Consider the following 46,067-nt stretch of genomic DNA (forward strand, 5'->3'; position numbering starts at 1 on the left):
CGCTGCCTCAAACGCCGCCTGGCGCGCGTCGTCTTCACCCGACTGCGAGCCGACCACCACCCCCACCCCGCACTGCAAACAGCTGCCTAAACCTGCTCCTTGACATAGGAGCAACGCACGCTCGCGGCAAGGGAAACCTAGAGCAGGGCCGCCTGCTCGACGATGTTGACCATCACACGCAGCCCGATCGCCAGCGCGCGCTCGTCAAGGTCGAAATTGGGCTGGTGCAGGTCGAGCTGCGGCCCCTCGCCCGGCCACACGCCCAGGCGCGCCATCGCGCCGGGGATCTCCTCGAGATACCAGGAGAAGTCCTCGCCGCCGCCGGATTGCCGGGTGTCGGCCAGTGCGTCGGGGCCGACGGCCTCGATGGCGTGGGTGAGGATGCGGGTCGAGGCGTCCTCGTTGACCACCGGCGGCACGCCGCGGTGGTAGCGCAGCGTGTGCTCGATGACCAGCGGCGACAGCAGGCCAGTGACGGACTCGCGGATCAGCCCCTCCAACTCCAGCCAGGTGTGCCTGCTGGCGGTGCGCACGGTGCCGGACAGCACGCCCGTTTGCGGAATGGCGTTGGCGGCGACCCCGGCGTTGACCGCGCCCCACACCAGCACCGTGCCGTTGCGCGGGTCGATCCGGCGCGACAGCACCCCGGGCAGCCCGGTGATCAGCGTGCCCAGCCCGTAGACCAGGTCGGCGGTGAGGTGCGGCCGCGACGTGTGCCCGCCGGGCGAGTACAGCGTGATCTCGATCGAGTCGGCGGCCGACGTGATGGGGCCGTGCCGGACGGCGACCTTGCCCACCTCGAGCCGGGGATCGCAGTGCAGGGCAAAGATTCGGGACACCCCGCTGATCGCCCCGGCGGCGATCGCGTCGATCGCCCCGCCCGGCATCAGCTCCTCGGCCGCCTGGAAGATCAGCCGCACGCCGACCGGCAGCTCGGGCACCGACGCCAGCACCTGCGCGGTGCCGATCAGTATCGCGGTGTGCGCGTCGTGCCCGCAGGCGTGCGCGACGTTGGGCATGGTCGACTCGTACGGCGCCCCGGTCCGCTCGGCCATGGGCAGCGCGTCCATGTCGGCCCGCAGGGCGATCCGGGGCTCGCCCTCGGGACCCAGGTCGCACACCAGCCCGGTTCCGCCCGGCAGCACCTTGGGGTTGAGGCCCGCGTCGGCCAGCCGCTCGGCGACGAACTGGGTGGTGACGTACTCCTGGCGGCCCAGTTCCGGGTAGCGGTGCATGTGCCGGCGCCACTCGACCAGGTCGTCGCCGCGGGCGGCCAGCCAGCGATCGGCTGCGGAGGCGAGACTCATGAGCGCGCCCGCCGCTCGTGCGCCGCCGTCACCCGGTCACGCTCGGTTGGCGTCTGCGCCAGGCGAACGACGGTGCGCGCCAGCATGATCGCGCCCTCGACGACGGCGCGGTCGGCGCTGGGCCCGGCGGCCGCGGTGGCGAAGGCCCGCTGGTGGACCATGGCCCCGCCGGCGTCGACCCCGATCACCGGGTGGATGCCCGGCAGCACCTGCGTCACGTTGCCCATGTCGGTGCTGCCCATCGGCAGGGCCGCCTCGTACTCGGGGGCCACCGGCTCGCGGCCGAGCCGGCGCATCTCGTCGCGGAAGACGTCGGACAGCCAGGTGTCGGGCTTGAGCTCCGCGTAGGGCGGGGCCGGGTTGTCGATCTCGTACTCGCACCCGGCGGCCAGGGCGCCCGCGGCGAAGCACGCGTACATCCTGCCCTCCAGCTGTCGCAACGAATCGAACTCCACCGCCCGCATCGCATACTGCAACGCCGCGTGCCCGGGGATGACGTTGACCGCCTGACCGCCGTCGGTGACGATGCCGTGCACCATCTGGCCCGGCGCCAGTTGCTGGCGCAGCAGCCCGACGGCCACCTGCGCGACGGTCACGGCGTCGGCGGCGTTGATCCCCTGGTGCGGCGCGACGGCCGCGTGCGATTCCTTGCCACGGTAGTGCACGGTCGCCTCGGACAGCGCCAGCGAGCGGGCGGCCGCTATGTCGGCCGGGCCGGGATGCAGCATCACCGCGGCCGCGACGTCGTCGAACACCCCGGCGTCCAGCATCAGCGCCTTGCCGCCGCCCGCCTCCTCGGCCGGAGTGCCGATCAGCGCGACCCGCAGGCCCAGGTCGTCGGCCACCTCGGCCAGGGCCAGCGCGGTGCCGACCGCCGACGCCGCGATGATGTTGTGCCCACACGCGTGCCCGATCTCGGGCAGCGCGTCGTACTCGGCGCAGACCCCGACCACCAGCGGCCCGCTGCCGAAGTCGGCACGGAAGGCGGTGTCCAAACCCCCTGCGCGGGCGGTCATTTGGAAGCCCCGTTCGGCCACCAGGGCCTGCGCCTTGGCGCAGCTGCGGTGCTCGGCGAACGCGAGTTCCGGCTCTGCGTGGATGGCGTGGGACAACTCGACGAGGTCGCCGCCGTGCCGCCGCACGACATCCTCGACGGTGTCCAGGGCTGAGGGCATCCTCGCAGTATCTCACCGCCGCAAAGCGGCGACTCCTACACCAGTCCGGCGATGAATCCGGCGGCCTGGCCGGGATAGGGCGGCGCGTCGTAGTCGTGGTGCGCGTCCCGGTCGCGCCCGCCGACCACGCAAATGGGATCGCCGGGGCTGCACAGGTCGATGGCCCGGCCGGCGAACAGGCCCGTGGTCGACAACGGCGTGCCGAAGCGGTTGCCGGGGTTACCGAACACCGCGACCGCCGCGACCTTGTTGGCCAGGCCGGGGTCCAGCGGCGGGGCCGAGCCGAAGTTGCCGACGGTGTTGCCCAGCGGCAGGACGTCGGCCAGCATCGACACCGCGGCGGCGCCCTGCGAGAAACCGCCGAGCACAAGTTTGGTCGACGGGCACTGGTCGACCATCTGCGCGATGTGGTCGCGCGCGTCGTTGGCGGCGTCGGCGGTGGTGAGGAAGTTGTAGCTGGCCGGATAGTTCACCGGGTAGGCGTCGACGCTCCGCGAGCCGAGCCGCGACCGCAGGGCGGCGAACAGCGCGTCGCCCTCGGCGCCCAGGCCGGGCGGCTCGGCGGTGCCGCGGGCGAAGATCAGTTGGACGTTGGGGCAATCCGCCGCGGCCCTGGGTGCGGGCCCGACCATCAACGCGGCCGCCGCCACCGCACCGGCGGCCGCCGCGACCGGCAAAGCGCGAAAACTCATGCGCCAGATCCTCACATACATAGCGAAGCTAAGCTCGCCCAGTGTGACCGACGTTGCATCCGACGACCTCGCGCGGCGGGCGGCCGGGGTCATCGCCGAACGCACCGGGGTCGACGGGCACGACGTCGCCGTCGTCCTCGGCTCGGGATGGTCGCCGGCGCTGGCGGCGCTCGGCACGCCGACCGCCGTGCTCCCCCAGGCCGAGGTGCCCGGCTTCGCGCCCCCCACCGCCGTCGGCCATTCCGGCGAGCTGCTGTCGACGCGCGTCGGCGGCCACCGCGTGCTGGTGCTGGCCGGCCGGGTGCACGCCTACGAGGGCCACGACCTGTGTCACGTCGTGCACCCCGTGCGGGCGGCCTGCGCGGCCGGCGCCCGCGTCGTCGTACTCACCAACGCGGCGGGCGGGCTGCGCCCCGACATGACGGTCGGGGAGCCGGTGCTGATCAGCGACCACCTGAACCTGACGGCGCGGTCGCCGCTGGTGGGCCCGCACTTCGTCGACCTCACCGACGCCTACTCCCCGCGGCTGCGCGCCCTGGCCCACGACCTCGAGCCGGGGCTGGCCGAGGGGGTGTACGCGGGACTGCCCGGCCCGCACTTCGAGACCCCCGCCGAGATCCGGATGCTGCGCACGCTGGGCGCCGACCTGGTGGGGATGTCGACCGTGCACGAGACCATCGCGGCACGCGCGGCCGGCGCGGAGGTGCTCGGGGTGTCGCTGGTGACCAATATGGCCGCCGGGATCGGCGGCGAGCCGCTCAGCCACGCCGAGGTGCTGCGCGCCGGCGCCGCGTCGGCCGCGCGGCTGGGCGCCCTGCTGGCCCGCATCATCGAACGCCTGTGAGATGACGCCCGACGCCGACGAATGGCGGCGACCCGCTGCCCCCGGCGACGCCGGGCTTGCGATCGCCGCGGCCGAGTGGATCGCGCACGACCCCGACCCGGCGACCGCCGCCGAACTCGCCGCCTGCAGCCCCGAGGAGCTCGCCGCGCGCTTCGCCCACCCGCTGACGTTCGGCACCGCGGGGTTGCGCGGCCCGGTGCGCGGCGGCCCCGACGCCATGAACGTCGCGGTGGTGCTGCGCGCGACGTGGGCGGTGGCCCACGTGCTGGGCCGCGATGATTATGCGGCGGGTTCCCGCGTGGTGGTCGGCGGCGACGCACGGCACGGGTCATCGGCCTTCGCCGTCGCCGCCGCCGAAGCGCTTGCGGCGCAGGGGTTTTCGGTGCTGTTGCTGCCATTGCCGGTGCCGACGCCGGTGGTCGCCTTCGCGGTACGCCGCACCGGGGCCGGCTTCGGCATCCAGATCACCGCGTCGCACAACCCGCCGTCGGACAACGGCTACAAGGTGTACGTCGAGGGCGGCATGCAGCTCGTCTCCCCCACCGACCGCCGGATCGAGGAGGCGATCGCCGGCGCTCCCCTGGCCGACCAGATCCCCCGCGCACCGGTGCAATTCGCCGACACCGACCTCGTCGAGCGTTACGTCGAGCGCGCCGCGGCGGTGCGGCGCGGGACGGGCTCCGTGCGGGTGGCGCTCACGCCGCTGCACGGGGTGGGCGGCGCGGTCGCGCTGGCCGCGCTGCGCCGGGCGGGGTTCGACGACGTGCACACCGTCGAGGCGCAGTTCGCGCCCGACCCCGACTTCCCCACCGTCGCCTTCCCCAACCCCGAGGAGCCCGGCGCCACCGACGCGCTGCTGGCCCTGGCCGCCGACAAGGGCGCCGACGTCGCGATCGCCCTGGATCCCGACGCCGACCGGTGCGCGGTGGGGATCCCGACCGCGCACGGGTGGCGGATGCTGTCGGGCGACGAAACCGGTTGGCTACTCGGCGAATACGTGCTGTCGCACACGCAGGGCCCGAAGCGCGTGGTGGCCAGCACGGTGGTGTCGTCGCGGATGCTGGCGGCGATCGCCGACCGCCACGGCGCGACGCACGTCGAGACGCTCACCGGCTTCAAATGGCTGGCGCGCGCCGACGCCGGCGTGCCCGGCGGCACCCTGGTGTACGCCTACGAGGAGGCCATCGGGCACTGCGTCGACCCCGCCGCGGTGCGCGACAAGGACGGCATCAGCGCCGCTGTCCTAGTGTGCGACCTGGTGGCCGGGCTCAAGGCGCGCGGCAGTTCGGTGCCCGAGGCGCTCGACGAGCTGGCCCGGCGGTACGGGGTGCACGACGTCGCCGCCGTGTCGCGCCGGGTCGCCGACCCGGACGAGGCCGCCGAGCTGATGCGCCGGCTGCGTGCGGCCCCGCCCGACCGGCTGGCGGGTTTCGCCGCCACCGTCACGGACATCGGCGACGCGCTGATCCTCACCGGCGGCGACGCCGCGGCGTCGGCGCGGCTGGTGGTGCGGCCGTCGGGCACCGAGCCGAAGCTGAAGTGCTACATCGAGATTCGCTGTGCGCCGACGGCCGACCTGGCACCGGCGCGCGAACGCGCGCGGGCCCTGCGCGACGAGGTGGTGGGGGCCGTGCGGGCGTGGCCCAGCTAGCGGTGATCGCAAGCGCGGCGGTGGGGGCACCCCGCGGAGCTGGGGGACCGGGCGCCGCGGGTCACCGCCATCGATCTAACGCGGCCCGAACTGGCGGTCGCCGGCGTCGCCCAGGCCGGGCACGATGAAGGCGACGTCGTTGAGCCCGTCGTCGACGGCGGCGGTGAACAGCCGCGCGCCGGGGGCCGCCTTCTCCAGCGCCGCAACGCCTTCCGGGGCCGCGACCGCGCAGAGCACGGTGATGTCGGTCGCGCCGCGATCGCGCAGCAGGCCCACCGTGTACACCAGCGAGCCGCCCGTGGCGAGCATCGGGTCGAGGACCATGACGGGCACCCCGGCCAGGTCGTCGGGCAGCGACTCGAAATACCCTGCGGCACGGTGGGTTTCCTCGTCGCGGGCCACGCCGACGAATCCGACCCTCGACTCGGGCGACAGGGCGAGCGCCTGGTCCACCATGCCCAGCCCGGCGCGCAGCACGGGCACCAGCAGCGGCGGGTCGGCCAGCCGCACGCCCGCCGTTTCGGCCAGCGGCGTCCGGAACGGGAACGTCGCGCGCGCCGCGTCGCGGGTGGCCTCGTAGAACAGCATCGCGGTCAGGTCGCGCAGCGCGGCGCGGAAGCCGGCGCTGCCGGTGCGTTCGTCGCGCATCGCCGTCAGCCGCGCGGCCACAAGCGGGTGATCGACGACGCGTAGCTCCACGGCAGTCGAGGTTAGATGACAATCGGGTTCCGTTGGGCGGACACGCTTGCGCGGGTGCCGATCAGGGCCCGCGACCGCCCATATACTCCCGGCGTGCGGCGCCCCACGCGACTGGCCCGAGCGGCCCAGCGAGCCCTCCAGATGGCCGGCGCGGTGGCGATCGCGGCCATGGGGACCACAGCTCCGCGGGTCAACCTCACCGCGGCCGCGGTGCCGCAGGCCGCGCACGTGGTGATCGTGATCGAGGAGAACCGGGCGCAGAGCCACATCATCGGCAGCAGGTCGGCGCCGTTCATCAACGCGCTGGCGGCGGGCGGCGCCAACTTCACCCAGTCGTTCGCCGAAACCCACCCCAGCGAGCCGAACTATCTGGCCCTGTTCGCGGGCAGCACGTTCGGGGTGACCACAGATGCCTGCCCCGTCGACGCCGGCGCCGCGCCGAACCTGGCCTCCGAGCTGCTGGCCGCCGGCTACACGTTCGCCGGGTTCGCCGAGGGCCTGCCCGCGCCCGGCTCCGCGGTGTGCAGCGCGGGCAAGTACGCCCGCAAGCACGTGCCGTGGGCCAACTTCACCAACGTGCCGCCGGCCGACTCGCTGCCGTTCTCGGCGTTCCCGACGGGCAACTACGCGGCCCTGCCCACGGTGTCGTTCGTCATCCCGAACAACGACAACAACATGCACGACGGGTCGATCCCGCAAGCCGACGCCTGGCTGAACAGCCAGCTGTCCGGCTACGCAAACTGGGCGGCCGCCAACAACAGCCTGTTGATCCTCACGTGGGACGAGGACGACGGCGGCCCTCACAACCAGATCCCGACCGTCATCTACGGCGCCCACGTCCGGCCCGGCGCCTACCCCGAGCAGATCAGCCACTACAACGTGCTCTCCACGCTGGAGCAGATGTATGGCCTGCCCAAGACGGGTTACGCCGCCAACGCCCCGGCGATCACCGACATCTGGGGCGGGTAGGCGCCGGGCTCCCCCGGCGCTCGTCGCTATTGTGTGCCGCATGGCTGCTGACCTCGTGCCGATCCGCCTGAGCCTGTCCGACGGCGACCGCTACACGCTGTGGGCGCCCCGCTGGCGCGACGGCGCCGACGAGTGGGAGGCGTTCCTCGGCAAGGACGAGGACCTGTACGTGTTCGAGACCGTCGCCGACCTCGTCGCGTTCGTGCGCAACGACACCGACAACGACCTGGCCGACCACCCCGCGTGGGAAGACATGACGTCGGCGCACGCCCACCGGTTCGAGCCCGCCGAGGACAAGCGGTTCGACCTGGTCGCGGTCGAGGAGCTGGTGTCGGAGAAGCCCACCGAGGAGTCGGTGAACGCGCTGGCCGGCGTGCTGGCCATCGTGTCGTCCATCGGTTCGGTGTGCGAGCTGGCCGCGGTGTCGAAGCTGTTCAACGGCAACCCCGCGCTGGGCACGGTCCCCGGCGGCATCGACCACTTCACCGGCAAGGCCGGCCAGAAGCGGTGGAACCAGATCGGCGAGATCATCGCCCGCGCCTGGGACGACGTGCTGAGCGCGGTCGACGGCATCGTGAGCACCCCCGAGGTCGACGACGAGGCGTCGGCCAAGGCGGCCGAGGAACTTGCCGAGGAGCCGCCCGAAGAGCCGGAAGAGGAGACCGAAGACGACGCCGAGGCGGCGGCCGAGGAGGATTCCACCGACGAGGCGGAGGTCGACGAGGCGGAGGCCGAGGACGGGGACGACGAGGCCGGCGACGAGGAGCCCGAGGAGGTTCGCGCGGCCGGCGACACCGTCGTGCTCGGCAGCGACGAGAACTTCTGGCTCAAGGTGGGCATCGACCCGATCCGCATCATGACCAGCTCCGGCACGTTCTACACGCTGCGCTGCTACCTGGACGACGAACCGATCTTCCTGGGCCGCAACGGCCGGATCAGCGTGTTCACCTCCGAGCGCGCGCTGGCGCGCTACCTCGCCGACGAGCACGACCACGACCTGTCCGACCTGGCCACCTATGACGACATCCGCACCGCCGCCACCGACGGCTCACTGCGGATCGACATCACCGACGAGAACGTCTACGTCCTGTCCGGGCTGGCCGACGACTTCGCCGACGGCCCCGACGCGGTGGACCGCGACCAGCTGGACCTGGCCGTCGAACTGCTGCGCGACATCGGCGACTACTCCGAGGAGAGCACCGTCGACAAGGCGCTCGAGACGAACCGCCCCCTGGGCAAGCTGGTGGCCCACGTGCTGGAGCCGGAGTCGGTCGCCAAGCCGCAACCGCCGTACGCGGCGGCGGTGCGCGAGTGGGAGAAGCTCGAGCAGTTCGTCGACGGGCGACTGCGACGGGAGTGAGGCCCTGACGGGCGCCGGCGCGTTTGACGGGTCGTCAAGACTCCTCTTTACTGGCCGTATCGGGCCTCGACAGGGAAGGTGAGCACGTGTCGCTTCCCGGCATCGGGCCCCTCCCGCTGTACGGATTCCAGCGCCCGGCCCTGCTTCTGTTCGGTGTGGTGCCGCTGGCCCTGCTGGCCGTGTACGTGCTCGTCCAGGCCCGCCGCCGGCGCCGGCTGCGCCGGTTCACCGAGACGCCCGTGCCGCAGTCGTGGTGGCGGCACCTGCCGATCGCCGTGTCGCTGCTGAGCCTGGTGCTGCTGACCGTCGCGCTCGCCACGCCCACCCACGACATGCGCATCCCGCGCAACCGCGCCGTCATCATGCTGGTGATCGACATGTCCCAGTCGATGCGCGCGACCGACGTCGAACCCAACCGGCTCAAGGCCGCCGAGCAGGCGGCCAGCCAATTCGCCACCCAGCTCACGCCGGGGGTCAACCTCGGGCTCGTCGGGTTCGCCGGAACGCCCTACCTGCTGGTGCCGCCGACCCCCCAGCACCAGGCCACCATCGAAGCCCTGAAGAAGCTCGACTTCGCCGACAGCACGGCCACCGGCGAGGCGATCTTCACCGCCCTGCACGCCATCCAGGCCACCGCGATCGCCGGCGGCGACACCCCGCCGCCCGCCCGCATCGTGCTGCTGTCCGACGGCGGCGAGAACAAGCCGTCGAACCCCAACGATCCCCACGACGGGGTGTTCACGGCGGCGCGCCTGGCCAAGGACCAGGGGGTGCCGATCTCGACGATCTCGTTCGGCACCAAGACCGGCGAGATCGAGATGAACGGCAAGCGGGTGGCGGTGCCGGTGTCCACCGACCAGATGAAGACGGTCGCCCGGCTGTCCGGGGGCCAGTCCTACACCGCCACCAACATCGCCGAGCTGGAGAAGGACTACAACGCCATCGAGAAGGAGATCGGCTACCGCGTCGTCGCCGGCCCCGGCAGCGCCGGCTGGCTGCGGCTGGGTGTCATCACCGCGCTGGTCGCGGCGGGGCTGGCGCTGCTGATCAACCGGCGGCTGCCGGCCTGACCGGTCAGGAGGGCAGCCTGCGGTTCAGCAGCAGACCCGCCAGGACTGCCCCCGCCAGCACGACCGCGCCGAGCAGCATCCACGCGAGGCTGGCGTCGCCCTTGACGGTCTCGTAGCCGATCTGGTGCTGCAGGGTGGTGTACACCTGCTTGAGCGACTCCAGGCTGTCGGCGTGGAACGACTGGCCGTCGGTGATCTCGCAGATCTTCTGCAGCGTCTGGTCGTCCACCGGCACCGGGATGGTCGCGCCCTCGTACTCGACGGTGCCGTACGGCGTCCCGAACGAGATCGTCGAGATCTGGATGCCCTGAGCCTTGGCGGCCCTGGCCGCGGTGAAGGCACCCTGCGGCGCGTTGGGGTCCAGCGGGACGTTCTCGGCGCCGTCGGATTCCAGCACGATGCGCGCCGGTGGCGGGCCGTCGCCGCCGCCCATCACCGAGCCGACCGTCGCGATCGCCTGCATCGCCGTGAAGATGCCCTCGCCTGTCGCGGTCTTCGGCGCGGGTTTCAGGCTGTCGATCGCCGCCTTGACGGCCTCGCGGTTGGTCGTCGGGGACACCAGCAGCGAGGCGTTGGCCGCGAACTCCACCAGGCCCAGGTTGATCGCCGGCGTGAGCTCGTCGGCGAACTGCTTGCCGGCCTCCTTGGCGGCGCTCAGCCGGTCCGGCGGGACGTCGTTGGACGCCATGGACTCCGAGACGTCGATGACGAGCATCACGACCGCGCGGTTGAGCGGGATGCGGATGTCGGAGGTCGGGCCGGCCATCGCCGTCGTCAGCAGCACCAGCGACGCGGCCAGCAGGATCGTCGGCACGTGCCGCCACCGGCTGGGCCTGGCCGGTGCGACCCGCTCCAGCACGTCCATGTTCGCGAACCGAAGCACGCGGCGCCGACGGGCGAAGAGCAGGGCGACGTAGACGCCGATGACAAGCAGGACGGAGAGCAGGAACAGGAAGAACCAGGCGTGTTGGAAGCCCGTCAGCGACACGGGTCCCAGCAGAGGCAGCTTCATGTCCAGCCACCCTATTCGTCAGGCGGCGTTGCTGCAGAAACCCCCTTTACCCCACCGCGAGGTCGCGGCGCTGGGTGAACTTGATGTCGAGGCTGCGCAGGTGGGTCTGCAGGCCCGCGTCCTGGATCGGGATGAGGTGGGCGGGGGTGTCGGTCTCGTTGTAGTGGGCGTGCCACATGCCCGGCGGGGTGGTGAAGGCCCCGCCGGCCTGCCACTCGACGCGGATCGGGTCGACGATGTCGCCGCGCTCGTCGAGCCGGGTGCCCAGCAGCGTGTAGCAGCCGCTGGGCGGCGCGTCGAGGATGAGGTCCAGTGCCACCGACTGGTGCCGGTGCGGGCGCTGCACCTGCTGGGGCGGCAGCACGCCGAACATCGCCCACAGCACGTGGGTGATGGTCATCGTCTGCTCCTGGTTGGCGTTGGCCAGGAGCACGCTGACCCGGCTCTTCTCGTTGGCGCCCGGGCGGTTGGCGATCTCTTCGAGCTTGGCCACGGCGTCGGTGCGGCGGAACTTGGTCGCCCGGAATCGGGGCTGTGTCGCCTCGGCGCCGAGGTAACGCAGCAGCGGCTCGTCGTGCACCCAGTACATCGCCGTCTCGTCGTCGCCGTAGAACACCGAGCGGGTTCCCGCGGGCAGCGTCAGGAAGTCGCCCTTCTCCCACTTGACCAGTCGCCCGTTGATGGCCGCGAAGCCCCGCCCGTACATGACGTAGTACAGCTGGGACGTGGCGTTCGGGCTGGCGTCGACCTGTTCGCCCGGGCGGATGCGGATGAAGTTGGCCAGCAACGCCGGGCTGGTCGCCGCCCCGGTGTCGATGCCGAGCTCCCGGGAGAGGTCCAGCGGGAAGACGCCGGTGGGCTGATCGACATAGATTTCCGGGTCGAAACGGGTGATCGGAACCTGCGGCGCATGCCCCGAACCGATCGGGTTGGCGGCCTTGGAGTACTCGAAGTAGCAGGCGTCGTCCGCCCACTCCTCGAACCGGCCCTCGAAGCCGTATTCGGCGACGTTGGTCATCGGCGCCGGGATGGTCGGGTCGAGGTCGGGAACGGCCGACTGGTTGGTTTCCAAGGTGGACATGAACGTGTCCTTTCCTGCTGACGAGATCGGAGTGAAGGGTTGCCGGCGCCTTCCGCCGGGCACGACGCCACCGGCCGAAGGACTGTTTCGGTGGTACCCGCCGCGCGGCGCACTAATCGTGCCCGCGGCCGCCTCCCGACCGGGCGGGCCAACGGCTGGTCACGGACCAGATTCGGCGCCGCGCGAACGCAATCCAAAGCGAAGTGTGTTACGAAGCCGCCGGATTGGGGAACCCCGGACCAAGATGGCGCCTACCCTGGGCGCCGCTAAGACAGGAGCTGAAATGATCGGATCGATTATCCTCGCCGTCGTCGTGGGCGCGATCATCGGTTTGGTGGCGCGTCTCGTCATGCCGGGTAAGCAGAACATCGGCATGGTGATGACGATTGTCTGTGGCGCCGTGGGCGGCCTGCTGGGCTCGGTGATCGCCAGCCAGTTCGGTTACCACAACGCCAACGGTGGCATCGCCTGGATCCCGTTCTTCATCGGCGTGGTCTGCGCGATCGTCCTCATCGCGATCTACGAGGCCGTGACGGGCCGCCGCACCGGTACCCGCCTGCCCCGCTAGCCAATTCGGCCGAACGCCGCTCGCCCGGTCCCCCGGGTGGGCGGCGTTCGCGCGTGTCGGGCTCAGCCGATCAGCACCGCGTACCGCGGCTTGATCACCTCGTCGATGATCGCCAGCCGCTCGTCGAACGGGATGAACGCGGACTTCATCGCGTTGATGGTGAACCGCTCCAGATCGCTCCACCCGTAGCCGAAAGCCTCGACCAGCCGGTGCATTTCGCGGCTCATCGAGGTGTCGCTCATCAACCGGTTGTCGGTGTTCACGGTGACCCGGAACCGGGTTCGCGCCAGCAGGTCGAACGGGTGGTCGGCGATGCTCTTGACGGCGCCGGTCTGCACGTTCGAGCTCGGGCACATCTCGAACGGGATTCGCTTGTCCCGCAATATCGATGCGAGGCGGCCAAGCCGAACGCTCCCGTCGGAGAGGACGTCGATGTCGTCGACGATGCGCACCCCGTGGCCCAGCCGGTCGGCCCCGCAGAACGCGATCGCCTCGTGGATCGACGGCAGCCCGAACGCCTCGCCGGCGTGAATCGTGAAGCGCGCGTTGTTGTCCCGCATGTATTCGAAGGCGTCGAGGTGCCGCGTCGGCGGGTTGCCGGCCTCGGCGCCGGCGATGTCGAAACCGACCACCCCCTTGTCGCGCCAGCGGACCGCGAGCTCGGCGATCCGGCGCGACACCGCCGCGTGCCGCATGGCGGTGACCAGCAGCCGCACCACGATCGGGCGGCCCGCGTCGGCGCAGGCTTTCTCGCCGTCGGCGAAGCCCGCCAGCACCGCCTCGACGATCTCGTCGAACGACAGACCCCGGTCGATGTGCAGTTCCGGCGCGAAGCGGATCTCGGCGTACACCACCGAGTCGGCGGCCAGGTCCTCCACGCACTCGTACGCCACGCGATGCAGCGACTCGGCCGTCTGCATCACCGCGACGGTGTGCGAGAACGGCTCGAGGTAGCGCTCCAGCGAGCCGCTGTGCGACTGCGTGCGAAACCAGGTCGCCAGCTCGTCGACGTCGGTGGCGGGCAGCCCGTCGTAGCCGGTCCGGCCGGCGATGTCGATGACGGTCGACGGGCGCAGCCCGCCGTCGAGGTGGTCGTGCAGCAGGGCCTTGGGCGCCCGGGTGATCTGCTCCAAATCCAGTGTCACGTCACGATCCGATCGATGATCAGCGGCCGGGCGTCCGGCGCGCTGGGGCCGACACCGTAGCCGCCGTCGAGCTCGGCCAGCGCGGCGGCGAAGCGCTCCGGGGTGTCGGTGTAGAGGGTGAACAACGGCTCGCCCGGCGCGACCGGCTCCCCGGGGCGGCGGTGGATCCGAACCCCGGCACCCGGCTGCACGGCACCGCCCGGGCGGGACCTGCCCGCGCCGAGCCGCCAAGCCGCCAGCCCCACTGCCATCGCGTCGATATCGCCCATTGTGCCGCCCCGGTTGGCGGTCACGGTCTCGGCATGCGCACCTACCGGCAATGGGGCCGACAGGTCGCCGCCCTGCGCAGCGACGAGCCGGCGAAACCGATCCATCGCGGTGCCGTCGCGCAGCGTGTCGGCCGGGTCGCGGTCGCCGATGCCGGCCAGGTCGAGCATCTCGGCCGCCAGCCGCACCGTCAGCTCGACCACGTCCGGCGGCCCCCCGCCGGCCAGCACGTCCAGCGACTCGGCGACCTCGAGCGCGTTGCCCACGGTCGCGCCCAGCGGGCGGTTCATGTCGGTCAGCAACGCGCGGGTCGGCACCCCGTGGGCCGCGCCCAGCGCGACCATGGTGTGCGCCAGTTCGCGGGACTGCTCCTCGGACGCCAGCAGCGCGCCGGACCCGACCTTGACGTCGAGCACCAGGGCGCCCGCGCCCTCGGCGAGCTTTTTGCTCATGATCGAGCTGGCGATCAGCGGCAGCGATTCGACGGTGCCGGTGATGTCGCGCAGCGCGTAGAGCTTGGCGTCCGCCGGGGCGAGGTCGCCGGCGGCGAAGATGGCCGCGCCGACGTCCCCCAGCTGCTCGCGGATGCGGCCGGTGGACAGCGCGGCGGTGAATCCCGCGATGGACTCGAGCTTGTCCAGGGTGCCGCCGGTGTGTCCGAGGCCGCGGCCGGCGGCCTGGGGCACCGCCGCACCGCAGGCGGCGACGACGGGGACCAGCGGCAAGGTGATCTTGTCGCCGACCCCGCCGGTCGAGTGTTTGTCCACGGTCGGCAGGTGCAGGTCGGTGAAGTCCAGTCGCTCGCCGGACGCGAGCATCGCCGCCGTCCACCGGGCGGTCTCGCCGGGGTCCATGCCGCGGAAGACGATCGCCATCAGCAGCGCGGCCATCTGTTCCTCGGCGACGCGACCGTCGGTGTAGGCGCCGATCACCCAGTCGATGGCCGCGTCGGACAACCTGCCCCCGTCGCGCTTGGTCTTGATCACGGTGGGCGCGTCGAACCCGAAATCGGTCAAGGACGTAGCCCGTCGGCTCCGAACGCGTCCGGAAGCAGGTCATCGAGGCGGCGCGGCCCGGCCGGGTGGTCGATCAGCAGATCGGGGCCCCCGTGTTCGAGCAGCACCTGGCGGCAGCGTCCGCAGGGCATCAGCACGGACCCGCGCCCGTCGACGCACGCCAGCGCGACCAGGCGGCCACCGCCGGTCGTGTGCAGGGCGCACACCACCGCGCACTCGGCACAGAGACCCAGGCCATATGAGACGTTCTCCACATTGCAACCGGTGACGATGCGGCCGTCGTCGACCAGCGCGGCCGCCCCGACCGGGAACCGCGAGTACGGCGCGTAGGCGCCCGCCGACGTTTCGATTGCCTTGCCCCGCAACACGTTCCAGTCGATGTCAGGCATCGCGCAACCCCGCTCGTCGATGGGCCGAATCAGGCTAGAAGGCCACCTTAGCCCCGGGCTGATCGTTCGCTGAGAGGACCGTCCGGCGGCCGTTCGCCTCCGAATCAAGGGTTAGGCTGAGTTGCCAGGCTTGGGTGTCCAGCGAAGGCGGTGAGGACAGGGGTGACTACGCAGGCGACGACCGCAGTTAATACGGACCCGGCGAAGGCAGTGCCCGCGAAGCCGTCGCGCAAGCGGCGGCCGCCACGCACCCTCTATCGGGGCGACCCGGGAATGTGGTCGTGGGTGCTGCACCGCATCAGCGGCGCGACGATCTTCTTCTTCCTGTTCGTCCACGTCCTCGGCCAGGCCATGGTGCGGGTCAGCCCGCAGGTCTACAACGGGGTGATCCACGACTACCAGACCCCGGTGGTCGGCCTGATGGAGTTCGGCCTGGTGGCCGCGGTGCTCTTCCACGCGCTGAACGGAGTGCGCGTGATCCTCATCGACTTCTGGTCGGAGGGTCCTCGCCACCAGCGGCTGATGTTGTGGATCGTCGCGGTGATCTCGCTGCTGCTGTTGGTGCCGTCCGGTGTGGTGCTGGCCATCCACGCGCTGGAGCATTTCCGATGAGCAGCCCCGACCTCCAACTCGGCCGGGGCCAGGTGGCGCCCGTCCGCCAGCGCAGCCACGACCGGCCCGCCAGCCTCGACAACCCGCGCTCTCCGCGGCGGCGCGCGGGCATCCCCAACTTCGAGAAGTTCGCATGGCTGTTCATGCGGTTCTCCGGGGTGGTGCTGATCGCCCTGGTGTTCGGCCACATGTTCATCACGCTGATGTGGGACAAGGGCGTGTACCGCATCGACTTCAACTTCGTGGCGCAGCGGTGGTCCTCGCCGTTCTGGCAGACGTGGGACCTGCTGCTGCTGTGGCTGGCACAGCTGCACGGCGGCAACGGCCTGCGCGTCATCATCGACGACTACAGCCGCAAGGACAGCACACGCTTCTGGCTGAACTCGCTGCTGGTGTTGTCGATGGTGTTCACGTTGGTGCTGGGCACGTACGTGATCATGACCTTCGACCCGAACATCGGAGGCTGACCAATGATCCAGCAGCATCGGTACGACGTGGTGATCGTCGGCGCCGGCGGCGCCGGGATGCGGGCGGCCGTCGAGGCCGGGCCCCGCGTGCGCACCGCCGTGCTGACCAAGCTCTATCCCACCCGCAGCCACACCGGCGCGGCCCAGGGCGGAATGTGCGCGGCGCTGGCCAACGTCGAGGACGACAACTGGGAGTGGCACACGTTCGACACGGTCAAGGGCGGCGACTACCTCGCCGACCAGGACGCCGTGGAGATCATGTGCAAGGAGGCCATCGACGCGGTGCTCGACCTCGAGAAGATGGGGATGCCGTTCAACCGCACCCCCGAGGGCCGCATCGACCAGCGCCGCTTCGGCGGGCACACCCGCGACCACGGAAAGGCGCCCGTGCGGCGCGCCTGCTACGCCGCCGACCGCACCGGCCACATGATTCTGCAGACGCTCTACCAGAACTGCGTCAAGCACGACGTGCAGTTCTTCAACGAGTTCTACGCGCTGGACCTGGTGCTCACCGAGACCCCGGGCGGCCCCATCGCCACCGGCGTGGTGGCCTACGAGCTGGCCACCGGCGAGATCCACGTCTTCCACGCCAAAGCCGTCGTGATCGCCACCGGCGGGTCCGGGCGGATGTACAAGACCACCTCGAACGCGCACACCCTGACCGGCGACGGCATCGGCATCGTCTTCCGCAAGGGACTTCCCTTGGAAGACATGGAGTTTCACCAGTTCCACCCGACCGGCCTGGCCGGGCTGGGCATCCTCATCTCCGAGGCCGTGCGCGGCGAGGGCGGCCGGCTGCTCAACGGCGAGGGCGAGCGCTTCATGGAGCGGTACGCGCCGACGATCGTGGACCTGGCGCCGCGCGACATCGTCGCGCGCTCCATGGTTTTGGAGGTTTTGGAGGGGCGCGGCGCCGGCCCGCACAAGGACTACGTCTACATCGACGTCCGCCACCTCGGCGAGGACGTGCTGGAGGCCAAGCTGCCCGACATCACCGAGTTCGCCCGCACGTACCTGGGCGTCGACCCGGTGCACGAGCTGGTGCCGGTGTACCCGACGTGCCACTACGTGATGGGCGGCATCCCCACCACCGTGACCGGACAGGTGTTGCGGGACAACACCTCAACCGTGCCGGGCCTGTACGCGGCCGGCGAGTGCGCGTGCGTGTCGGTGCACGGCGCCAACCGGCTGGGCACCAACTCGCTGCTGGACATCAACGTGTTCGGCCGCCGCGCGGGCATCGCCGCCGCGAATTTCGCACGCAGCCACGACTTCTGCGACATGCCGCCACAGCCCGAGGCGATGGTCGTCGGGTGGGTGAGCGACATCCTCAACGAGCACGGCAACGAACGCGTCGCCGACATCCGGGCCGCGCTGCAGCAGTCGATGGACAACAACGCCGCGGTGTTCCGCACCGAGGAGACGCTCAAGCAGGCGCTCACCGACATCCACGCGCTCAAGGAGCGCTATTCGCGAATCACTGTGCAGGACAAAGGGAAACGCTACAACAGCGACCTCCTGGAGGCCATCGAGCTGGGGTTCCTGCTGGAGCTGGCGGAGGTCACCGTCGTCGGGGCGCTCAACCGCAAGGAGTCCCGCGGCGGGCATGCCCGCGAGGACTACCCCAACCGCGACGACGTCAACTACATGCGCCACACGATGGCCTACAAGCAGGGCACCGACCTGCTGAGCGACATCGCGCTGGACTTCAAGCCCGTCGTGCAGACCCGCTACGAGCCCAAGGAACGGAAGTACTGATGACCGACACGGTCGACGCGGACGTCGAGCGGGGACCCGAGCCGCCACTGCCGCCGATCCCCGAGGGCGCGGTGCTGGTGACGGTGAAGATCGCCCGGTACAACCCCGACCAGCCGGAGGCGTTCGCGGAAACCGGCGGCTGGCAGTCGTTCCGGGTGCCCTGCCTGCCGAGCGATCGCCTGCTCAACCTGCTGATCTACATCAAGAGCTACCTCGACGGGACGCTGACCTTTCGGCGGTCCTGCGCGCACGGCGTGTGCGGCTCGGACGCGATGCGGATCAACGGCGTCAACCGGCTGGCCTGCAAGGTCTTGATGCGCGACCTGCTTCCCGAGAAGCGCGGCAAGCAACTGACGATCACCGTCGAGCCGATCCGCGGGCTGCCGGTGGAGAAGGACCTCGTGGTCGACATGGAGCCCTTCTTCGACGCCTACCGCGCGGTGAAGCCCTACCTGGTGACGAGCGGCAATCCGCCTACGCGCGAACGCATTCAGAGCCAGACCGACCGCGCCCGCTACGACGACACCACCAAGTGCATCCTCTGCGCGGCGTGCACCACCAGTTGCCCGATCTTCTGGCACGAGGGCAGCTACTACGGCCCGGCGGCGATCGTCAACGCGCACCGCTTCATCTTCGACAGCCGCGACGAGGCCGCCGCCGAGCGGCTCGACATCCTCAACGAGGTCGACGGCGTGTGGCGGTGCCGCACCACCTTCAATTGCACGGAGGCCTGCCCGCGCGGCATTCAGATCACCAAGGCGATCCAGGAAGTCAAGCGCGCGTTGATGTTCACGCGCTGAGCTCCGTTCAGGCGGGCGGGAGCTTCAGCACGCGGTTGTTGCCGGAGTCGGCGACGTACACATTGCCGGCGGTGTCGACGCCGATGCCCTGGGGACGCTTGACTCCTTTGAACGGCAACGTTATCGACGTATTGGAGGCCCGGAGAAACTCGGTGACGCGATTGTCGTTGTCCTCGGTCACGTATACGTTGCCGGTGGTGTCGACGGCCACGTCGTCGGGATGTCCGACGACGAACGGCAGGACGGTCGGAACCGTCGCTGTCCACGGCAGTTTCAGCACCCGCTCGTTGTCGCGATCGACGATGTAGAGGGCGCCGTCGCGACTTACGGTCACGGCCGAGGGGCACGCCAGGCCGCTCAACGGCAACTCCGTCTGCTCGGTCGAATTCGCGAGCAAGTCCACCACCCGGTTGTGCGCGCAGTCGCTGACCACGACGACGCGATCGTTGCCGGGGCCGTGCAAAGCGATCGCCACGCCCGAGGGGTCCCGGAGATCGGCGAACGGGAGCACGATCGGGTTGCTCGACCCGGCCGTCACCTCCAGCACGCGGTGCAGCGCGGGCTCGGTGACCACCAAGTCACCCGCGTCGTCGACCGATATGTCGTCGGGGTGATCGAGGCCGGCCAGAGGCACCACGGTCGGGGTGGTCGAGCCCGCGGCCAGTTCCAGCACCCGGCTGTTGCCGCTGTCGGTGACGTAGACGTCACCCTTCGCGTCGACCGCGATCTCCTCGGGGTTGTCGAGACCGGTGAACGGCAACACGATCTGGCCCCGGTCTTTCGCGGAATGGAACGGGAACTGGTCGGTGATCCGCAGGAACGCGGCGACGGCGATCACCGCGACCACCACCACCGCCGCCGCGGTCAACACCGCGCCGCGGCCGAGTCTTCTCGACGGGGTACGGGCCGCGACCGGCATGGTGGGTGCGGTGTCCCGCAGCGCGACGGCAGGGTCGCTGACGGCGGCTGCCGGCGCCGCGTTCGGGGAGACGTCGGTAAGGGCCGCGCGAGCGGCCACGGCCAGGTCATGGGCCGACTGGTAGCGGTCCTCCGGGTCCTTCGCCATGCCCCGTGCGATCACCGCGTCGAAGCCGGCGGGTATCGCCGGGTCGACGCCGCTGGGTTTGGGCGGCTCGTTGGTGCGATGGGCGACCACCAGGCCCTCCACCCCGCCACCGCTGAAAGGCAGCCGCCCGGTGAGGCATTCGTAGAGGACGCAGGCAAGCGAGTACACGTCCGCACGAGCGTCGACGACCCTTCCGTCGCTGCCCGCGCTGAAGCGCTCCGGGGCCATGTACGCCGGGCTTCCCGGGGCGACGTTGGTGAGCGTCAGGCGACCGGCGTCGGCCTCGTGGACGAGCCCGAAATCGATGAGGTACACGAAATCGTCGCCGACCGTCAGCAGGTTCGTCGGCTTCACGTCGCGATGTACCAGCCCGACCTTGTGCGCGGCGTCCAGCGCTGCCGCAACCTGTTCGACCACCCGCACGGCCTTCTGCGGACTCATCGCCCCGTCGCGCTTGAGCACCTCCTTCAGGTCGATGCCATCGACGATCGGCATCACCAGGTACAGGCGCCCGTCGATCTCGCCCGTCTCGTAGATCGGGATGATGTTCGGGCTGGCCAGCCGGCCCGCCGCGTACGCCTCGCGGCGGAATCGCTCCCGAAATCCCGGCTCCGCGGCCAATTCCGGCTGCAGCAACTTGACGGCCACATCGCGGCCCAGCATCGTGTCGTGGGCCCGATACACCGCGCCCATGCTGCCCTGACCGAGCTTGTCGAAAAGCCGGTAGCGGCCGAACTCCACTTCTTTCGGAGGCCCCGCCTCCGAATCCGCCGCGGCGGTCGGGGGTGCCAAGGCGTTGTGCGCGGCGACGGACAACTCCCGGGCCGTTTGGTAGCGGTCCTCGGGGTCTCGTGCCATCCCGCGCGCAATCACCTCGTCGAAGGCCGCCGGGATCGTCGGGTCGACATCGGTCGGCCTGGGCGGGCCGTCCTCACCCGGAACGGCGGCCTGACCGGTCAGGCATTCGAAGAGGACGGAGGTCAGGCCGTAGATGTCGGTGCGCGCATCGACGGGGTCGCCGCCGGTCGGGGCGGCCCCGAAGTTGATGAGGTACACGAATGCGCCGCCCACCAACAGGTTTGAGGCCGTCACATCGCCGTGGACCAGCCCGGCGACGTGGGTGGCTTCCAGCGCCGAGGCGGCCTGCACGACCACCCGCACGGCCACCTCCGGGCGCAGCGGCCCGCTGCGGCTCAGCAGATCGCGCACGGTGATGGCATCGGCGACGGCGGGCATCACGAGGAATTGCCGGCCGTCGATCTCGCCGGCCTCATATATCGGGAGGATGTTCGGGTCGGTGAGCCGGGCCGCGATGGAGACCTCGCGCCGGAAGCGCTCCTGATCGCGCACCTCGGCCGCCGACTCCGGCGAGAGCACCTTGATCGTGACGTCGCGGTTCATCACCGTGTCCCGGGCCTGATACACCGTGCCGGTGCCATCCGATCGGATCGCCTTCAGCAACCGGTAACGCCCGAAGACCTCGCCTTCCACTCCGTCCACCGCAAGCCTCCTGAAGAGCGCACGAAATGGTGCCTGGATGCTACCAATCGGTTGAGCCCGGTCCGCCTAAGTCGGATGCGCGGCGGGCGTCTCCGGCGCGCCGGGTCAACACAATTCGTGGTGGCTGCTCCGGTTGCCACCCAGTCGTTTCGCCGCGTACATCGCGGCATCGGAGGCGGTGATCAAACCGTGCAGGAGCGCCTGCGGCTCGTCGGCCGGTATGTCGTCGAGACGCGCGCAGGCGGTGCCGATACTCGCCGTGACCCCGGCGGTCGAGTTTTCGATCGCCACGCACAGCTTCGCGGCCAGCGCCTCGGCGTTGCAGGTCACGGCGGTGCCGGCCAACAGGAACTCCTCGCCACCGCTGCGCGCCACCACCGCCTGGTTGTCGGCGGCGGCCAGCAGCGCCTGGGCGACCTGGACCAGCGCGTGGTCGCCCGCGGCGTGGCCATTGCGGTCGTTGAGGGCCTTGAAGTTGTCCAGGTCGATCAGCATGACGACCAGGTGTGAGTCGATGCCCCGCCGGGCCAGGATCATCCCCAGCGCCTCGTGCTGGAAGGCGCGCCGGTTGAGCAGGCCCGTCAGCGGGTCGCGGTCGGCCTGCAGCAGGTCTCCGGACAGGGCGCGCACCAAAATCCGGATCGCCAGCGGCAGCGCGATGTTGACCTCGATCACCAGCCAGAGATCCACCCCGGCCAGGTTGGGGTGCCCGAACCTGCCCAACTCCACGGCCTCCCAGGCGCCGACGGCGGCCGCGACCGCGAAGTTGTACAGCACGAACGCGGTCGTGTGGAAGAAGGCCATGTAGGCGCCGAAGGTCGCGAAGGCGACGCAGCCCATCAGGGCGGCCAGCGGGTTGGGGTGCGCGAGGCAGGCCAGGGCGGTGGCCGTGTTGCAGGTGATGCCGAAGGCGATCGACTGCGGACGCGTCGGCCAGCGCCATACCCACAGCAGGACCCCCGCGATTCCGCCGGCGACGGCGACAAGCGTCATCGCCACCGGCACGGTTCCGCGGGGACCGTCCGACCCGGCCAGCAGCGCGACGAGGCACAGCACCATCGACGCCGCGATCGAGGCCATCACGGCGCGGGTGGCGCCGCTGAGGCCCCGCGAAGCCAGGTAGCCGGAGAGCCAGTCGTACTGATCGGCCCGCCGGCGAAACAGCGCGGTCATCGTCGACTCCCCATCGGCACCCGGTCACCGACGCCGGGCGGCTAGCCGAATGCTACGGCCCCATCGCGGCCGACGCGGCGGTTTCGCCGGGTCAGGGCGTGGATTTGCCCCGCCGCGGATGCCCCCCCTGGTCCAGCCTCTCCCGGGCGGCCGGCACGGCCGGCCGTCACACTTGCGGGCCGTGCCTCGTCTAGATGTCATGACACAGAAAACACGCATCGAGCCCCTTGCCCCGAACCGAGCCGGACTGCTGACCCGCGCGATGTACCGGATCGCCGGACGCCGTTACGGCCAGGTTCCCGAACCGTTCGCCGTCGCGGCGCACCACCGCGGCCTGCTGGTCGCCGGCGCCGTGCACGAGACCATGGTCGATCGGGCATCGCGCACGCTGCCTGCGGGCGTCCGCGAACTCGCGGTGTTCTGGACCGCGCGGGCGATCGGCTGCTCGTGGTGCGTCGACTTCGGGGCGATGCTGCAGCGACTCGACGGCCTCGACGTCACGCGGCTCAAGGAAATCGACTCCTACGCAACGTCTCCCGCCTTCAGCGACGATGAGCGCGCCGCGATCGCCTACGCCGACGCGATGACGAGCGACCCGCACACCGTCACCGACGAACAGGTCGAGGACCTGCGCGCCCGCTTCGGCGACGCCGGCGTGATCGAGCTGACCTACCAGATCGGGCTGGAGAACATGCGGGCGCGCATGAACTCCGCGCTGGGCATCACCGAGCAGGGCTTCAGTTCCGGTGACGCGTGCCGGATTCCGTGGGCCGACGGCGGCGACCACAAACGCGGCGTAGCCGGGCGCAGAGGGTCGCCGCCAATGCCTAAAGCGTCCGCCGCAGCGGAGACCCGGTGAACTTGTCCGGGTTCGCGATGTCCCACAGAGCGCAGACCTTTCCGTCGCGCACCGTGAACGCGGTGATGCGCGGCAGCATTTCCTGGTGGCCGTCCTCGCCGGGGAAACCCGCGGTGTAGGCCCCGAGTTCACCGTTGACGCGGGCGAGCTGTTGGGCGGTGTAAAAGGCCGGACCGTAGCGATCGGCCAGGCCCAGCATGAACCGGACCACCTTGTCCCGACCGCGAATGGTCCGAATGGCCGTGGGCGCCTTGCCATTCGAGTCGCCGGTGAAGGTCACGTCTGGATGCAGCAGCGCGACGACGGCGTCGACATCCCCGGCGGCCATGGCGGCCATCAGGCGGCCGACCACCTCGTCGTGCGCGGGGTCGGGCTTAGGTGGCGGCGTCGCGGCCACGGCCCTGCGCGCCCGCGACGCCAGCTGCCGAGCGGCGGGCTCCGTGGTGCCCAGCACGCGCGCGACGTCGGCGAACGGCACGGCGAACCCGTCGTGCAGGACGAACGCGACCCGCTGGTCGGGGGAGAGCCGCTCCAGCACCACCATCGCCGCGAACCGCGCGTCCTCGCGGGCCACCACGGCGGACAGCGGGTCGGTCCGGTCGAAGCCGGTGACGACGGGTTCGGGCAGCCAAGTGCCGGTGTAGGCCTCGCGGCGGTGCGCGGCCGAGCGCAGCTTGTCGAGGCCGAGCCGGCTGACAACTGTGGTGAGCCACGCGCGAAGGTCGCCGATCTGGGCGGCGTCCTGCGAGTCCCAGCGCAGCCAGGCCTCCTGCACGATGTCCTCGGCATCCGCGACGGTGCCGACCAACCGGTAGGCGACGGACATGACATGTGGTCGCAGCGCCTCGAATTCGGCGACCCCCTGCGCTGAGGTCATGCCACCGAGCCTAGCGCGGCGACGGCGAGCGCCGAACGGCGCGAGCAAGGAGCCGCGCCATCGGCCTAGCGCGGCGACGGCGAGCGCCGAGCGTGACGCTAGCGTCACGTTCGGCGCCGAGCGTGAAGCTAGCGTCACGGTCGCGGGCCTGCCGAGTTACGCTCGCGGCCATGACCGACCACCTGTGGCTGCACTTCGCCCGGCACGGCCCGGGCGTCACGCCGCCGGTGATCGTTCGCGGCGAGGGCGTCACGATCTTCGACGACCGCGGCAAGAGCTACCTGGACGGCCTGTCGGGCTTGTTCACGGTGCAGGTCGGCCACGGCCGCACGGAACTCGCCGAGGCCGCGGCCCGGCAGGCCGGCACGCTGGCGTACTTCCCGCTGTGGGGGTACGCGCACCCGGCGGCCATCGAGCTCGCCGAACGCCTGGCGCGCTACGCCCCGGGCGAGTTGAACCGGGTCTTCTTCACCAGCGGCGGCACCGAGGCCGTCGAGACCGCGTGGAAGCTGGCCAAGCAGTACTACAAGCTGATCGGGAAACCCGGTAAGCACAAGGTGATTTCGCGCGCGGTCGCCTATCACGGCACCACCCAGGGCGCGCTGGCGATCACCGGGCTCCCGAAGTACAAGGCGCCGTTCGAGCCGGTGACGCCGGGCGGCTTCCGGGTGCCCAACACCAACTTCTATCGCGCACCCGAACCGTTTGCCAACGACGCCAAGGGTTTTGGCGAGTGGGCCGCCGACCGGATCGCCGAGGCGATCGAGTTCGAGGGGCCCGACACGGTCGCCGCGGTGTTCCTCGAACCGGTGCAGAACGCGGGCGGCAGCATCCCCCCTCCCCCGGGCTATTTCGAACGGGTCCGCGAGATCTGCGACACCTACGACGTGCTGCTGGTCTCCGACGAGGTGATCTGCGCATTCGGGCGGATCGGGTCGATGTTCGCCTGTGACGACTTCGGCTACGTGCCCGACATCATCACCTGCGCCAAGGGGTTGACGTCGGGCTACTCGCCCCTCGGCGCGATGGTCGCCGCCGAGAGGTTGTTCGAACCGTTCGACGACGGCGCGACGATGTTCCCGCACGGCTACACCTTCGGCGGCCACCCGGTGTCCGCCGCCGTGGCGCTGGCCAACCTCGACATCTTCGAACGGGAGGGACTCAACGAGCGGGTCCGCCACAACGCGCCCGCCTTCCGCGCCACGCTGGAGAAGCTGTACGACCTGCCGATCGTCGGCGACGTGCGCGGCGAGGGCTACTTCTATTCCGTCGAGCTGGTCAAGGACCAGGCCACCAAGCAGACGTTCCCCGACCCCGAGCGCGGCGCGCTGCTGGGCCGGGTGTCCGCCGGCCTCTTCGAGGGCGGGCTGTACTGCCGCACCGACGACCGCGGCGACTCCGTCATCCAGCTCGCGCCGCCGCTGATCAGCGGGCAGGCCGAGTTCGACGCGATCGAGGCCGTCCTGCGGACGGTCCTGTCCGACGAGTCCCGGCGCCTGTAGCCGCGGGACGCAACTCAGGCCTCACCAGTCACAGCGCGGCTCCCCGGAATCGGGCCGGCAATCGCCTAGTCTGCACAGACAATGAGACTCCTGCGTTCCGCGTCGTGCCTGGCAGCGGCCATTTCCCTGATGGCCGCCCCGGCGGCGCTGCCGCTGGCCCGGGCCGAGCCCGGCGCCGGACCAAACGCCGCGCCGGCCTGCCCGTTCAAGGTGAGCACCCCACCGGCCGTGGACTCGTCGGAGGTGCCGCAGGCCGGTGACCCGCCGATCCCGCTGGCGGTGCCCGCCAAGCCCGTCGGCGGCGAGGCGCTGGGAAGCTGCGGCATCGTCACCGCCCCCGACACGCCGCCCCTGCCGAACGACGTCTCCGCCGACGCCTGGCTGGTCGCCGACCTGGACAGCGGCGCCGTGGTCGCGGCCAAGGACCCGCACGGCCGCCACCGCCCGGCCAGCATCATCAAGGTGCTGATCGCGATGGCGTCGATCAACGCGCTCAACCTCAACAAGTCGGTGCCGGGCACCGCCGACGACGCCGCCGCCGAGGGCACCAAGGTCGGCGTCGAGGAGGGCGGGGTCTTCACCGTCAACCAGCTGCTGCACGGCCTGCTGATGCACTCCGGCAACGACGCCGCGCACGCGCTGGCGATGCAGCTCGGCGGCATGCAGCAGGCGGTGGAGAAGATCAACGTGCTGGCCGCCAAGCTGGGCGGCAAGGACACCCGCGTGGCGACACCGTCGGGGCTGGACGGCCCCGGGATGAGCACGTCGGCCTACGACATGGGCTTGTTCTACCGCTACGCCTGGCAGAACCCGACGTTCGCCGACATCGTCGCCACCCGCACCTTCGACTTCCCGGGCCACGGCGACCACCCCGGCTACGAGCTCGAGAACGACAACCAGCTGCTCTACAAGTATCCCGGCGCGCTCGGCGGAAAGACCGGCTACACCGACGACGCCGGCCAGACGTTCGTCGGCGCCGCCAACCGCAACGGCCGGCGGCTGATGGCGGTCCTGCTGCACGGGACGCGGGTGCCGATCGCGCCCTGGGAGCAGGCGGCGCATCTGCTCGACTACGGGTTCGCCACCCCGCAGGGCACCCAGGTCGGGGCGCTCGTCGAACCCGACCCGTCGCTGCTGCCCAAGCGCGACACCGGCGACCATCCCAACGCCGCGCAGGCGGCCGACCTGGTGCCGTCGGCGGACGCGCTTCCCGTGCGGGTGGGCGTCGCCGTCGTCGGCACGGTCATCGTGTTTAGTTTGATCATGGTCGCACGCTCGATGAACCGCCGACCTCAACACCGTTGAGCTCGGCCCCTGCCCGACCGCGTGGTCTACTGGTCGGGCTCACCGCCGCCAGCGTCGGCCTCATCTACGGCTACGACCTGGCCATCATCGCGGGCGCGCAGTTGTTCGTCACCGAGGACTTCGGGCTTACGACGCGGCAGCAGGAACTGCTGACGACCATGGTCGTGCTCGGCATGATCCCCGGCGCCCTGGGCGCGGGCGTCCTGGCCAACGCGATCGGGCGCAAGCGGTCGGTGCTGCTGATCCTCGTCGCGTACGCGGCGTTCGCGCTGCTGGGCGCGTTCTCGACGTCCCTGCCGATGCTGTTGGCGGCGCGCTTCCTGCTTGGGCTGGCCATCGGCGTCTCGGTGGTGGTCGTCCCCGTGTACGTGGCGGAGTCGGCCCCGGCGGCGGTGCGCGGATCGCTGCTGACGGCCTATCAGCTGACCATCGTGAGCGGGCTCGTCGTCGGATACCTGACCGGTTATGCGCTCGCGGGCGCGCACAGCTGGCGGTGGATGCTGGGGCTGGCCGTCGTGCCCGCAATCCTGCTGCTGCCGTTGGTCATTCGAATGCCGGACACCGCCCGCTGGTATCTGATGAAGGGCCGCGCACAGGAGGCCCGCGCCGCGCTGCAGCGCGTGGACCCCGCGGCGGACGTGGACGCCGAACTCGCGGACATCGGCCGCGCGCTGGGCGAGGGCACGGGCGGTGTGTCGGAGATGCTGCGCCGGCCGTACCTTCGGGCGACGGTCTTCGTGGTGATCCTCGGGTTCCTGATCCAGATCACCGGCATCAACGCGATCATCTACTACAGCCCCAGGATCTTCGAGGCCATGGGCTTCACCGGCAACTTCGCGCTGCTGGCGCTGCCGGCGATCGTCCAGATCGCCGGGCTGATCGCCGTCGGCACCTCGGTGGCGCTGGTCGACCGGGTGGGCCGGCGCCCGATCCTGTTGTGCGGCATCGGCATGATGATCGCCGCGGGCGTCGTGCTGCTGGCCGTGTTCGCCCGGGGCCTGGGCAGCTCGATGGGCGGACCGGGACTGGTGATCGGCTTCGGCGGCGTGCTGCTCTTCATCTTCGGCTACACCATGGGCTTCGGCTCCCTGGGCTGGGTGTACGCCAGCGAGAGCTTCCCCACCCGGCTGCGGTCCCTGGGCTCGAGCGTGATGCTGACCTCCAACCTGGTGGCCAACGCCATCGTCGCCGCGGTCTTTCTGACCATGCTGCACGCGCTCGGCGGCGCGGGAACCTTCGCGGTGTTCGCGGTCCTCGCGGCCCTCGCCTTCCTCTTCGTCTACCGCTATGCCCCGGAGACCAAGGGCCGCCCGCTCGAGGACATCCGGCACTTCTGGGAGAACGGCGGCCGGTGGGAGTGATCCGCGCGGGCGCCATCGTGCTCGACGGGCAGGTCCAGCGGCCCGGGTGGCTGGAGACATCCGGTGAGCGCATCGCGGCTTGCGGCGCCGGGGAACCCCCGCGGCCGCCCGACGACGACTTTCCGGATGGCACGGTGGTGCCCGGCTTCGTCGACATGCATGTGCATGGCGGCGGCGGGGCGTCCTACACCGAATCCGACCCGGACCGTATCGCCCAGGCTGCCGCGTTCCACCTGCGGCACGGCACCACCACGACGCTCGCCAGCCTGGTCACCGCGTCGCCGGCCGAACTCATAGCCGGGGTGCTGGCGCTGGCCGACGCGACCCGGCGGGGGCTCATCGCGGGCGTCCACCTCGAGGGGCCGTGGCTGAGCCGGGCGCGGTGCGGCGCGCACGACCCGAACCGGGTGCGCCCCCCGGAGCCCGCGGAGCTCGACGCGGTGCTGGCCGCCGGTGGCGACGCGATCCGCATGGTGACCCTGGCGCCAGAACTCGCCGGCGCCGAGGCGGCGACCCGGCGCTTCGTCGACGCGGGAGTCGTTGTCGCCGTGGGCCATACGGATGCCACGTACGACCAGGCCCGGCGTGCGATCGCCGCCGGCGCCACCGTCGCGACCCACCTGTTCAACGCGATGCCCCGGCCGGACCCCCGCGAACCCGGCCCCGCGCTCGCCCTGCTCGAGGACCCCGGCGTGACGTGCGAGCTGATCGCCGACGGCGTCCACGTGCATCCGGCGATGTGCCGCTTCGCGATCGAGGCGGCGGGTCCCCGGCGCGTGGCGGCGATCACCGATGCCATCGCCGCCGCCGGATGCGACGACGGGCCGTTCGAGCTCGGCGGGATGCCGATCGAGGTGGCGTCCGGGGTGGCGCGGGTACGCGGGACGTCGACGATCGCCGGCAGCACGGCCACCATGGCCCGCGTCTTCCGCAACGTCGCGGAGCTGGCCGGGGTGGCCGCCGCCGCGACCATGACCTCCACCACCCCCGCGCGGGCGCTGGGGCTGCCGCGGGTGGGCGGCATCGAAGCCGATTACGACGCGAATCTGGTTGTGCTGGACCGTGACCTGCGGGTCACCGCCGTGATGGTGCGCGGCGACTGGCGGCCCACTGCGTAGACGGCGTGTCACATGACGCCGCGCTGCCGCGTCATACAGGTGAATCGCCAACAACGCAGGAGGCCATGATGAATGTGCTGCTATGGACTTTGCAGATATCGCTTGCCGCGATCTTCACCGCATCGGGGCTGGCGAAGATCAGCATGCCCCGTGACCGGCTCATCGCGACTGGACAAACCGGGATCGCGCCGTTCCCAATGCCGGTGGTACGCCTCACCGCATTCAGTGAACTGTTGGGCGCCATAGGCATTGTTGTGCCTCGCCTGGTTGGAGTCGCGGAGTTCCTCATCCCGGCTGCCGCCGGCGGACTGGCGATCGTCATGGTGGGCGCCATGGCCTCCCACGCATATCTTCGCGAGCCCCGCAACGTCGCAGTGAACGTGGCCATCTTCATCGCAGCCGTCACGCTGGCTGTCGGCAGGGGACTCGGACTATGAGCGTCCATCGACGAGATCACGGTCATGGTGCGCCCGCTCAAGTCGGCTACCGTTTTCGCGGACCGGATGCGCGCGGCTGTCGCGACAATCTGGTAACCGCAAGGCCGCCAAGGGCTCCCAGTGCCGCCGCGGTGAGCGCCTGACGCGCGCTGAGTCCTTCGTCCAGTTGCACGCGGGGCGCGATGATGGCCGGTGGCGGCGGGTCGACGGGCAACCGGCGTGGATCGGTCGACGCGGTGGCCGCCCACGCCGCGCAGAACAGCACGAGATACGCCGTGATGTAGGAGAACACCATCAGCCCCAGCACCGGACCGAACGTGGCGCCCGCCGCGCTGCGCAACACCACCCGAAGATAGATCGACGCCACCTGCTTGAACACCTCGAAGCCCACCGCCGCGATCATCCCGGCGCGCATCGAGTCGACGACATTGACCTTCTCCCGGGGCAGTCGGGCGATCATCCAGGTGAACAGCAGCCACGACACGAGCACCGACACCACGATCGACACACCGCGAAGCAGCCAGTCGATCACGGAAAGCTCGGGCACCCCAAGCCATTTCAGGACCGCGGACATCGGCTGGGCGTGACCGAGCGTCGTCAGCGCGATGGTCGCCACCGTCACCGCGAACGTGCCCAGCATCGCCAGCAGGTCGGAAACCTTGTTGCGCACGAACCCCGGCGAGTCGATGCGGTGCTCCCACCACATCTCCGTCAAAGCCTGCCGCAGGTGCGACATCCAGCCCAGTCCGCCCCACGCCGCGGTCACCAGGCCGATCACCCCGACCGACGTGCGCGCGTCGATCGCCGAGTTGATCAGGTCGAGCAACTGCTGCCCCAGCGGCCCCGACACCTGCGAGCGGATGTGGTCGTCGATCGTGTTCAGCAGCTGCGGCCGCACGGCCAGCATGAATCCGAAGACCGCGAAACCGACCATGAGCAAAGGGAATAGCGCGAAGATCGTGTAGTACGTGAGTCCGGCCGCGAAGAACCCGCCGTTGCGGTCGTCGAAGCGCTGGTACGCGCGGATGACGTGGTCCAGCCAGGGAAACCGGGAGCGCAGCCGACCGAAGAAACCCGGCTTGACCGGCTCACTCATACGCCGAACCTATTCCCGTTGCTCAAGAAAGCCCAACCGATCGTAGACCCGGCGGACCGTCTTGCCGGCCACATCCTCGGCGCGCTCGGCACCGGTTGCCAGCACCGACTCCAATTCGGCTCGATCGGCCAGCAATTCGTCGACGCGGGCCTTGATCGGGCCGACGAACTCGACGACGGCCTCGGCGGTCTCCTTCTTCAGGTCGCCGTAGCCGCGGCCGGCGTAGCCCTCGACGAGCTTGTCGATGGCCACGCCGGTGACCGCGGACTGGATGCTCAGCAGGTTGGACACGCCGGGCTTGGCCTCGAGGTCGTAGCGGATCTCCCGCTCGCTGTCGGTGACCGCCGAACGAATCTTCTTCGCGGACTTGGCCGGATCGTCCAGCAAGTTGATGAGCCCGGCGTCCGTGGACGCGGACTTGCTCATCTTCGACGTCGGATCCTGCAGGTCGTAGATCTTGGCGGTGACCTTGGGGATGAGCACGTCGGGAACCACGAATGTGTCCGGGAACCGGCTGTTGAAGCGCTGGGCCACGTCGCGCGCCAGCTCCAGGTGCTGGCGCTGATCCTCGCCGACGGGCACGAGGTCGCTGTCGTACGCCAGCACGTCGGCCGCCTGCAACACCGGGTAGGTGAACAGGCCCACGGTGGTCGAGTCGCTGCCCTGGCGCGTCGACTTGTCCTTGAACTGCGTCATCCGCGACGCCTGCCCGAAGCCCGTGAAGCAGCCGAGCACCCACGCCAGTTGGGTGTGGGCGGGCACCTGGCTCTGCACGAAGACGGTGCTGCGGGCGTGGTCGATGCCCAGCGCCAGGTACTGCGCGGCGGTCACCAGTGTCCGGTGCCGCAGCGCCGCCGGGTCCTGCGGAATGGTGATGGCGTGCAGGTCGACGACGCAGAAGAACGCGTCGTACTGGTCCTGCAGCGCCACCCACTGGGTGATGGCGCCGAGCGCGTTGCCCAGGTGCAGGGAATCGGAGGTGGGCTGCACACCGGAGAACACCCGGTGCAGTGGGGTTGAGCTGGTCATGGTGCCCCCGATCTTTGCACGGGCTCCGCCGCCGGGCCCTCCCGCCGCCCGACGCGCGGCCAGCCGTTCCTTGCCGTCAGATGTGATACCGCCGGTGCAATCGGATTCGGCAGGCACCACATACCCCGGGGAGGCGGGGAGTCTCCGGAGGGATAGGTGACTCTCGAAAGCGATATCGCGGGTGATATCACTTCGAGCGACCCGCCTTGCGATACCGGCGGTACCGCCTTTACTGTCGGATTCATGGGGACTCGTCAACCAATTCACCTCGGCTCGGGGGAACCGGTCCTGTTGCTGCACCCGTTCCTGCTGTCGCAGGCGGTGTGGGAGGGCGTGGCGCAGCGGCTCGCCGACACCGGCCGCTACGAGGTGTTCGCGCCGACGATGGCCGGCCATAACGGCGGCCCGCGCGCCGGCACCTGGTTCCTGTCGTCGGCGGTGCTGGCCGATCATGTCGAACGGCAGATGGACGAGCTCGGCTGGGACACCGCCCACATCGTCGGCAACTCGCTGGGCGGCTGGGTGGCGTTCGAACTCGAGCGCCGCGGCCGCGCGCGCAGCGTCACCGGCATCGCCCCCGCGGGCGGCTGGACGCGGTGGAGCCCGCACAAGTTCGAGGTGATCTTCAAGTTCATCCTCGGCATCCCGCTGCTGCTGGCGGCGTGGGCGTTCGGGCCGCGTGTGATGCGCCTGCCGTACAGCCGTCACCTGGCGACGTACGCGATCAGCGGGTCGCCGGACGCGGTGAGCGACGCCGACATCCTCAGCTGCATCGACGACGTCGCCCACTGCCCCGCGTACTTCCAGCTGCTGGTCAAGGCGACCCTCCTGCACGGCCTGCGCGAGCTCACGGAGAACGCCGTCCCGGCCCACCTGGTGGTGTGCGAGAAGGACCGGGTGATCCCCGCCCCCAAGTTCAGCCGGCACTTCGTCAACCACCTGCCCGACCACGAGATCACCGAGCTCGACGGCGTGGGGCACGTGCCGATGTTCGAGGCGCCGGACCGGGTGGCCGAGGTGATCACCGCGTTCCTTGACGGGTGCACCCGCGAGACGCCCGGCCGCCAGCAGCCGGCGGGCTAACCTTGCCGGAAGCTTTCGCCGCACGCCGAACGTGCAGTCAGCGCGAGAAAACGGCGCGATTTTCGCAGTGAGTGCACGTTGGGCGACATGAGCGCCGCTAGTTTCATGGCGGCGAATCGCCGCGTTCACGCCCCGACGGCGAGCCTCTTGTCCAGGTTCTCGGCGATCGAGTCGAGGAACTCCTCGCTCTGCTGCCACTCCTGCTCGGGGCCGATGAGGATGGCGAGGTCCTTGGTCATCTTCCCGCTCTCGACCGTCTTGACGACCACATCCTCGAGGATCTGAGCGAACTCGACCACCTTCGGCGTGCCGTCGAGCTTGCCGCGGTGCGCCAGCCCCCGGGTCCAGGCGAAGATCGAGGCGATCGGGTTCGTCGAGGTCGGCTTGCCGGCCTGGTACTGCCGGAAGTGCCGCGTGACCGTGCCGTGCGCGGCCTCGGCCTCGACCGTCTTGCCGTCGGCCGTCATCAGCACCGACGTCATCAGCCCGAGCGAGCCGTAGCCTTGGGCGACGAGGTCGGACTGGACGTCGCCGTCGTAGTTCTTGCAGGCCCAGACGTAGCCGCCCTCCCACTTCAGGCAGGCCGCCACCATGTCGTCGATCAGCCGGTGCTCGTACGTGATGCCCTCGGCCTCGAACTTGTCCTTGAACTCCTCGTCGTAGATGCGCTGGAACTCGTCCTTGAACATGCCGTCGTAGGCCTTGAGGATGGTGTTCTTCGTCGACAGGTACACCGGCCACTTGGCGTTCAGGCCGTACTTGAACGACGCGCGGGCGAAGTCCCGGATGGAGTCCTTGAAGTTGTACATCCCCATGACGACGCCGCCGTCGGTGGGGATGTCCACCATCTCGTGAACGATCGGCTCGCTGCCGTCTGACGGGGTGAACGTGATCGCCACCGTGCCCGGCTTGTCGATCTTGAAGTTGGTCGACCGATACTGGTCGCCGAAAGCGTGGCGGCCGATGACGATCGGCTTCGTCCACCCCGGCACCAGCCGCGGCACGTTGGAGATCACGATCGGCTCGCGGAAAATGGTGCCACCCAGAATGTTTCGGATCGTTCCGTTCGGCGAGAGCCACATCTTCTTGAGGTTGAACTCGGCGACGCGCGCCTCGTCGGGGGTGATGGTCGCGCACTTGACGCCCACGCCGTGCCGCTTGATCGCGTAAGCGGCGTCGATCGTCACCTGGTCGTTGGTGCGGTCGCGATTCTCGATGCCGAGGTCGTAGTACTCCAGGCGAATGTCGAGGTGCGGCAGGATCAGCAGGTCCTTGATGAACTTCCAGATGACGCGGGTCATCTCGTCACCGTCGAGCTCGACGACCGGGCCCCGGACCTTGATCTTGCCGCCTGACATCGCGAGCCCTACGAGCCCTGCGAAGCCGCGAGCGCCTCGTTGAACGTTTTGCTCGGCCGCATGACGGCGGTCGTCTTCTCGCTGTCCGGCCGGTAATAACCACCGATGTCAACCGGCTCGCCCTGCGCCTCGGCGAGCTCGGCCACAATGGTGTCCTCGTTCTTGCTCAGCGCCTCGGCCAGCGCTGCGAAGTGCTCGCGCAACTCCTTGTCGTCGGACTGCTCGGCGAGCTGCTCGGCCCAGTAGAGCGCGAGGTAGAACTGGCTGCCGCGGTTGTCGAGCTCGCCCGTCTTGCGCGACGGGCTCTTGTTGTTCTCCAGCAGCTTGCCGATCGCCGCGTCCAGCGTCTTGCCCAGGATCTTGGCGCGCTCGTTGCCGGTCTTGATCCCGATGTCCTCGAAACACGCTCCGAGCGCGAGGAACTCGCCGAGGGAGTCCCAGCGCAGGTGGTTCTCCTCGACGAGTTGGTGGACGTGCTTCGGCGCCGAACCGCCCGCACCCGTCTCGTACATCCCGCCGCCGGACATCAACGGCACGATGGACAGCATCTTCGCGCTGGTGCCGAGCTCGAGGATCGGGAACAGGTCGGTGAGGTAGTCGCGCAGGATGTTTCCGGTCGCGGCGATGGTGTCCTGCCCGCGCACCGCGCGCTCGATGGTGTACCTCATGGCCCACACCTGCGGCATGATCTGGATCTCCAGGCCCTCGGTGTCGTGCTCTTTGAGGTACTGCTTCACCTTCTTGCGCAGCTCGACCTCGTGCGGCCGCTCGGTGTCCAGCCAGAACACCACCGTCATGCCCGAGTTGCGCGCGCGGGTGACGGCCAGCTTGACCCAGTCGCGGATCGCGGCGTCGGTGACGATCGGCATGCGCCAGATGTCACCGGCCTCCACGTTCTGGGTCAGCAGCACCTCCCCGGTGTCGAGGTCGACGATGTTGGCGACGCCGTCGTCGGGGACCTCGAACGTCTTGTCGTGCGAGCCGTACTCCTCGGCCTGCTGGGCCATCAGGCCGACGTTGGGCACGGTGCCCATCGTGGTCGGGTCGAACTGTCCGTTGGTCTTGCAGAAGTTGATCATCTCCTGGTAGATGCGGGAGAACGTCGACTCCGGGTTGACGGCCTTGGTGTCTTTCTGACGACCGTCGGCGCCCCACATCTTTCCGCCGGCGCGGATCATCGCCGGCATCGACGCGTCCACGATGACGTCGCTGGGCGAGTGGAAGTTGGTGATGCCCTTGGCCGAATCGACCATCGCCAGCTCGGGACGGTGTTCGTGGCAGGCGTGCAGGTCGCGGATGATCTCCTCGTGCAGCGACGCCGGCAGCGACTCGATCTTGTCGTACAGATCGACCAGCCCGTTGTTGACGTTGACACCCAGCTCGTCGAACAGTTCCTGGTGCTTGGCGAACGCGTCCTTGTAGAAGATCTTCACCGCGTGCCCGAAGACGATCGGGTGCGACACCTTCATCATCGTCGCCTTGACGTGCAGCGAGAACATCACGCCCGTCTCGTAGGCGTCCTCCATCTGCTGCTCGTAGAACTCGATGAGGGCCTTCTTGCTCATGAACATCGAATCGATGACGTCGCCGTCGCGCAGCTCCACCTTGGGCTTGAGCTCGAGAGTCTCGCCACCCTTGGTCTCCAGCACCATCTTCACGTTGCGCGCGCGGTCGAGCGTCATCGACTTCTCGCCGTGGTAGAAGTCGCCGTGCCGCATGGTCGCGACATGCGTGCGCGAGGCCGGCGACCACTCCCCCATGCTGTGCGGATGCCTGCGCGCGTACTCCTTGACGGCCTTCGGGGCACGCCGGTCCGAGTTGCCCTCCCGCAGCACCGGGTTCACCGCGCTGCCAAGGCATTTGGCGTAGCGCTCGCGAATTGCCTTGTCCTCTTCGGTCTTCGGGCTCTGCGGGAAGTCCGGGATGTCGAAGCCCTGGCCCTGCAGCTCCTTGACCGCGGCGATCAGCTGGGGCACCGACGCGCTGATGTTCGGCAGCTTGATGATGTTGGTGTCGGGTTCCTTCGTCAGCCGGCCCAGCTCGGCGAGGTTGTCCGGCACCCGCTGTTCCTCGGTGAGGCGCTCGGGGAACTCGGCCAGGATGCGGGCACCCACGGAGATGTCGCTGGTCTTTATCGTGATGCCCGCCGGTTCGGCGAAGGCGCGGATGATCGGCAGGAAGGCGTAGGTCGCCAGCAGCGGCGCCTCGTCGGTCAGGGTGTAGATGACGGTCGGTTGTTCGGCGCTCACGGTCCCTCTCCAGGCATCATTAGCGGTTGAATCTTGGGGGGCTCAGCGTTGTTCCTGCCACGTTATCAGCGGTGTTTGGACAGGTGTCGACCCGCCGTTGGCACGGAGTCGGCTCGGTAAGATAGTCTCCGTATTGGTCATGAGCGCCAGCGTCAAGCCCCGGCTTGCTGGCCGGCAACCCTCCAACCGCGGTGGGGTGCCCCGGGTGATGACCAGGTCTAGTAGCCAGTAGCCGGCTGCACGGCAAGCGCGGGTCCGCCATGACGGGCCCCTGACTGAAGGGGATGGCAACTGCCATGAGCTCTGAAAACAGCATTGACGCGGATCCGACCGCCCACTGGTCGTTCGAGACCAAGCAGATTCACGCGGGCCAGCAGCCCGACCCGGCCACGCACGCCCGCGCGCTGCCGATCTACCAGACCACGTCGTACGTCTTCGACGACACCACGCACGCAGCCGCCCTGTTCGGGCTCGAGGTTCCCGGCAACATCTACACCCGGATCGGGAACCCGACCGTCGACGTCGTCGAGCAGCGCATCGCGGCGCTCGAGGGCGGGGTGGCCGCGCTGTTCTTGGCCTCCGGGCAGGCCGCTGAGACGTTCGCCATACTCAACCTGGCGTGTGCCGGAGATCACATCGTCTCCAGCCCCCGGCTGTACGGCGGTACGTACAACCTGTTCCACTACTCGCTGGCCAAGCTCGGCATCGAGGTCACCTTCGTCGAGGACCCCGACGACCTGGATTCCTGGCAGTCGGCCGTCCGCCCCAACACGAAGGCGTTCTTCGGCGAGACCATCTCCAACCCGAAGATCGACATCCTCGACATCCCCGGCGTCTCCGGGGTCGCCCACGCCAACGGCGTGCCGCTGATCGTCGACAACACCATCGCCACGCCCTACCTGATCCAGCCGTTCGCCCACGGCGCCGACATCGTGGTGCACTCGGCCACGAAGTACCTGGGCGGGCACGGCGCCGCGATCGCCGGTGTGATCGTCGACGGCGGCACCTTCGACTGGACGCAGGGCCGCTTCCCCGGCTTCACCGAGCCCGACCCCAGCTACCACGGCGTCGTCTTCGCCGAGCTGGGCCCGCCGGCGTTCGCGCTCAAGGCGCGGGTCCAACTGCTGCGCGACCTCGGGTCGGCCGCTTCGCCGTTCAACGCGTTCCTGGTGGCGCAGGGCCTGGAGACGCTGAGCCTGCGCATCGAGCGCCACGTCGCCAACGCGCAGCGCGTTGCCGAGTTCCTGGCCGGTCACGACGGCGTGCTGTCGGTGAACTACGCGGGGCTGCCCACGTCGCCGTGGCACGAGCGCGCAAAGCAACTGGCGCCCAAGGGAACCGGAGCGGTGCTGGCCTTCGAGCTGGCCGGCGGCATAGAGGCGGGCAAGGCGTTCGTCAACGCGCTCAAGCTGCACAGCCACGTCGCCAACATCGGCGATGTGCGCTCGCTGGTGATCCACCCGGCGTCCACCACGCACGCCCAGCTGAGCGCGGAGGAGCAGCTGACCACCGGTGTCAGCCCGGGCCTGGTGCGGCTGGCGGTCGGCCTCGAGGGCATCGACGACATCCTGGCCGACCTCGAGCTGGGTTTCGCCGCGGCGCGCAAGCACGCGGCCGGCTCCGACCCGCATGCCGTGGCGGCGTTCTGAGGGCACCGACGTGACCATCTCCGACGTGCCCACCCAGACACTGCCCGCCGAGGGGGAAATCGGCTACGTCCACATCGGCTCGCTGACCACCGAGAGCGGCGTGGTGATCGACGACGTCTGCATCGCCGTGCAGCGGTGGGGCGAGCTGTCGCCGACGCGCGACAACGTGGTGGTGGTTCTCCATGCGCTGACGGGCGATTCGCACATCACGGGCCCCGCCGGCCCCGGGCATCCCACGCCCGGCTGGTGGGACGGGGTCGCCGGGCCCGGCGCGCCCATCGACACCGACCGCTGGTGCGCCGTCGCCACCAACGTGCTGGGCGGCTGCCGGGGTTCCACCGGACCCAGCTCGCGCGCCCGGGACGGCAAGCCCTGGGGCTCCAGGTTTCCCTTGATCACCGTGCGCGACCAGGTGGAGGCCGACGTCGCCGCGCTGGCCGCCCTGGGCATCGACCGGGTTGCCGCCGTCGTCGGCGGATCCATGGGCGGCGCAAGGGCTTTGGAGTGGATGGTCGGGCACCCCGACCGGGTGCGGGCGGGCTTGCTGCTCGCCGTCGGCGCCCGCGCCACCGGCGACCAGATCGGCACGCAGACCACCCAGATCGCGGCCATCAAGGCGGACCCGAACTGGCAGGGCGGCGATTATCACGGCACGGGACGCAGGCCCGACGCCGGCCTGGCGATCGCCCGCCGCTTCGCGCACCTGACCTATCGCGGCGAGGTCGAGCTCGACACCCGCTTCGCCAACGAGATCCAGGGCGACGGCGACGGCCGCTACGCGGTGCAGAGCTACCTCGAGCACCAGGGCGACAAGCTGCTCGCCCGGTTCGACGCGGGCAGCTACGTGGTGCTGACCGAGACACTGAACAGCCACGACGTCGGCCGGGGGCGCGGCGGGGTGCCTGAGGCGTTGCGGGGCTGCCCGGTGCCGGCCGTGGTCGGGGGCATCACCTCCGACCGGCTCTATCCGTTGCGCCTGCAGGAGGAGCTGGCCGAGCTGCTGCCGGGTTGCGGCGGGCTGCGGGTGGTCGAGTCGATCTGCGGGCACGACGGGTTCCTGGTCGAATCCGAGGCGGTCGGTGAGCTCATCCGCGAGACGCTCGACCTGGCCCACCGAACCGGCGAGAGCGAAGGCGCGTGCCGGCGGTGACGCGCTCGGGGCAGGAGCGCTCCCTCTCGTTCGGCTCGGCGGCGGCGGCCTATGAGCGCGGTCGCCCGTCGTATCCGCCTGAGGCGATCGACTGGCTGCTGCCGCGCGGCGCCCGGCAGGTGCTCGACCTCGGCGCGGGCACCGGGAAGCTGACCACCCGGCTGGTCGAACGCGGCCTCGAGGTGGTGGCCGTCGACCCGATCCCCGACATGCTCGAACTGCTGCGGGATGCGCTGCCGGAAACCAGCGCGCTGCTGGGCACCGCGGAAGAGATTCCGTTGCCCGACAACAGCGTCGACGCCGTGCTGGTGGCGCAGGCGTGGCACTGGGTCGACCCGGCGCGCGCCATCCCCGAAGTGGCTCGCGTGCTCCGCCCGGGCGGCCGGCTGGGCCTGGTGTGGAACACCCGCGACGAACGGCTAGGCTGGGTGCGCGAACTCGGGGAGATCATCGGTTCCGACGGCGACCACGGCCGCTTCGACGTCGAGTTGAGCGAGTCGTTCACCGAGCCCGAGCGGCATCACGTGGAGTGGACGAATTACCTTACGCCGCAAGCCCTGATCGATCTGGTTGCGTCGCGCAGCTACTGCATAACCTCGCCGGCCGAGGTGCGCACCAGGACGCTCGACCGGGTGCGCGAGCTGCTGGCCACCCACCCGGCCCTGGCAAATGCGACCGGCCTGGCGCTGCCGTACGTCACGGTGTGCATCAGGGCGACACTCGAGGGGTAGGGCGGCGCGGCAAGCCCGGAGACCTGAGGCGGATGACCGTCGCGCATTCCGTCGCCTCGCTCGTTGGAGACACCGAAAGCGCCGGGTCACAGGACGTCGTCATCGTTGGCCATTCGACGGGCGGCATGATGTTGCCCGGGGTGGTCACGGCGGGGGCCGCGCGGATCCGCGAAATCCTCTTGGCTGCAGCGTTTCTGCCGTCCGAAGGGCCCGTCGTCCCCCACACCCGGCTTCACCGTGGATCCATCACCTGCCCTACGAAGACGACGGCGCCGGTCTTGTCGAGAATGGCGAACAGGAACGGGTGATCGACCATCACGTCCTCGACCGGGCCTAGTTGGCCGCCGGTCACGCCCGACGCGGCCGCGGCTTCGGTGCCGTACTCGTCGATCCCGATGAACGCCTTCTGGATTACGTGTGTGAGGGACAGCGGTTGATCAGTGGTGATGTTGGAGAAGTCCGCCTGCTTATCGTCGAATGCGCGCGGCATTCCCATCGCTGCCAAGGTGTCCTTGAAATCCTGAGGCCCCCAGGTGATACGGAACTTCGGCAAGCTCAGGTCGACCCCGGTCTTCTCAAACCTCAGGGCACGGAACCAAGCGTCGTCCATACTGTTGCGAACCGCCTGCAGCTGTCCTTCCGCCGGCAGCACGACCAGCATCGTGAGGTCGCCGCCTACGTAGGGCAGGGCGACGGCCTGGAAGTTCGGGCCCGCCGAATAGTCCCTGACCAGCGGCCCCTGCTGCATCATCGGCACGCTGACGGTCGATTGAGGAGTCACATGGAAGCTCCAGGCGGCTGTACGTTCTTTCGCGAAGGGGTACTGCCAGCTCGCCTTGAGATAGGCCGCATTCAGCAACACGACACGCGTCAACTCGTCTATCGCATCCGGCGGGAACAGATCTTTGATCTGTCCTTTGGTTGCGTCGCTGGCGAAGTTGTTGATGCTGACGCGCTCACCGCCGGGGTTGCCCTTGAAGTCGGCGAGGTGCACGCCCGCGTCGTACTGGGTAGCGAGTACGTCGAGGTACGGCTCGCGAATTTTCATACCCTGCTGCAGCCAGACCGCGTCGACCATCGCCAACTCGATACTTCTCGCGTCTTCGGCGGAGGTCGCCGCGCGGTTGCGGGAGCGTAGCTCGATCAGCAATCGATTCATGGCACGGTAGTAGGTGTCATTGCCGAACGGATCGTGCAGAACGGCTTTCATTTCGGCCGCGGTGCCACCGGCGGCGCCCGCATAGGCCATCGACAACGCGACACCGAGGCTGAGCGGAGAGAAGATCAGGTTTTTGTCGCTGGCCGCCGACAGGCGCCGGAACAGATCCAGCCCGAAACCATTGGTCGCGTCGACAAACGATTGCTCCTCGCCCGCAGCAACATTCGGTGTGTTGTCGTACGTTCGGTTTGACCGGGTAACGGGAGCGGATGCCTGTCCGTGCGTGGATTGGGCATGATTACGGTCGCCTCCGCAGCCGATGGCACCTGCGAAGACGACGCAAGCGGCAATGGCGGCGTGGAATCCGACGCGGAAGGAGCGGGTCAGGCGCTTCACGGTGACCAGTATCTACAGTTCGAGAAGCGCGTACAGGTACTTCAGACCCTTCGGTGGGTTTTTAAACGCGTCGCGCGCATCCGGTCTCAGCGGGAGGCGGGCTGAAACAGCTCCACCAAGTTGCCGGACGGGTCCTGGAGCAGGACCTGTTGTCCGCCAGGGCCACTGAGGATCTCGTTGCGAAATCTGACACCGGCCGCCCGTAGGGCGATCCGCCTCGGCCGCGATGTCCTCGACTAAAAGCTGTATGCGGTTCCACCCTCCGGGGGTGGGGGCGACACCGTCGGGCATAGCTCGTGCCGCCGAGCTCTCGGGACCCGCGAGCAACAGCTGCAACGATCCGCGCACCACGGCGGCGAAGGCTGGCCCGGCATCGAAGTCGACGCTGAAGCCCAGGTGCGTGGTGTAGAACTCAACAGCGGCCTGTACGTCATCAACGAGGTAACGAACGCGGGCAACGTCCATGAAGGTGGAACATAGCAGTCCGCGCCCACCCACCGAGGCTCGTCGCATCGCTTGTCTGAACAATGGGGACGGCGCCCGGCGACGGCGTTACTGCACGGGCGGTCGCACCCAATAAAGGAAGCCTCCGCCACGCCCGCCTTACGAAACGCTTATTGCGCAAAGCTTTATCGCACCGTGTTGTAAACGTGACAAAAGTAGACCAAAGTTCCTTGAGTGATTCGAGTGCCGCCAGCGCACTCCACGACAGACGGGCAGGCCAGCATGAAATCACTGGCGACGACTCAGCGTATCCGGCTCTTTCGGCACCAGCCGCTGACCATCCGCCTCCTGGCGGCGGCGGCTTTCCTGCTCACCGTGGCCGCCGCGTTCGGGGCACCGGCTAAGGCGGACCCGATCACCGACGACCACTTCATCGACGCGCTCAATCACGCCGGCATCGACTTCGGTGAGCCGGGGAATGCGATGGCCGTCGGCCAGTCGATCTGCCCGATGCTCGCCGAGCCGGGCGGCAACTTCGCCGAGGCCGCGGCCAGCGTCACGCACCGCGGCCTGTCGCCGGGTATGGCGAAGATGTTCACCACCATCGCAATTCAGATGTACTGCCCTCAGGAGATGGCCAGCATCGCCAGCGGCAACCCGACGGGCGGCCTGCCGCAGATCCCGGGCATGGGCGGCCTCCCGGGCGTGGGCGGCATCGCGGGCGGGATCCCGGGCATGGCCGGCATCCCGGGTCTGCCGGGGAGCTAGCGCGTGCCGAGCGGGTCGATGGTCGAGGCGATATAGATCATCGCCGCGCCGACGGCCGCGGTGGTCACGAAGTCGGTGCCCTTGCTGCGCACGGCGAGCAACCCGGCCCGCTCCTCCGACAGCGCCAGGCGTAGCACGGCCGCCACGCCGACCCCGATCCCGATCAGCAGCGAACCCCGGCGCCAGAAGTTGGCGCCGACGAGCGCGAACGCCATCGCAAAGATCAACCCCACCAACAGGATTGGCCACTGCGACTGCAGGACGGACCGTGCGCTCATACCCGCTCGGCCAATTCGACGACGTTGGTCAGCAGGAACGCGCGGGTCAGTGGTCCCACACCACCCGGGTTCGGCGAGACATGACCGGCGACGTCCCACACGTCGGGGTGCACGTCTCCCACCAGACCGCTGTCGGTGCGGCTGACGCCCACGTCGACCACCGCGGCGCCGGGCCGCACCATGTCGGCGGTGAGCATGTGCGGGACGCCGACCGCCGCCACGACGATGTCGGCCTGCCTGGTGTACGTGGCGAGGTCGCGGGTTCCGGTGTGGCACAGGGTTACCGTGGCGTTTTCGGAACGCCGTGTCAGCAGCAGGCCCAGTGGACGGCCGACCGTCACTCCGCGGCCGATGACGACCACGTGCGCGCCGGCGATCTCCACGTCATAGCGGCGCAGCAGGTGCACGATGCCGCGCGCGGTGCACGGCAACGGCGCCGGAACGCTGAGCACCAGGCGACCCAGGTTGGTGGGGTGCAACCCGTCGGCATCCTTGGCCGGGTCGACGCGCTCGAGGGCGGCGTTCTCGTCGAGGTGCCTGGGCAGCGGCAACTGGACGATGTAGCCGGTGCACTCCGGATTGGCGTTGAGCTCGTCGATGGTGTCGTGCAGCGTTTCGGTGTCGATGTCGGCGGGGAGGTCGCGGCGGATCGAGGTGATGCCGACCTTGGCGCAGTCCGCATGCTTGCCGCGGACGTAGGCCTGCGAGCCCGGGTCGTCGCCGACGAGGATCGTGCCCAACCCGGGGGTGCGACCGGAGGCGGTCAGCGCGGCGACGCGTTCGGAGAGATCGACGAAAATCTCGTCGCGGGTGGCCTTGCCGTCCAGTGTGATTGCGCCCACGCCTGACAGTTTGGCACGCCACCCGATTAAGCTCCCGATATGTCTACCCCTCCGGACGTGCTGTCGCCGGCCAAGCTCGGCCCGATCACGCTGCGCAACCGCACCATCAAATCGGCCACCTTCGAGGCGCGCACCCCGAACGCGCTGGTGACCGACGACCTCATCGAGTACCACCGGGCGCCCGCCGCGGGCGGTGTCGGCATGACGACCGTCGCCTATTGCGCGGTCTCCCCCGGCGGTCGCACCGAGGGCAACGGAATTTGGATGCGCCCCGAGGCCGTGCCCGGCTTCCGCCGCCTCACCGACGCGATCCACGCGGAGGGCGCCAAGGTGAGCGCGCAGATCGGGCACGCCGGCCCGGTCGCCAACGCCAAATCCAACAAGGCCACGGCGCTGGCGCCCGTGCGGTTCTTCAACCCGATCGGGATGCGGTTCGCCAAGAAGGCGACCCACGACGACATCGACGACGTCACCGCCGCGCACGCCAACGCCGCGCTGTTGGCCATCGAGGCCGGCTTCGACGCGGTCGAAATTCATCTCGGCCACAACTATCTGGCGAGCGCCTTCCTGTCCCCGCTGATCAACCGCCGCGACGACGAGTTCGGCGGTTCGCTGGAGAACCGGGCCAAGGTCGCGCGCGGCATCGTCATGGCCGTGCGCCGCGCCGTCGAGAAGGAGGGAACGCCGATCGCGGTCACCGCGAAGCTCAACATGACCGACGGCGTCCGCGGCGGCATCAGCGTCGAGGAGGCGCTGACGACGGCGAAGTGGCTGCAGGACGACGGCGGTCTCGACGCGATCGAGCTCACCGCGGGCAGCTCGCTCGTCAACCCCATGTACCTGTTCCACGGCGACGCGCCGCTCAAGGAGTTCGCCGGCGCCTTCAAGCCGCCGCTGAGCTGGGGCATGCGCATGACCGGCAAGAAGTTCCTGCGCGAGTACCCCTACCGCGAGGCCTACCTCTTGCGCCACGCGAAGCAGTTCCGGGCGGAGCTGACGATCCCGCTCATCCTCCTCGGCGGCATCACCAACCGGGAGACGATGGACCTGGCGATGGCCGAGGGATTCCAGTTCGTCGCGATGGGCCGCGCCCTGCTGGCCGAACCCGACCTGATCAACCGCATCGCCGCCGACGGCGCCGCGCACAGCGTTCATTCGGCGTGCACCCACTGCAACAAGTGCATGGCGACCATCTACGACCGCACCTACTGCGTCGTCACCGGCGCACCCGACGCCATGGCGGGGAATTCAGCCACAGGGAAGTAACAGCTGCGCAAGCTAGAGTTGTCGCAATGACTTCAGCAGCCCCACCTGTGTTGACCGTCCGCTATGACGGGTCGGAGCGCACCTTCGCGGCGGGCCATGACGTGGTCGTCGGACGCGATCTGCGCGCCGACATGCGGGTCACGCACCCGCTGATCTCGCGCGCCCACCTACTGCTGCGCTACGACCAGGGCCGCTGGCTGGCGATCGACAACGGTTCGCTCAACGGCACCTTCGTCAACGGCCGGCGTGTCCCCGTCATCGACATCTCCGACGGGCAGACCATCAACATCGGCAACCCCGACGGCCCGATGCTGCGGTTCGAGGTCGGCAGGCACCAGGGCATGGCCGGGCGCCCGCCCGAAACGGAGTCGATGCGCCTCCCGGCCGGGGCGACCCAGTCGTCGGGTACGGCCTGGTCGGGCCCGCCGCCCGGGCCCGCCGGGCCGCCGCCGCCCGCTCCCGGGCGTCCGCAGGGCCGGATCGCGGCCC

General features: G+C 69.7%; 42 protein-coding genes, 1 pseudogene and 1 riboswitch. Of the genes and pseudogenes, 23 read left to right on the forward strand and 20 right to left on the reverse strand.

Annotated elements, in window-relative coordinates:
• Nucleotides 1-137: 137 nt before the first annotated feature.
• Genes GPY60_RS20215 through GPY60_RS20225 form a run of 3 tightly spaced genes read right to left on the reverse strand, consistent with a single transcriptional unit; the run spans nt 138 to nt 3,114 of the window.
• Nucleotides 138-1,307, reverse strand: a complete 1,170-nt coding sequence (locus tag GPY60_RS20215; RefSeq protein WP_156689478.1) for an amidohydrolase — start codon at nt 1,305-1,307, stop codon at nt 138-140.
• Nucleotides 1,304-2,482 (reverse strand): M20 family metallopeptidase, encoded by a 1,179-nt coding sequence (locus tag GPY60_RS20220; protein ID WP_156689479.1) that lies wholly within the window; start codon nt 2,480-2,482, stop codon nt 1,304-1,306. The genes GPY60_RS20215 and GPY60_RS20220 overlap by 4 nt, the downstream gene beginning before the upstream one ends.
• Nucleotides 2,483-2,517: 35 nt before the next feature.
• The gene (locus GPY60_RS20225) at nt 2,518-3,114 is read right to left on the reverse strand and encodes a cutinase family protein (protein WP_370462782.1); all 597 of its coding nucleotides are present in this window, start codon (nt 3,112-3,114) and stop codon (nt 2,518-2,520) included.
• Between the two features lie 58 nt (nt 3,115-3,172).
• On the opposite strand from GPY60_RS20225, the gene GPY60_RS20230 reads away from it, so the two are divergent.
• Together GPY60_RS20230 and GPY60_RS20235 are read left to right on the forward strand one after the other, a co-directional pair.
• Nucleotides 3,173-4,018, forward strand: a complete 846-nt coding sequence (locus GPY60_RS20230) for a purine-nucleoside phosphorylase (RefSeq protein ID WP_156689481.1) — start codon at nt 3,173-3,175, stop codon at nt 4,016-4,018.
• A 61-nt stretch (nt 4,019-4,079) separates the two neighbouring features.
• The gene (locus GPY60_RS20235; protein ID WP_231639748.1) at nt 4,080-5,669 is read left to right on the forward strand and encodes a phospho-sugar mutase; all 1,590 of its coding nucleotides are present in this window, start codon (nt 4,080-4,082) and stop codon (nt 5,667-5,669) included.
• A gap of 75 nt (nt 5,670-5,744) precedes the next feature.
• Here the strand turns inward: GPY60_RS20235 and upp are convergent, their stop codons facing one another.
• A complete protein-coding gene (gene upp / locus GPY60_RS20240; RefSeq protein WP_156689483.1) occupies nt 5,745-6,368 on the reverse strand; it encodes a uracil phosphoribosyltransferase in 624 nt (207 codons plus the stop codon).
• Nucleotides 6,369-6,509: 141 nt separating this feature from the next.
• Between upp and GPY60_RS20245 the strand changes: the two genes are divergently transcribed.
• The 3 genes from GPY60_RS20245 to GPY60_RS20255 all read left to right on the forward strand — a co-directional run bounded on the left by GPY60_RS20245 (nt 6,510) and on the right by GPY60_RS20255 (nt 9,767).
• On the forward strand, nt 6,510-7,337 hold the full coding sequence (locus GPY60_RS20245) for an alkaline phosphatase family protein (RefSeq protein WP_156689517.1): 828 nt from the start codon (nt 6,510-6,512) through the stop codon (nt 7,335-7,337).
• Nucleotides 7,338-7,377: 40 nt separating this feature from the next.
• The gene (gene satS / locus GPY60_RS20250; RefSeq protein WP_156689484.1) at nt 7,378-8,697 is read left to right on the forward strand and encodes a protein export chaperone SatS; all 1,320 of its coding nucleotides are present in this window, start codon (nt 7,378-7,380) and stop codon (nt 8,695-8,697) included.
• A gap of 86 nt (nt 8,698-8,783) precedes the next feature.
• The gene (locus tag GPY60_RS20255; protein WP_156689485.1) at nt 8,784-9,767 is read left to right on the forward strand and encodes a VWA domain-containing protein; all 984 of its coding nucleotides are present in this window, start codon (nt 8,784-8,786) and stop codon (nt 9,765-9,767) included.
• Between the two features lie 4 nt (nt 9,768-9,771).
• Here the strand turns inward: GPY60_RS20255 and GPY60_RS20260 are convergent, their stop codons facing one another.
• On the reverse strand, nt 9,772-10,779 hold the full coding sequence (locus tag GPY60_RS20260) for a VWA domain-containing protein (protein ID WP_156689486.1): 1,008 nt from the start codon (nt 10,777-10,779) through the stop codon (nt 9,772-9,774).
• 46 nt (nt 10,780-10,825) lie between these two features.
• Nucleotides 10,826-11,860, reverse strand: coding sequence for a cupin (locus GPY60_RS20265; protein ID WP_156689487.1), 1,035 nt, complete (start codon nt 11,858-11,860; stop codon nt 10,826-10,828).
• 283 nt (nt 11,861-12,143) lie between these two features.
• Here GPY60_RS20265 and GPY60_RS20270 point away from each other — a divergent pair, with 283 nt between their 5' ends.
• Entirely contained in the window at nt 12,144-12,428 is a 285-nt protein-coding gene (locus GPY60_RS20270; protein WP_156689488.1) for a GlsB/YeaQ/YmgE family stress response membrane protein, read from the forward strand.
• 62 nt (nt 12,429-12,490) lie between these two features.
• Here GPY60_RS20270 and GPY60_RS20275 read toward each other — a convergent pair whose 3' ends face one another.
• The 3 genes from GPY60_RS20275 to GPY60_RS20285 are packed head-to-tail and all read right to left on the reverse strand — an operon-like array spanning nt 12,491 to nt 15,245.
• Nucleotides 12,491-13,573: an adenosine deaminase gene (locus GPY60_RS20275; RefSeq protein ID WP_156689489.1), complete on the reverse strand. Its 1,083-nt coding sequence runs from the start codon at nt 13,571-13,573 to the stop codon at nt 12,491-12,493.
• A complete protein-coding gene (locus GPY60_RS20280; RefSeq protein WP_156689490.1) occupies nt 13,570-14,856 on the reverse strand; it encodes a thymidine phosphorylase in 1,287 nt (428 codons plus the stop codon). Before GPY60_RS20280 ends, GPY60_RS20275 begins: the two co-directional genes overlap by 4 nt.
• The gene (locus GPY60_RS20285) at nt 14,853-15,245 is read right to left on the reverse strand and encodes a cytidine deaminase (protein WP_156689491.1); all 393 of its coding nucleotides are present in this window, start codon (nt 15,243-15,245) and stop codon (nt 14,853-14,855) included. Before GPY60_RS20285 ends, GPY60_RS20280 begins: the two co-directional genes overlap by 4 nt.
• 273 nt (nt 15,246-15,518) lie before the next feature.
• Here GPY60_RS20285 and sdhC point away from each other — a divergent pair, with 273 nt between their 5' ends.
• Genes sdhC through GPY60_RS20305 form a run of 4 tightly spaced genes read left to right on the forward strand, consistent with a single transcriptional unit; the run spans nt 15,519 to nt 18,882 of the window.
• The gene (gene sdhC / locus GPY60_RS20290; RefSeq protein ID WP_231639749.1) at nt 15,519-15,857 is read left to right on the forward strand and encodes a succinate dehydrogenase, cytochrome b556 subunit; all 339 of its coding nucleotides are present in this window, start codon (nt 15,519-15,521) and stop codon (nt 15,855-15,857) included.
• The gene (locus tag GPY60_RS20295) at nt 15,854-16,324 is read left to right on the forward strand and encodes a succinate dehydrogenase hydrophobic membrane anchor subunit (protein ID WP_156689492.1); all 471 of its coding nucleotides are present in this window, start codon (nt 15,854-15,856) and stop codon (nt 16,322-16,324) included. The genes sdhC and GPY60_RS20295 overlap by 4 nt, the downstream gene beginning before the upstream one ends.
• Before the next feature lie 3 nt (nt 16,325-16,327).
• Nucleotides 16,328-18,082 (forward strand): succinate dehydrogenase flavoprotein subunit, encoded by a 1,755-nt coding sequence (gene sdhA, locus GPY60_RS20300; protein ID WP_156689493.1) that lies wholly within the window; start codon nt 16,328-16,330, stop codon nt 18,080-18,082.
• On the forward strand, nt 18,082-18,882 hold the full coding sequence (locus GPY60_RS20305; RefSeq protein ID WP_156689494.1) for a succinate dehydrogenase iron-sulfur subunit: 801 nt from the start codon (nt 18,082-18,084) through the stop codon (nt 18,880-18,882). Before sdhA ends, GPY60_RS20305 begins: the two co-directional genes overlap by 1 nt.
• A 7-nt stretch (nt 18,883-18,889) precedes the next feature.
• Here GPY60_RS20305 and GPY60_RS20310 read toward each other — a convergent pair whose 3' ends face one another.
• Both GPY60_RS20310 and GPY60_RS20315 read right to left on the reverse strand, forming a co-directional pair.
• Nucleotides 18,890-21,448 (reverse strand): serine/threonine-protein kinase PknD, encoded by a 2,559-nt coding sequence (locus tag GPY60_RS20310; protein WP_156689495.1) that lies wholly within the window; start codon nt 21,446-21,448, stop codon nt 18,890-18,892.
• A gap of 105 nt (nt 21,449-21,553) precedes the next feature.
• A complete protein-coding gene (locus GPY60_RS20315) occupies nt 21,554-22,621 on the reverse strand; it encodes a GGDEF domain-containing protein (RefSeq protein WP_156689496.1) in 1,068 nt (355 codons plus the stop codon).
• Nucleotides 22,622-22,787: 166 nt separating this feature from the next.
• On the opposite strand from GPY60_RS20315, the pseudogene GPY60_RS20320 reads away from it, so the two are divergent.
• A pseudogene (locus GPY60_RS20320) lies at nt 22,788-23,480 on the forward strand (carboxymuconolactone decarboxylase family protein); the annotation flags it as partial.
• Here GPY60_RS20320 and GPY60_RS20325 read toward each other — a convergent pair.
• Complete coding sequence (locus GPY60_RS20325) at nt 23,449-24,357, reverse strand: sigma-70 family RNA polymerase sigma factor (protein ID WP_156689498.1); 909 nt, start codon at nt 24,355-24,357, stop codon at nt 23,449-23,451. The pseudogene GPY60_RS20320 and the gene GPY60_RS20325 sit on opposite strands and share 32 nt — an antisense overlap.
• Nucleotides 24,358-24,527: 170 nt before the next feature.
• Between GPY60_RS20325 and GPY60_RS20330 the strand changes: the two genes are divergently transcribed.
• From GPY60_RS20330 to GPY60_RS20350, 5 genes are all read left to right on the forward strand, one after another.
• Entirely contained in the window at nt 24,528-25,859 is a 1,332-nt protein-coding gene (locus tag GPY60_RS20330; RefSeq protein WP_156689499.1) for an aspartate aminotransferase family protein, read from the forward strand.
• A gap of 81 nt (nt 25,860-25,940) precedes the next feature.
• Nucleotides 25,941-27,164: a D-alanyl-D-alanine carboxypeptidase family protein gene (locus tag GPY60_RS20335; RefSeq protein ID WP_156689500.1), complete on the forward strand. Its 1,224-nt coding sequence runs from the start codon at nt 25,941-25,943 to the stop codon at nt 27,162-27,164.
• Nucleotides 27,161-28,525, forward strand: a complete 1,365-nt coding sequence (locus tag GPY60_RS20340; RefSeq protein WP_156689501.1) for a sugar porter family MFS transporter — start codon at nt 27,161-27,163, stop codon at nt 28,523-28,525. Before GPY60_RS20335 ends, GPY60_RS20340 begins: the two co-directional genes overlap by 4 nt.
• Nucleotides 28,516-29,643: an N-acetylglucosamine-6-phosphate deacetylase gene (gene nagA / locus GPY60_RS20345; RefSeq protein ID WP_156689502.1), complete on the forward strand. Its 1,128-nt coding sequence runs from the start codon at nt 28,516-28,518 to the stop codon at nt 29,641-29,643. Before GPY60_RS20340 ends, nagA begins: the two co-directional genes overlap by 10 nt.
• Nucleotides 29,644-29,708: 65 nt before the next feature.
• Nucleotides 29,709-30,080 (forward strand): DoxX family protein, encoded by a 372-nt coding sequence (locus GPY60_RS20350; RefSeq protein WP_231639747.1) that lies wholly within the window; start codon nt 29,709-29,711, stop codon nt 30,078-30,080.
• Between the two features lie 46 nt (nt 30,081-30,126).
• Here GPY60_RS20350 and yhjD read toward each other — a convergent pair whose 3' ends face one another.
• Together yhjD and trpS are read right to left on the reverse strand one after the other, a co-directional pair.
• Entirely contained in the window at nt 30,127-31,176 is a 1,050-nt protein-coding gene (gene yhjD, locus GPY60_RS20355; RefSeq protein WP_156689503.1) for an inner membrane protein YhjD, read from the reverse strand.
• 9 nt (nt 31,177-31,185) lie between these two features.
• Nucleotides 31,186-32,205 carry a tryptophan--tRNA ligase gene (gene trpS / locus GPY60_RS20360; RefSeq protein ID WP_156689504.1) on the reverse strand — a complete coding sequence of 340 codons (1,020 nt, stop codon included), beginning with the start codon at nt 32,203-32,205 and terminating at the stop codon, nt 31,186-31,188.
• 243 nt (nt 32,206-32,448) lie between these two features.
• Here trpS and GPY60_RS20365 point away from each other — a divergent pair, with 243 nt between their 5' ends.
• Nucleotides 32,449-33,288 carry an alpha/beta fold hydrolase gene (locus GPY60_RS20365; protein WP_156689505.1) on the forward strand — a complete coding sequence of 280 codons (840 nt, stop codon included), beginning with the start codon at nt 32,449-32,451 and terminating at the stop codon, nt 33,286-33,288.
• A 125-nt stretch (nt 33,289-33,413) separates the two neighbouring features.
• On the opposite strand, the gene GPY60_RS20370 is transcribed toward GPY60_RS20365, so the two are convergent.
• Both GPY60_RS20370 and GPY60_RS20375 read right to left on the reverse strand, forming a co-directional pair.
• Nucleotides 33,414-34,646: an NADP-dependent isocitrate dehydrogenase gene (locus GPY60_RS20370; RefSeq protein ID WP_156689506.1), complete on the reverse strand. Its 1,233-nt coding sequence runs from the start codon at nt 34,644-34,646 to the stop codon at nt 33,414-33,416.
• A gap of 8 nt (nt 34,647-34,654) precedes the next feature.
• Complete coding sequence (locus tag GPY60_RS20375; RefSeq protein ID WP_156689507.1) at nt 34,655-36,895, reverse strand: NADP-dependent isocitrate dehydrogenase; 2,241 nt, start codon at nt 36,893-36,895, stop codon at nt 34,655-34,657.
• Nucleotides 36,896-37,030: 135 nt separating this feature from the next.
• Nucleotides 37,031-37,151, forward strand: a riboswitch (SAM riboswitch).
• Between the two features lie 40 nt (nt 37,152-37,191).
• Between GPY60_RS20375 and GPY60_RS20380 the strand changes: the two genes are divergently transcribed.
• From GPY60_RS20380 to GPY60_RS20390, 3 genes are read left to right on the forward strand one after another with little or no spacing between them, the layout of a single operon-like run.
• A complete protein-coding gene (locus GPY60_RS20380) occupies nt 37,192-38,544 on the forward strand; it encodes a bifunctional o-acetylhomoserine/o-acetylserine sulfhydrylase (RefSeq protein WP_156689508.1) in 1,353 nt (450 codons plus the stop codon).
• A gap of 10 nt (nt 38,545-38,554) precedes the next feature.
• Nucleotides 38,555-39,694: a homoserine O-acetyltransferase MetX gene (gene metX, locus GPY60_RS20385; RefSeq protein WP_156689509.1), complete on the forward strand. Its 1,140-nt coding sequence runs from the start codon at nt 38,555-38,557 to the stop codon at nt 39,692-39,694.
• Nucleotides 39,691-40,425, forward strand: a complete 735-nt coding sequence (locus GPY60_RS20390; protein ID WP_156689510.1) for a class I SAM-dependent methyltransferase — start codon at nt 39,691-39,693, stop codon at nt 40,423-40,425. Before metX ends, GPY60_RS20390 begins: the two co-directional genes overlap by 4 nt.
• 232 nt (nt 40,426-40,657) lie before the next feature.
• Here the strand turns inward: GPY60_RS20390 and GPY60_RS20395 are convergent, their stop codons facing one another.
• Together GPY60_RS20395 and GPY60_RS20400 are read right to left on the reverse strand one after the other, a co-directional pair.
• Nucleotides 40,658-41,980, reverse strand: a complete 1,323-nt coding sequence (locus GPY60_RS20395) for a serpin family protein (protein WP_197283763.1) — start codon at nt 41,978-41,980, stop codon at nt 40,658-40,660.
• A gap of 12 nt (nt 41,981-41,992) precedes the next feature.
• Nucleotides 41,993-42,445 (reverse strand): VOC family protein, encoded by a 453-nt coding sequence (locus GPY60_RS20400; RefSeq protein ID WP_370462780.1) that lies wholly within the window; start codon nt 42,443-42,445, stop codon nt 41,993-41,995.
• Nucleotides 42,446-42,706: 261 nt separating this feature from the next.
• Between GPY60_RS20400 and GPY60_RS20405 the strand changes: the two genes are divergently transcribed.
• Nucleotides 42,707-43,192, forward strand: a complete 486-nt coding sequence (locus GPY60_RS20405; RefSeq protein ID WP_156689512.1) for a DUF732 domain-containing protein — start codon at nt 42,707-42,709, stop codon at nt 43,190-43,192.
• Here GPY60_RS20405 and GPY60_RS20410 read toward each other — a convergent pair.
• Nucleotides 43,189-43,470, reverse strand: coding sequence for a DUF3017 domain-containing protein (locus GPY60_RS20410; protein WP_156689513.1), 282 nt, complete (start codon nt 43,468-43,470; stop codon nt 43,189-43,191). The genes GPY60_RS20405 and GPY60_RS20410 overlap by 4 nt on opposite strands.
• Nucleotides 43,467-44,312, reverse strand: a complete 846-nt coding sequence (locus GPY60_RS20415) for a bifunctional methylenetetrahydrofolate dehydrogenase/methenyltetrahydrofolate cyclohydrolase (RefSeq protein ID WP_156689514.1) — start codon at nt 44,310-44,312, stop codon at nt 43,467-43,469. The genes GPY60_RS20410 and GPY60_RS20415 overlap by 4 nt, the downstream gene beginning before the upstream one ends.
• Before the next feature lie 39 nt (nt 44,313-44,351).
• On the opposite strand from GPY60_RS20415, the gene GPY60_RS20420 reads away from it, so the two are divergent.
• Both GPY60_RS20420 and GPY60_RS20425 read left to right on the forward strand, forming a co-directional pair.
• On the forward strand, nt 44,352-45,578 hold the full coding sequence (locus GPY60_RS20420) for an NADH:flavin oxidoreductase (protein WP_156689515.1): 1,227 nt from the start codon (nt 44,352-44,354) through the stop codon (nt 45,576-45,578).
• 26 nt (nt 45,579-45,604) lie between these two features.
• The coding region (locus GPY60_RS20425) for an FHA domain-containing protein (protein WP_156689516.1) at nt 45,605-46,067 on the forward strand (463 nt) is incomplete at its 3' end.

The sequence above is a fragment of the Mycobacterium sp. Marseille-P9652 genome, assembly GCF_902652685.1.
GTDB lineage: Bacteria > Actinomycetota > Actinomycetes > Mycobacteriales > Mycobacteriaceae > Mycobacterium.

Coding starts and splice junctions, on each gene's coding strand:
- GPY60_RS20215 (WP_156689478.1), bottom strand. CDS start 1,307: ATGAGTCTCGCCTCCGCAGCCGATCGCTGGCTGGCCGCCCGCGGCGAC.
- GPY60_RS20220 (WP_156689479.1), bottom strand. CDS start 2,482: ATGCCCTCAGCCCTGGACACCGTCGAGGATGTCGTGCGGCGGCACGGC.
- GPY60_RS20225 (WP_370462782.1), bottom strand. CDS start 3,114: ATGGTCGGGCCCGCACCCAGGGCCGCGGCGGATTGCCCCAACGTCCAA.
- GPY60_RS20230 (WP_156689481.1), top strand. CDS start 3,173: ATGCGCCAGATCCTCACATACATAGCGAAGCTAAGCTCGCCCAGTGTG.
- GPY60_RS20245 (WP_156689517.1), top strand. CDS start 6,510: ATGGCCGGCGCGGTGGCGATCGCGGCCATGGGGACCACAGCTCCGCGG.
- satS (WP_156689484.1), top strand. CDS start 7,378: ATGGCTGCTGACCTCGTGCCGATCCGCCTGAGCCTGTCCGACGGCGAC.
- GPY60_RS20260 (WP_156689486.1), bottom strand. CDS start 10,779: ATGAAGCTGCCTCTGCTGGGACCCGTGTCGCTGACGGGCTTCCAACAC.
- GPY60_RS20265 (WP_156689487.1), bottom strand. CDS start 11,860: ATGTCCACCTTGGAAACCAACCAGTCGGCCGTTCCCGACCTCGACCCG.
- GPY60_RS20270 (WP_156689488.1), top strand. CDS start 12,144: ATGATCGGATCGATTATCCTCGCCGTCGTCGTGGGCGCGATCATCGGT.
- GPY60_RS20285 (WP_156689491.1), bottom strand. CDS start 15,245: ATGCCTGACATCGACTGGAACGTGTTGCGGGGCAAGGCAATCGAAACG.
- sdhC (WP_231639749.1), top strand. CDS start 15,519: ATGTGGTCGTGGGTGCTGCACCGCATCAGCGGCGCGACGATCTTCTTC.
- GPY60_RS20295 (WP_156689492.1), top strand. CDS start 15,854: ATGAGCAGCCCCGACCTCCAACTCGGCCGGGGCCAGGTGGCGCCCGTC.
- sdhA (WP_156689493.1), top strand. CDS start 16,328: ATGATCCAGCAGCATCGGTACGACGTGGTGATCGTCGGCGCCGGCGGC.
- GPY60_RS20305 (WP_156689494.1), top strand. CDS start 18,082: ATGACCGACACGGTCGACGCGGACGTCGAGCGGGGACCCGAGCCGCCA.
- GPY60_RS20315 (WP_156689496.1), bottom strand. CDS start 22,621: ATGACCGCGCTGTTTCGCCGGCGGGCCGATCAGTACGACTGGCTCTCC.
- GPY60_RS20325 (WP_156689498.1), bottom strand. CDS start 24,357: ATGACCTCAGCGCAGGGGGTCGCCGAATTCGAGGCGCTGCGACCACAT.
- GPY60_RS20330 (WP_156689499.1), top strand. CDS start 24,528: ATGACCGACCACCTGTGGCTGCACTTCGCCCGGCACGGCCCGGGCGTC.
- GPY60_RS20335 (WP_156689500.1), top strand. CDS start 25,941: ATGAGACTCCTGCGTTCCGCGTCGTGCCTGGCAGCGGCCATTTCCCTG.
- GPY60_RS20350 (WP_231639747.1), top strand. CDS start 29,709: ATGATGAATGTGCTGCTATGGACTTTGCAGATATCGCTTGCCGCGATC.
- yhjD (WP_156689503.1), bottom strand. CDS start 31,176: ATGAGTGAGCCGGTCAAGCCGGGTTTCTTCGGTCGGCTGCGCTCCCGG.
- trpS (WP_156689504.1), bottom strand. CDS start 32,205: ATGACCAGCTCAACCCCACTGCACCGGGTGTTCTCCGGTGTGCAGCCC.
- GPY60_RS20365 (WP_156689505.1), top strand. CDS start 32,449: ATGGGGACTCGTCAACCAATTCACCTCGGCTCGGGGGAACCGGTCCTG.
- GPY60_RS20370 (WP_156689506.1), bottom strand. CDS start 34,646: ATGTCAGGCGGCAAGATCAAGGTCCGGGGCCCGGTCGTCGAGCTCGAC.
- GPY60_RS20380 (WP_156689508.1), top strand. CDS start 37,192: ATGAGCTCTGAAAACAGCATTGACGCGGATCCGACCGCCCACTGGTCG.
- GPY60_RS20400 (WP_370462780.1), bottom strand. CDS start 42,445: ATGGACGTTGCCCGCGTTCGTTACCTCGTTGATGACGTACAGGCCGCT.
- GPY60_RS20405 (WP_156689512.1), top strand. CDS start 42,707: ATGAAATCACTGGCGACGACTCAGCGTATCCGGCTCTTTCGGCACCAG.
- GPY60_RS20410 (WP_156689513.1), bottom strand. CDS start 43,470: ATGAGCGCACGGTCCGTCCTGCAGTCGCAGTGGCCAATCCTGTTGGTG.
- GPY60_RS20420 (WP_156689515.1), top strand. CDS start 44,352: ATGTCTACCCCTCCGGACGTGCTGTCGCCGGCCAAGCTCGGCCCGATC.